This window comes from Novipirellula rosea (assembly GCF_039541335.1).
GTDB lineage: Bacteria > Planctomycetota > Planctomycetia > Pirellulales > Pirellulaceae > Novipirellula > Novipirellula rosea.
On sequence record NZ_BAABGA010000010.1, the window covers coordinates 57,672 to 113,565 of the forward strand.

Annotated in this window: 61 protein-coding genes, 1 other RNA gene, 1 pseudogene and 1 riboswitch (2 of these 64 only partly in view); of the genes and pseudogenes, 35 read left to right on the forward strand and 28 right to left on the reverse strand. The window is 56.5% G+C overall.

Going from position 1 to position 55,894, the window contains the following annotated elements; genetic code table 11:
- The 7 genes from ABD971_RS03635 to ABD971_RS03665 all read left to right on the forward strand — a co-directional run.
- Positions 1 to 413, forward strand: the 3' portion of a protein-coding gene (locus tag ABD971_RS03635) for an ATP-binding protein (protein WP_345319493.1). The gene continues 346 nt to the left of window position 1, outside the view; 413 of the gene's 759 nt are visible here — the last part of the coding sequence; its start codon lies beyond the left edge, outside the window; its stop codon occupies positions 411 to 413.
- A gap of 56 nt (positions 414 to 469) precedes the next feature.
- Positions 470 to 943, forward strand: a complete 474-nt coding sequence (locus ABD971_RS03640) for a DUF669 domain-containing protein (protein WP_345319495.1) — start codon at positions 470 to 472, stop codon at positions 941 to 943.
- A gap of 93 nt (positions 944 to 1,036) precedes the next feature.
- Positions 1,037 to 1,555, forward strand: a complete 519-nt coding sequence (locus tag ABD971_RS03645; protein WP_345319497.1) for a RusA family crossover junction endodeoxyribonuclease — start codon at positions 1,037 to 1,039, stop codon at positions 1,553 to 1,555.
- On the forward strand, positions 1,555 to 3,216 hold the full coding sequence (locus ABD971_RS03650; RefSeq protein WP_345319499.1) for a DEAD/DEAH box helicase: 1,662 nt from the start codon (positions 1,555 to 1,557) through the stop codon (positions 3,214 to 3,216). Before ABD971_RS03645 ends, ABD971_RS03650 begins: the two co-directional genes overlap by 1 nt.
- Entirely contained in the window at positions 3,216 to 5,483 is a 2,268-nt protein-coding gene (locus ABD971_RS03655) for a bifunctional DNA primase/polymerase (RefSeq protein ID WP_345319501.1), read from the forward strand. Before ABD971_RS03650 ends, ABD971_RS03655 begins: the two co-directional genes overlap by 1 nt.
- 179 nt (positions 5,484 to 5,662) lie before the next feature.
- Positions 5,663 to 6,001, forward strand: a complete 339-nt coding sequence (locus tag ABD971_RS03660; RefSeq protein WP_345319503.1) for a hypothetical protein — start codon at positions 5,663 to 5,665, stop codon at positions 5,999 to 6,001.
- A 189-nt stretch (positions 6,002 to 6,190) separates the two neighbouring features.
- Entirely contained in the window at positions 6,191 to 7,501 is a 1,311-nt protein-coding gene (locus tag ABD971_RS03665; RefSeq protein ID WP_345319505.1) for a DNA modification methylase, read from the forward strand.
- Here ABD971_RS03665 and ABD971_RS03670 read toward each other — a convergent pair whose 3' ends face one another.
- The 11 genes from ABD971_RS03670 to ABD971_RS03720 form a co-directional block, all read right to left on the reverse strand.
- Positions 7,502 to 7,822, reverse strand: a complete 321-nt coding sequence (locus tag ABD971_RS03670) for a hypothetical protein (RefSeq protein WP_345319507.1) — start codon at positions 7,820 to 7,822, stop codon at positions 7,502 to 7,504.
- Between the two features lie 12 nt (positions 7,823 to 7,834).
- Positions 7,835 to 8,050: a DUF4314 domain-containing protein gene (locus ABD971_RS03675; RefSeq protein WP_345319509.1), complete on the reverse strand. Its 216-nt coding sequence runs from the start codon at positions 8,048 to 8,050 to the stop codon at positions 7,835 to 7,837.
- A gap of 11 nt (positions 8,051 to 8,061) precedes the next feature.
- A complete protein-coding gene (locus ABD971_RS03680; protein ID WP_345319511.1) occupies positions 8,062 to 8,295 on the reverse strand; it encodes a hypothetical protein in 234 nt (77 codons plus the stop codon).
- Positions 8,292 to 8,477 (reverse strand): hypothetical protein, encoded by a 186-nt coding sequence (locus ABD971_RS03685; protein WP_345319513.1) that lies wholly within the window; start codon positions 8,475 to 8,477, stop codon positions 8,292 to 8,294. The genes ABD971_RS03680 and ABD971_RS03685 overlap by 4 nt, the downstream gene beginning before the upstream one ends.
- 241 nt (positions 8,478 to 8,718) lie before the next feature.
- The gene (locus ABD971_RS03690; protein ID WP_345319515.1) at positions 8,719 to 8,952 is read right to left on the reverse strand and encodes a hypothetical protein; all 234 of its coding nucleotides are present in this window, start codon (positions 8,950 to 8,952) and stop codon (positions 8,719 to 8,721) included.
- Positions 8,953 to 8,961: 9 nt separating this feature from the next.
- Entirely contained in the window at positions 8,962 to 9,441 is a 480-nt protein-coding gene (locus ABD971_RS03695) for a winged helix-turn-helix domain-containing protein (protein ID WP_345319517.1), read from the reverse strand.
- A gap of 29 nt (positions 9,442 to 9,470) precedes the next feature.
- An RNA gene (locus ABD971_RS03700) (hammerhead ribozyme type II) lies at positions 9,471 to 9,532 on the reverse strand.
- 59 nt (positions 9,533 to 9,591) lie between these two features.
- On the reverse strand, positions 9,592 to 9,843 hold the full coding sequence (locus tag ABD971_RS03705; RefSeq protein WP_345319519.1) for a hypothetical protein: 252 nt from the start codon (positions 9,841 to 9,843) through the stop codon (positions 9,592 to 9,594).
- Between the two features lie 282 nt (positions 9,844 to 10,125).
- Entirely contained in the window at positions 10,126 to 10,335 is a 210-nt protein-coding gene (locus ABD971_RS03710; RefSeq protein WP_345319521.1) for a hypothetical protein, read from the reverse strand.
- Between the two features lie 132 nt (positions 10,336 to 10,467).
- The gene (locus ABD971_RS03715; RefSeq protein ID WP_184302038.1) at positions 10,468 to 10,743 is read right to left on the reverse strand and encodes a hypothetical protein; all 276 of its coding nucleotides are present in this window, start codon (positions 10,741 to 10,743) and stop codon (positions 10,468 to 10,470) included.
- A gap of 288 nt (positions 10,744 to 11,031) precedes the next feature.
- Positions 11,032 to 11,889 carry an amidoligase family protein gene (locus ABD971_RS03720; RefSeq protein ID WP_345319526.1) on the reverse strand — a complete coding sequence of 286 codons (858 nt, stop codon included), beginning with the start codon at positions 11,887 to 11,889 and terminating at the stop codon, positions 11,032 to 11,034.
- Positions 11,890 to 12,027: 138 nt separating this feature from the next.
- On the opposite strand from ABD971_RS03720, the gene ABD971_RS03725 reads away from it, so the two are divergent.
- The 18 genes from ABD971_RS03725 to ABD971_RS03810 all read left to right on the forward strand — a co-directional run bounded on the left by ABD971_RS03725 (position 12,028) and on the right by ABD971_RS03810 (position 27,988).
- Positions 12,028 to 12,345: a hypothetical protein gene (locus tag ABD971_RS03725; RefSeq protein ID WP_345319528.1), complete on the forward strand. Its 318-nt coding sequence runs from the start codon at positions 12,028 to 12,030 to the stop codon at positions 12,343 to 12,345.
- The gene (locus ABD971_RS03730; RefSeq protein ID WP_345319530.1) at positions 12,335 to 14,602 is read left to right on the forward strand and encodes a terminase gpA endonuclease subunit; all 2,268 of its coding nucleotides are present in this window, start codon (positions 12,335 to 12,337) and stop codon (positions 14,600 to 14,602) included. Before ABD971_RS03725 ends, ABD971_RS03730 begins: the two co-directional genes overlap by 11 nt.
- Positions 14,603 to 14,693: 91 nt before the next feature.
- Complete coding sequence (locus ABD971_RS03735) at positions 14,694 to 14,891, forward strand: hypothetical protein (protein ID WP_345319532.1); 198 nt, start codon at positions 14,694 to 14,696, stop codon at positions 14,889 to 14,891.
- 64 nt (positions 14,892 to 14,955) lie between these two features.
- Positions 14,956 to 16,449: a phage portal protein gene (locus ABD971_RS03740; RefSeq protein WP_345319534.1), complete on the forward strand. Its 1,494-nt coding sequence runs from the start codon at positions 14,956 to 14,958 to the stop codon at positions 16,447 to 16,449.
- Positions 16,421 to 18,439, forward strand: a complete 2,019-nt coding sequence (locus tag ABD971_RS03745; RefSeq protein ID WP_345319536.1) for a phage major capsid protein — start codon at positions 16,421 to 16,423, stop codon at positions 18,437 to 18,439. Before ABD971_RS03740 ends, ABD971_RS03745 begins: the two co-directional genes overlap by 29 nt.
- A 53-nt stretch (positions 18,440 to 18,492) precedes the next feature.
- A complete protein-coding gene (locus tag ABD971_RS03750; RefSeq protein ID WP_345319538.1) occupies positions 18,493 to 18,822 on the forward strand; it encodes a DUF2190 family protein in 330 nt (109 codons plus the stop codon).
- Positions 18,823 to 18,831: 9 nt separating this feature from the next.
- Positions 18,832 to 19,182, forward strand: coding sequence for a DUF2190 family protein (locus ABD971_RS03755; protein ID WP_345319540.1), 351 nt, complete (start codon positions 18,832 to 18,834; stop codon positions 19,180 to 19,182).
- 24 nt (positions 19,183 to 19,206) lie between these two features.
- A complete protein-coding gene (locus ABD971_RS03760) occupies positions 19,207 to 19,818 on the forward strand; it encodes a hypothetical protein (RefSeq protein WP_345319542.1) in 612 nt (203 codons plus the stop codon).
- Positions 19,808 to 20,803 carry a hypothetical protein gene (locus ABD971_RS03765; RefSeq protein ID WP_345319543.1) on the forward strand — a complete coding sequence of 332 codons (996 nt, stop codon included), beginning with the start codon at positions 19,808 to 19,810 and terminating at the stop codon, positions 20,801 to 20,803. Before ABD971_RS03760 ends, ABD971_RS03765 begins: the two co-directional genes overlap by 11 nt.
- Positions 20,804 to 20,808: 5 nt before the next feature.
- Positions 20,809 to 21,087, forward strand: a complete 279-nt coding sequence (locus tag ABD971_RS03770) for a hypothetical protein (protein ID WP_345319545.1) — start codon at positions 20,809 to 20,811, stop codon at positions 21,085 to 21,087.
- 5 nt (positions 21,088 to 21,092) lie between these two features.
- The gene (locus ABD971_RS03775; protein WP_486348642.1) at positions 21,093 to 21,464 is read left to right on the forward strand and encodes a hypothetical protein; all 372 of its coding nucleotides are present in this window, start codon (positions 21,093 to 21,095) and stop codon (positions 21,462 to 21,464) included.
- Positions 21,461 to 21,904, forward strand: coding sequence for a hypothetical protein (locus ABD971_RS03780; RefSeq protein WP_184301770.1), 444 nt, complete (start codon positions 21,461 to 21,463; stop codon positions 21,902 to 21,904). The genes ABD971_RS03775 and ABD971_RS03780 overlap by 4 nt, the downstream gene beginning before the upstream one ends.
- Positions 21,901 to 22,458 (forward strand): hypothetical protein, encoded by a 558-nt coding sequence (locus tag ABD971_RS03785; protein WP_345319552.1) that lies wholly within the window; start codon positions 21,901 to 21,903, stop codon positions 22,456 to 22,458. The genes ABD971_RS03780 and ABD971_RS03785 overlap by 4 nt, the downstream gene beginning before the upstream one ends.
- A 27-nt stretch (positions 22,459 to 22,485) precedes the next feature.
- Positions 22,486 to 22,899, forward strand: coding sequence for a hypothetical protein (locus ABD971_RS03790; RefSeq protein ID WP_184301764.1), 414 nt, complete (start codon positions 22,486 to 22,488; stop codon positions 22,897 to 22,899).
- A gap of 22 nt (positions 22,900 to 22,921) precedes the next feature.
- Positions 22,922 to 23,422, forward strand: a complete 501-nt coding sequence (locus ABD971_RS03795; RefSeq protein WP_345319555.1) for a hypothetical protein — start codon at positions 22,922 to 22,924, stop codon at positions 23,420 to 23,422.
- A gap of 20 nt (positions 23,423 to 23,442) precedes the next feature.
- A complete protein-coding gene (locus tag ABD971_RS03800; RefSeq protein WP_345319557.1) occupies positions 23,443 to 23,703 on the forward strand; it encodes a hypothetical protein in 261 nt (86 codons plus the stop codon).
- On the forward strand, positions 23,661 to 27,197 hold the full coding sequence (locus tag ABD971_RS03805; protein WP_345319559.1) for a phage tail tape measure protein: 3,537 nt from the start codon (positions 23,661 to 23,663) through the stop codon (positions 27,195 to 27,197). Before ABD971_RS03800 ends, ABD971_RS03805 begins: the two co-directional genes overlap by 43 nt.
- On the forward strand, positions 27,197 to 27,988 hold the full coding sequence (locus ABD971_RS03810; protein ID WP_345319561.1) for a hypothetical protein: 792 nt from the start codon (positions 27,197 to 27,199) through the stop codon (positions 27,986 to 27,988). Before ABD971_RS03805 ends, ABD971_RS03810 begins: the two co-directional genes overlap by 1 nt.
- Here the strand turns inward: ABD971_RS03810 and ABD971_RS03815 are convergent.
- From ABD971_RS03815 to ABD971_RS03845, 7 genes are all read right to left on the reverse strand, one after another.
- Positions 27,952 to 28,113 (reverse strand): hypothetical protein, encoded by a 162-nt coding sequence (locus ABD971_RS03815; RefSeq protein WP_345319563.1) that lies wholly within the window; start codon positions 28,111 to 28,113, stop codon positions 27,952 to 27,954. The two genes, ABD971_RS03810 and ABD971_RS03815, sit on opposite strands and share 37 nt — an antisense overlap.
- 51 nt (positions 28,114 to 28,164) lie before the next feature.
- Positions 28,165 to 28,797, reverse strand: a complete 633-nt coding sequence (locus ABD971_RS03820; RefSeq protein ID WP_345319565.1) for a hypothetical protein — start codon at positions 28,795 to 28,797, stop codon at positions 28,165 to 28,167.
- Between the two features lie 161 nt (positions 28,798 to 28,958).
- The gene (locus ABD971_RS03825) at positions 28,959 to 29,471 is read right to left on the reverse strand and encodes a hypothetical protein (RefSeq protein ID WP_345319567.1); all 513 of its coding nucleotides are present in this window, start codon (positions 29,469 to 29,471) and stop codon (positions 28,959 to 28,961) included.
- A gap of 159 nt (positions 29,472 to 29,630) precedes the next feature.
- A complete protein-coding gene (locus tag ABD971_RS03830) occupies positions 29,631 to 30,038 on the reverse strand; it encodes a hypothetical protein (protein ID WP_345319569.1) in 408 nt (135 codons plus the stop codon).
- A gap of 48 nt (positions 30,039 to 30,086) precedes the next feature.
- Positions 30,087 to 30,224: a hypothetical protein gene (locus ABD971_RS03835; RefSeq protein WP_345319571.1), complete on the reverse strand. Its 138-nt coding sequence runs from the start codon at positions 30,222 to 30,224 to the stop codon at positions 30,087 to 30,089.
- Positions 30,225 to 30,302: 78 nt separating this feature from the next.
- On the reverse strand, positions 30,303 to 30,608 hold the full coding sequence (locus ABD971_RS03840; protein WP_345319573.1) for a hypothetical protein: 306 nt from the start codon (positions 30,606 to 30,608) through the stop codon (positions 30,303 to 30,305).
- Positions 30,609 to 30,902 carry a hypothetical protein gene (locus tag ABD971_RS03845; RefSeq protein WP_345319575.1) on the reverse strand — a complete coding sequence of 98 codons (294 nt, stop codon included), beginning with the start codon at positions 30,900 to 30,902 and terminating at the stop codon, positions 30,609 to 30,611.
- Between ABD971_RS03845 and ABD971_RS03850 the strand changes: the two genes are divergently transcribed.
- Genes ABD971_RS03850 through ABD971_RS03875 form a run of 6 tightly spaced genes read left to right on the forward strand, consistent with a single transcriptional unit; the run spans position 30,894 to position 35,497 of the window.
- Positions 30,894 to 31,466 carry a hypothetical protein gene (locus ABD971_RS03850; protein ID WP_345319577.1) on the forward strand — a complete coding sequence of 191 codons (573 nt, stop codon included), beginning with the start codon at positions 30,894 to 30,896 and terminating at the stop codon, positions 31,464 to 31,466. The genes ABD971_RS03845 and ABD971_RS03850 overlap by 9 nt on opposite strands.
- A 13-nt stretch (positions 31,467 to 31,479) precedes the next feature.
- Positions 31,480 to 32,814: a glycosyltransferase family 25 protein gene (locus tag ABD971_RS03855; protein ID WP_345319579.1), complete on the forward strand. Its 1,335-nt coding sequence runs from the start codon at positions 31,480 to 31,482 to the stop codon at positions 32,812 to 32,814.
- A 5-nt stretch (positions 32,815 to 32,819) separates the two neighbouring features.
- Entirely contained in the window at positions 32,820 to 33,575 is a 756-nt protein-coding gene (locus ABD971_RS03860) for a glycosyltransferase family 2 protein (RefSeq protein WP_345319581.1), read from the forward strand.
- Positions 33,568 to 34,281, forward strand: coding sequence for a glycosyltransferase (locus ABD971_RS03865; protein WP_345319583.1), 714 nt, complete (start codon positions 33,568 to 33,570; stop codon positions 34,279 to 34,281). Before ABD971_RS03860 ends, ABD971_RS03865 begins: the two co-directional genes overlap by 8 nt.
- Positions 34,278 to 35,084: a radical SAM protein gene (locus ABD971_RS03870; RefSeq protein ID WP_345319585.1), complete on the forward strand. Its 807-nt coding sequence runs from the start codon at positions 34,278 to 34,280 to the stop codon at positions 35,082 to 35,084. The genes ABD971_RS03865 and ABD971_RS03870 overlap by 4 nt, the downstream gene beginning before the upstream one ends.
- Entirely contained in the window at positions 35,081 to 35,497 is a 417-nt protein-coding gene (locus ABD971_RS03875) for a hypothetical protein (protein ID WP_345319587.1), read from the forward strand. Before ABD971_RS03870 ends, ABD971_RS03875 begins: the two co-directional genes overlap by 4 nt.
- A 495-nt stretch (positions 35,498 to 35,992) precedes the next feature.
- Here the strand turns inward: ABD971_RS03875 and ABD971_RS36005 are convergent.
- Together ABD971_RS36005 and ABD971_RS03885 are read right to left on the reverse strand one after the other, a co-directional pair.
- Positions 35,993 to 36,220 (reverse strand): annotated as a pseudogene (locus tag ABD971_RS36005) (oxidoreductase); the annotation flags it as partial.
- Between the two features lie 199 nt (positions 36,221 to 36,419).
- On the reverse strand, positions 36,420 to 36,842 hold the full coding sequence (locus tag ABD971_RS03885) for an ACT domain-containing protein (protein WP_345319591.1): 423 nt from the start codon (positions 36,840 to 36,842) through the stop codon (positions 36,420 to 36,422).
- 356 nt (positions 36,843 to 37,198) lie between these two features.
- A riboswitch (guanidine-III (ykkC-III) riboswitch) is annotated at positions 37,199 to 37,258 on the forward strand.
- Between the two features lie 18 nt (positions 37,259 to 37,276).
- On the opposite strand from ABD971_RS03885, the gene ABD971_RS03890 reads away from it, so the two are divergent.
- Both ABD971_RS03890 and ABD971_RS03895 read left to right on the forward strand, forming a co-directional pair.
- Entirely contained in the window at positions 37,277 to 37,645 is a 369-nt protein-coding gene (locus tag ABD971_RS03890) for a DMT family transporter (RefSeq protein WP_345319593.1), read from the forward strand.
- A 58-nt stretch (positions 37,646 to 37,703) separates the two neighbouring features.
- Complete coding sequence (locus ABD971_RS03895; RefSeq protein ID WP_345319595.1) at positions 37,704 to 38,597, forward strand: DMT family transporter; 894 nt, start codon at positions 37,704 to 37,706, stop codon at positions 38,595 to 38,597.
- Positions 38,598 to 39,209: 612 nt separating this feature from the next.
- Here ABD971_RS03895 and ABD971_RS03900 read toward each other — a convergent pair.
- From ABD971_RS03900 to ABD971_RS03935, 8 genes are all read right to left on the reverse strand, one after another.
- Positions 39,210 to 40,769: a sulfatase family protein gene (locus tag ABD971_RS03900; RefSeq protein ID WP_345319597.1), complete on the reverse strand. Its 1,560-nt coding sequence runs from the start codon at positions 40,767 to 40,769 to the stop codon at positions 39,210 to 39,212.
- 46 nt (positions 40,770 to 40,815) lie between these two features.
- Positions 40,816 to 42,864: a glycoside hydrolase family 97 protein gene (locus ABD971_RS03905; RefSeq protein ID WP_345319793.1), complete on the reverse strand. Its 2,049-nt coding sequence runs from the start codon at positions 42,862 to 42,864 to the stop codon at positions 40,816 to 40,818.
- A gap of 5 nt (positions 42,865 to 42,869) precedes the next feature.
- Complete coding sequence (locus tag ABD971_RS03910; RefSeq protein ID WP_345319599.1) at positions 42,870 to 45,194, reverse strand: FAD-dependent oxidoreductase; 2,325 nt, start codon at positions 45,192 to 45,194, stop codon at positions 42,870 to 42,872.
- A 32-nt stretch (positions 45,195 to 45,226) separates the two neighbouring features.
- Positions 45,227 to 48,076, reverse strand: a complete 2,850-nt coding sequence (locus tag ABD971_RS03915; RefSeq protein WP_345319601.1) for a sulfatase-like hydrolase/transferase — start codon at positions 48,074 to 48,076, stop codon at positions 45,227 to 45,229.
- A 354-nt stretch (positions 48,077 to 48,430) separates the two neighbouring features.
- Positions 48,431 to 50,749, reverse strand: a complete 2,319-nt coding sequence (locus ABD971_RS03920; protein ID WP_345319603.1) for a sulfatase-like hydrolase/transferase — start codon at positions 50,747 to 50,749, stop codon at positions 48,431 to 48,433.
- Between the two features lie 117 nt (positions 50,750 to 50,866).
- Positions 50,867 to 52,222 carry a Gfo/Idh/MocA family protein gene (locus tag ABD971_RS03925; protein ID WP_345319605.1) on the reverse strand — a complete coding sequence of 452 codons (1,356 nt, stop codon included), beginning with the start codon at positions 52,220 to 52,222 and terminating at the stop codon, positions 50,867 to 50,869.
- A 92-nt stretch (positions 52,223 to 52,314) separates the two neighbouring features.
- Positions 52,315 to 53,718, reverse strand: a complete 1,404-nt coding sequence (locus ABD971_RS03930; protein ID WP_345319607.1) for a FecR domain-containing protein — start codon at positions 53,716 to 53,718, stop codon at positions 52,315 to 52,317.
- On the reverse strand, positions 53,715 to 54,278 hold the full coding sequence (locus ABD971_RS03935; RefSeq protein WP_345319610.1) for a sigma-70 family RNA polymerase sigma factor: 564 nt from the start codon (positions 54,276 to 54,278) through the stop codon (positions 53,715 to 53,717). Before ABD971_RS03935 ends, ABD971_RS03930 begins: the two co-directional genes overlap by 4 nt.
- Before the next feature lie 172 nt (positions 54,279 to 54,450).
- Here ABD971_RS03935 and ABD971_RS03940 point away from each other — a divergent pair, with 172 nt between their 5' ends.
- Both ABD971_RS03940 and ABD971_RS03945 read left to right on the forward strand, forming a co-directional pair.
- On the forward strand, positions 54,451 to 54,984 hold the full coding sequence (locus ABD971_RS03940) for a sigma-70 family RNA polymerase sigma factor (protein WP_345319612.1): 534 nt from the start codon (positions 54,451 to 54,453) through the stop codon (positions 54,982 to 54,984).
- Positions 54,981 to 55,894, forward strand: partial view of a FecR domain-containing protein gene (locus ABD971_RS03945; protein ID WP_345319614.1) — the 5' portion only. The gene runs 577 nt beyond the window's last position; 914 of the gene's 1,491 nt are visible here — the first part of the coding sequence; it begins with the start codon at positions 54,981 to 54,983; the stop codon falls past the right edge of the window. Before ABD971_RS03940 ends, ABD971_RS03945 begins: the two co-directional genes overlap by 4 nt.

Sequence of the window (55,894 nt, forward strand, 5' to 3'; positions counted from 1 at the left end):
GCGGTTACATGCACGCCCTCTCCCTGTGGCGTGAAGTATTGGACCTTCTCAATGTGCTGCGTTCGCGTGGCATGGTGACGGTCTTGATCGCGCATTCCAAGGTCGAACGTTTCGAGGATCCCGAGTCCTCACCCTACGACCGCTATTCCCCGCGACTGCACAAGCACGCCGCGGCCCTTGTGAAGGAATGGTGCGACGCCGTGCTGTTCGCGACTCGAAAGATGCGGACGCAAAGCGAAGACGGTGGTTTTAACCGCAAACGCACCATCGCTCACGCGATTGGCAAGGACGGTGGTGAGCGAATCGTGCGTGCTTATGGATCGCCCAGTTGCGTTGCCAAGAATCGCTACGGCATCGCAGAAGAATTGCCGCTCTCGTGGTCGGCGTTCGTGACAGCGATGTCGGCTAACTGAACGATACAACCAATTTCCCTTTCTACAGACTCCAGACGAAGGAACACAAACGAACCATGGCAAATCTCAACGGCTTTGATGCCAACACTGTCGAACCAGCCGACGACCTCGAACCGATTCCCGCTGGTAAATACGTCGCGGTCATCACCGACAGCGAAATGAAACCCACGAAGTCTGGCACGGGCAACTACCTGCAGTTGACGTTTCAGATCGTGGAGGGCGAGTACGCAAACCGTCTTCTCTGGGTGCGTCTCAACCTCGACAACCCCAACGCGACCGCGGTGGAAATCGCCCGGCGGGAGTTGTCTGCGATCTGCCGGTCGGTTGGCGTCTTGGTGCCAACCGACTCGGCGGACTTACACAACTTGCCTTGTGTGATTCACGTGCGAGTCAAACGTCGCAACGACACGGGCGAGTTGCAAAACGAAGTGAAGGGCTACTCGAAGAAGGACGCCGTCGCTCAGCCGATCGCCGCGTCGCAAGTGAGCGGCACGGGCGACCAGGCCACGTCCCCACCTTGGAAGCGTTAACCGCCCGACAGCTTCCAAGGAACGGCACCCAGTCAGCAATGGATTGTTGGCTGGGTGTTTTTATTCGCTCGTTGAACATCGAAATAAGCCACCATGATCAGACTCACGTTGCCCTATCCGCCTTCAGTCAATCACTACTGGCGACACGTTGGCAATCGCGTGTTGATCAGCAAGGAGGGCAGAAAGTATCGAGCAGCGGTTAGCTCGCTGCTGAATCGCAAGAACGTCGAAACGCTCACTGGCGACTTGATCGTCGACATCGTCGTCTATCCGCCTGACCGACGCCGGCGTGATGTCGATAACTGCCTGAAGGCGATGTTGGACTCGATGCAGTGGGGCGGTGCGTACGAGGACGACAGCCAGATTGTGCGGTTGACGATCGAGAAACGGGAGCCGGCACCGAAAGCGGGCAACGCCGAAGTCATCATTCAGCGAATTCCAGCACCCATCGGGAAAGCCGGCTTTCGCTCATGCTTGCGCTGCGACGAGGCCTTTGTTTCAACGGGACCGGGCAATCGCATCTGCGAGAGCTGCACGTTCATCAACGACCTACTGCCATCGTCGCTGCCTATTGAGCGAGGTAGCAAACGGCACAACGGGGAGTTGATGTGATGAAGTTGCGTTCCTACCAGCAAGCCGCGGTCGATGCGGTCTACGAACACCTGCGAAACCGTGACGACAACCCCGTCGCGGTTTTGCCAACGGGTGCGGGTAAGAGTCTCGTGCTGGCAAAGATTGCGTCCGACGCTGTTCAGCAATGGAACGGTCGCGTATTGATCCTGGCTCACGTCAAAGAGTTGCTCGAACAGAACGCCGATAAGGTGCGCCGGCTGTGTCCCGACATCAAGGTCGGTCTGTATTCCGCCGGCCTGAAGAAACGCGACACGAACACGCCGGTTCTTGTTGCCGGTATTCAGAGCATCTACAAGCGAGCGTGTGACCTCGATCCGTTCGATTTGATCGTCGTCGACGAAGCCCATCTGATTTCAAAGAAGGGCGACGGCATGTATCGGCAATTCCTGGCCGACTGCAAAGTCATCAATCCGAACGTCCGCGTGATCGGCTTGACCGCGACGCCATTCCGCCTCGACTCGGGCATGATCTGCTCGCCTGAGCACTTCTTGAATCAAGTCTGTTACGAGATTGGCATCAAGGAATTGATCCGTGACGGGTACTTGAGTCCGTTGATCTCCAAAGCCGGCGTGAATCGAGCCGACTTTGGCGGCCTTCATCTCCGTGCCGGCGAGTTCGTCAGCGAAGAAGTGGAGTCTTTGGTCAACGACGACGCCCTCGTGTCGGCCGCGTGTGCCGAGATTGTTGAGCTGACGGCCGATCGCCGGGCGGTTCTTATCTTCGCGTCGTCCGTCGCACACGGGCGGCGTGTGGTCGAAGTGTTGCGGGAAAACCACGGTATCGAGTGTGGCTTCGTGACCGGCGAGACACCAGCGGTTGAACGAGACGAATTGTTGGCTCGTTTTCGTGGCGATGCTACGACATCGTTAATTGAAACCGAACCGCTACGATTCCTTTGCAATGTAAACGTACTCACCACCGGGTTCGACGCACCTCGCGTCGATTGCGTGGTGATGCTGCGTCCGACCATGTCACCCGGATTGCTCTACCAATGCGTCGGCCGCGGTTTTCGCTTACACCCCGACAAACAGGATTGCCTCGTCCTCGACTTTGGCGGCAATATCGAACGCCATGGACCGATCGACCAGATCAAACCAAAGGAAAAAGCCAAACGTCCGGACCAAGGTCCACCAGCAAAAGAATGCGAGAAGTGTCACGCCCTGGTCGCATGTGGCTATGCCAACTGTCCCGAGTGCGGTCATCCGTTCCCGCCACCCGAGCGAGAAGCCCATGACGCCGAGGCTAGCGAGGCCGGCGTGTTGTCTGGTGAAGTGACCGACACCGAGTACGACGTCCAAGACATCATCTATCGCATCCATCGCAAACGCGATGCCGACGAAGACGCACCTCGCTGTTTGCGTGTCGACTACATGATCGGACTGAATCTTTGGCAAAGCGAATTCATTTGCATCGAGCACTCTGGCTACGCACGTCGCAAAGCTGAAGCGTGGTGGCGTGATCGGTGCCTGGATCCTTGTCCGAACAGTGCAGAAGAAGCCCTCGACATCGCCGACGCTGGTTTCCTCGCAGCGACCGAAACGCTGACAGTCCGCTCAATCGCCGGCCAGAAATACGATCGCATCATCAAACAGACGCTCGGCGAGATCCCAAACGCAGCATTGGAAGAGGCACCCTTTTGATGGCCGATGTGCGGGAGCAAGTCGCGATCTATCGCCAGCGTGGCTGGTACTGCGTGCCGCTGCGCCCGCGATCGAAGTCGCCGGCGCGGCGTGACTGGACCAATTTACGATTGAAACCCGAAGTCTTTCCCGAGCAGGGTAATATCGGCATCATTCTTGGCGAACCGTCAGGGTGGCTCGTTGACGTTGATCTGGACTGCGACGAAGCGATCGAGCTTGCGGACAGCTATCTCCCGCCGACGCCAGCGATCACCGGCCGGCCGTCAGCCCAACGATCGCATCGTTGGTACATGGCAGTTGAAGCGACGACCGAGAAACACGCCGATCCAAATAACGGTTCGATGATTGTCGAGCTGCGATCCACCGGAACTCAAACAGTCGTCGGCCCCAGCATCCATCCCGAAGGCGAAACCTACGATGTTCTCGAAAGCGAACCTGCAACCGTCCCCGCACCAATGTTGGCTGCGTGCGTGAGAGCACTCGCCGACGCGGTGATCGCCAAGCGTGGTGTGCCGGTATCAATCAAGCAGCCGACCTCATCGACGCGGTCTGCTTCGGATGGTGATGTCGAGGCCCGAGCCATTGCCTACTTGAATGCCATGCCGCCGGCGATTGCGGGCAGCAGCGGTCACTCGCAAACGTTCGCCGCCGCGACAGCGCTGGTTCACGGTTTTGGCATCGAACCGGATCGTGCCCTGGCGATTCTCGCTGCCGACTACAACCCACGATGTTCGCCGCCCTGGTCCGATCGCGAACTCCAACACAAGATCAACCAAGCCGCCATCAAATCTCACGACCGGCCGTTTGGTTGGCTCCGCGATGACGGTCCGATCGAAACGGCAAGCGACGTCGATCTGTCCGGTTTCATGACGATGCCAAAGGTGGCCGTTTCCGAAGAGAATAAACAGTCGTCCAAATTCACAGGCATGGCTGATCCTGGAATGTTGCCTGAGCGGTTGTTTGAAGTTCCCGGATTCGTTCGCCGCGTCATGGATTTTTCGCTCGCCAACGCACCATATCCGAACATCGGGCTCGCGTTCTGCGGCGCGATGGCGTTGCAATCGTTCCTGGCCGGTCGCAAAGTTGCAACGACTGGCGATCTTCGCTCAAACCTCTACTTGCTCGCGCTCGCCGGCAGCGGAACAGGCAAGGAATTTCCTCGAAAGGTGAATTCGCAAGTCCTGTTTCAGATCGGCGAGGCCAGTTCGATCGGCGACAAGTTCGCGTCGGGCGAAGGCATCCAAGACGCCCTCGTCCGCAGCGGTCGCATGCTGTTTCAAAACGACGAAATGGACGGCGTACTGCGGCAGATCAATCTCGACCGCGAAAACAGCCGCGAGTCAATTCCGAACATCTTGCTGACGCTGTACACGTCGGCCGGTGACGTCTATCCGATCCGCGTGAAAGCAAACCAGAAAGAGGCACAGCATGTCGATCAGCCGCACCTGACGTTGTTCGGCACCGCGACGCCTCAATACTTCTACGAGTCGTTATCGAAGCGAATGTTGACCAATGGGTTCTTTGCTCGGCTGAATATCATCGACGTCGGCAAGCGTGGTAAAGGCCAGACGCCCGGATCGGCAAGAGATGTTCCCGAGGAGGTTTTGGAGATCGCGAAGTGGTGGGCGGACTTCGAGCCTGGCAGTGGCAACTTCATGAAGTTCCATCCCAAACCACTCCGCGTCGTATTCTCGCCGGAAGCGGAAACCGCGATTACGGAATTGCGTGAACAAACCGAAGTGGAATACGACAAGGCCGACGACGCCGGTGACGAGGTGGCGCGTGCCGCTTGGAGTCGGACGTGCGAGCATGCCAAGAAGCTGGCGTTAATCTACGCGGTCAGTGAAAACCATCTTCAGCCGATGATCACGATTGATGCCGTGCGTTGGGCCAGCGAGTTTTCGCTGCACCAAACCCGCCGGCAACTTTACCTCGCATCGGTTCACGTCGCCGAGAATCCGTTTCACGCCGAGTGCTTGAAATTCAAGAAACGTCTCGCCGACCGACCCAACCACACCATGGCTCGTCGTGAAATGATGCGTTCGATGACGTTGAAGGCAAGCGACTTCGATCAAATCGTACAGACGCTGATGCAGCAGGAAGACATCGAACCGGTCACGATTGAAACGCGAACCAAACCGGCGTCGGGCTATCGCCTCACCACGGTGCCAGATCTGCCCAAACAATCCGTCAGTCAATCCGTCAGCGATGATGCCGACGATTCTGACGCGTTGACGACCAAAGCGACCGATTCGACCCCGGAATGACCGAATCTGTCAGCAAACGTCAGAGGGTACAACTGACGGATTCGCTGACGGTTTCGGTTGATGAAAACCCAACGATATACGAATAAAAACTCTCTCTCTCTTAATACGTCAGTGTGTCAGTCCCACTCGCCCGCGATACACGTTTACACGCATGAGGGGGCTGTCTGACGGATTCATTCATGACGTTTCTCTATTTCCCCTCTCTCAAGGAGTCGTTCGCCATGCCGCAATGCATGAACTGTCAGTTCTATCGCCAAGACAAAATCACGACGGAGCGAAACACCGGCAGCGGTGAATGCCGCAAGCGTCCGCCAATCGTTCCACGTGACTCACACGATCGCTTCTATCCCAATTTTGCCATCTTCCCAACTGTCTTCGAGAACGATTGGTGCGGCGAGTTCACTCCACGACGCAACGCGTCGGCCGTCCGCCGCGACATCGAAGCCAACGCCGCCTTCGACGCATCGCACGGGGATTCGACGGTCGGCGACGTGTGCGGTCTCACCGGCAACGCGTAGGTACTCCCGACCGATCCGTTCTCTGGTCAGGGCTACGGGAACAGCAGCCTTATTAGGCACAGTTAGTTTCGATTGTCCGAACGCAATTTCACGTCTGTCCGAACGCATCGGATCCCAAACCAACCACCCATCAAACCAACGACCGACCGAACCCTTCCCGTTTCATTCTCTCGCCTTGGAAGGGCAAACATGCAGGTCGCAATGTGGTCGCTTGATCGAATCAAGCCATACGAGAACAACCCTCGCATCAATGACGATGCTGTTGACGCCGTCATCCTCTCGATCAACGAGTTCGGCTTTCGCCAGCCGATCGTGGTCGATACCGCCGGCGTCATCATCGTCGGGCATACGCGGTTCAAGGCCGCGAAAAAACTCGGACTCGCCGAAGTTCCTGTTCACATCGCGACGGATCTCGAACCCGAAGCGGTGAAAGCGTACCGGATCGCGGACAACCGAACCGGCGAGAACGCTCAGTGGGACTACAACCTGCTGCCCTTGGAAATCAGCGGGTTACAAGAATCAGGTTTCGATGTTGAGTTGCTCGGCTTCGATGGTGATGAACTCGCCAAGCTGCTCGATCCCGGCGTCACACAGGGTTTGACGGATCCAGACGACGTCCCCGAACCGCCAGACGAGGCGATCACGCTGCCCGGCGACCTTTGGATCCTCGGCGATCACCGTTTGCTGTGCGGTGATTCAACCAGTGTCGAGGACCTCGATCGATTGCTCGCCGGCGCGAAGATTCACCTTTGTAATACCGATCCACCGTACAACGTGAAAGTCGAACCGCGCAGCAAGAATGCGATCGCGGCCGGCAATTCGTCGTTCGAGGCTGGCAAAGGCAAGACGAAAGAAGGCCCGAAGAAGATGCGGGCCAAAGATCGACCGCTTGCGAATGACTTCGTGTCCGACGAGGAGTTCGACCGATTGCTGAAAGCGTGGTTCGGTAACATCACTCGTGTTCTCGAACCCGGTCGTTGCTTTTACATTTGGGGTGGTTTCTCCAACATCGCAAACTACCCGCCGGTCCTCGCCGCGGCCGGTTTGTACTTTTCGCAGGCCATCATTTGGGACAAGCAACACCCCGTGATGACCCGAAAAGATTTCATGGGGGCTCATGAGTGGGCGTTCTACGGTTGGAAAGAAGGTGCAGGCCACAAGTTCTTTGGGCCAAACAATGCGACTGACCTGTGGCATGTCAAGAAAATTGCACCGCAGAAACTCGAGCACCTCACCGGCAAGCCGGCCGAACTCGCGGTGTTGGCGATGCAGTATTCATCTCGCAAGGGCGAGAACGTGCTCGACCTGTTCGGCGGCAGTGGTTCAACGCTGATCGGCGCGGAGCAGACCGGCCGCAAGGCGTTCTTGATGGAACTCGACCCGCCGTACTGCGACGTGATCGTTGATCGCTACCAGCGATTCACGGGCAAGAAAGCGGTCCTGGAACGGACCGGCGAGTCGCCGATCCCAGTTGGCAAACGCGAGGAGAACATGCGGTGACTAGAGTTCCTTGCAGGACCAAGCTCCGTCGTCAAAGACATAGACGAATCGAGCGCCGCAGTTCCTTGCGAAGTCAATCAACGAGTCGTTTGTCGGCAACTTGGCCGGCGGATCGCCGTCTGAGAAGCGTTCGGCCTCGCCGGTCTCGCGATTCAGACAACATAAGTCGCCACCCGAGACGAGTTCCTCAGCGGCGGTTTGGGTTTGGTAGCTTTGCATCAGAATTTCTCCGGTGTGTTCGGGGTAACCGTCGTAGTGAAGGTAGACCGCTGCGTATGTTCGGTCGGCGCGGCGGACGGCGATCGTCGCTCGTGTGGACATGGTGGTTTCTCCTTAGTTCGTTGTGTCGGCCGGCAGTCGCTCGACGACGTCCGGTGGAATGGAAAGCATCAGCGACCGGCCGTTTTCCCAGTCGACATCCACTTGCGTCCAATCGCTTTGTGGGTAAACGCCGGCCACCGTTCCGGTGGTGCCGACGGGAATCGGATCGGGATCGTCGGTCATCGAAAGCAACCGCACGCGATCGCCCGCCTTGAGATTCGTTTTCATGGTTTCGTTTCCTAGTTGCGAGCGTTGTTAGTTTCGTCGACCAGCGCGGCGACTTCAGAAAGTTGAGCGTTGACCAAGTTCAACGCTCGCACGTGTGTCCATCGCAGTGCCTTGTTGTCTGGCCGAATCATTCGGTCGAGTTGAAACTCGATGTGCTGCAGCAGGTCGCGAGCAATCTGGTGAGCATTTTCGTAGGCCGGCGCGGGTTGGATTGGCTGAGGGTTAAGCGTTTGAACTTCGCTCATCGCTGGTCTCCTTTCTCGTTGAGATAGATTTCGGTGCCGTTTTCGAGTTCGACCTTGGCCGCGCCGACGCGTTTCGCATCGGCGACGATTGTTTGCACTGGTAGTCGTTCTTCAACTTCGATTCGCCGGCCATCGGCGAAGACAACAGTCGATCGCCATCGCTGCGGTTGCACCTTCTTCATTTCGTTTCTCCGTTCGTGTTGTTTGAAAAACCGTTCGTACACTCACACATGAGCCATGGGTTTGCCGACACATCAAGCGAAGTCCGCGAAACATTCCAAAACTTGTGAATGTTTTTCGCCGGAATGTAATTGCCCGCGACGTGGCCGCGTGTCGCGTCGCTCGGTTGCGCCGCGTGGTTACGGCCGTCACGACGAAACGCCCGCACGTTGCCAACGTCGGGCGTTGTCGGCGGCGTTCGGACTAGAAGCCGAGCGGCACCAAAACGTGGGCGTTCTTGCCCGTGACCGCGAACTCTTCGCCGGCTGTCGTCGTCGCAAAGATCGTTTCTCCGCGGCGGACCAAATATTCCACCACGCCGGCTGCAAAGTTGTCGCCGGCGAGCGACCGCAGTTCGTAACCCATGTCGGGTTCCGGCGGTGCGGTTTCTCCTTCGGCCAAGTCGTTCACTTGGCGGACGTCGCAAATGAACTTCATCGCTACGCCCTACGCTCTCGCCGTGAACCGGCCGCGATCCGTTTTGACGAACCGGCTTTCATCGCCGCGTTTCATGTCGCGCAGGATCGCCGAGTACAGCGTCGCGTGCGGGGTCTTACCGCCAGGGCTTTCCCACAGGCCGGCGTCGACCATGGCGGCGATCATCTCCTGCGCATTCATCGGTTCGCCATTGTCGGTCAGAACCTTCAACGCTGCTTTGACGCACGAGAGCTTCTTTTCGCCGCCTGTGGCTTCCGCCGTCTTCTTCGCGACTCGTTTTCGTGCCCGCGTTTCGGTCGCCGGCGTCCCGGCCGCTCTCGCCGAACCCTGCAAGCGGCCGGCCGTTTTGATTCGCACCTTCTTTCCCGTCGAAAGGTTGGTCGCGTCCCAACCTCCGCTCGAATTCTCCGCGTCGATTCGCACGGTCACCTTCTTGTTGGTCACCGTTGCGAAGTACTCGCTGCCGATCTTTACGTCTGTCTTTTTCATCTTTGTCTCTCCGTTTGGGATTCGTTCGTGGTTGGCTGCCATCGTCAGGCCGCGGGAACCACCCGCGACAACGCCCATTTGCGTTTCGGCTTTTGTCCTTGTGAATCGTGCCGCGGTTCCGTCCGCGCCGGTTGCCTTGCGGCGGGCGGTCTACACAACCGCACCCAAAAGGCTCTTGTTGAGCCGGTCGAGCATCTCGCAAAAGATGTAGTGCTCTTCCAAGAGCGGGCCGTCCGGTCCCAGGTCCGCGTCGGCTTTCTCAAGGGCGTCGACCAAAGGGCGAAGTTCGTCGGCGATCTTGTAGTACGACTGGCGAATTTCCTGATACGTTTCGGGGTCGAGCTTTCGCATCTCGGTGCGAAGGGCCGCGGCTTTGGTCTTTTGCGTTTCGTTCATGGCCATATTTCTGTCTCTCGTGAAAAGGGTTTTGAAATCGTTTTGCCGTTTGGCGTTAACACACATGAGCCATGCGTTTCGCCACGCAGCAAGCTAAGTCTGGAGGTAATTCGCAGTCTTTCTCGATGTTTCCAAACGTTGCCGACGTTGGCGCATGTGGGCCGGCGAGGAAAATCGGCATGGTTCGCCGAGCGTTGGCAACAGCGCACGACACGGGCCAATGTCGGCGGCGATACAACGAGAAACGGCCGCGCTGGGGAGCGTGGCCAAGAGGTTGCGGGCGGGTATCTATTCGCCGGTCGGAGCAACGAAGTCCTTCAATTCCTTCAGCCGTTCGCAAAGGTGCTGCAGCGAACCGACGTGTTCCCAATTGATGGGATGGTCCGTATCAGGGGCCGGCATGTCTTCGACGATTTGGTGAAGGTCTTCGAGCAAGGTCAAAGCCCGGACATGCGAGGCGGTGTAAGCGTCTTCGACTCGAGCGGTGTTCTTTGCCATGGTTGGGTCTCCGTTGTTGGAAAGGGGGAATGCGTTTGCGTTGACACACATGAGCCATGCGGTTTCGGACACAGCAAGCGAAGTTGGGGAAAGTTTTTGAATGTTTCCCGAACTCGCTTTCGCGCGTCTCGTTTAGCAATCGCGGCATGTTTCCCAGGCCCGCTTGCTGCCGTAGCAAATCTGGCCACCCTCGACGATGTAGACGATCGCGTCGTCGGCGACGTCTTGATCATCGAAGTACTCGCTGGGGTCGTCCTCGCTCGCTTCGTTCATCTCCGCGCCGCTGGTGACGCCGGCGATACGGTTTTCAAAGGGCCAGTTCTCTTGCGTCATCAAACGCACTTCGGCGTCCGGACCGTGTTCGTCGCGGTACTCTTCGAGCAATCCGATCAGTTGGTCGATGGTCATATTTGGGTCTCCGTTGGGGTGAATGAAAAACCGTTTCGTATGACCACACATGAGCCATGCGTTTCAAAACACAGCAAGCGAATCCAGCCAGTAATTCGCAGTCTTTTTGAATGTTTTTTTAACTCGCCGACGTCGCCCAAGATTGCGGCGTGTGTCGCGACGCGAAACGGTGGCCCGCTATTAGTCACATACGCCGTTGACGCGACACGATGTACACGTGCCGCCCTAAAACCAAAGAAACGCCGCGAGGTGCATCGCGGCGTTGGTGGGGTGAAAGGCCGTCGGTCGTTAGACCGCTTGGTCGTATTTGCGGGCCAAGTCGAGAAGCTTCTTTTTGACCGGTTTCCAGTCGCAGGTTTGTTCGCCGACCGAAAGTTCGCCGAAGCGTTTGTTGCGAAGGTCGCCCTTGTACCAACCCTTGGTCCATCCGAGTCGGTAGAAGAGCCGGTTCAATTCCGTTTCACCGTGGCCGGCATCCGGTCGGTCCCAGCAAGATTTGGTGCCGGGTTTCTTGGCGTAGTCCCATCCGCTGCAGCGTTTTGTATTGAGGGCAAGTTCTACCAAACCCAAGATCATCTGGATGTATCCGATCAGTTTCGTTTTGTTGAGCGTTCCGGCGAAGGCCCGAATCTCGATCCGGTTTCGGCCGGCGGCCAGGTGCGTCAAATTCAAAAGGTGGTAGCGATCTCGTTCGCAGCGTGTCTTCGCCGCGTCTTTGTTGCCGTAGGTTTTGATTTGTTTCGCCCAGTGAGTGCGTTCGCGGCGTTTGGTGCCGGTCGAAGCGTAGATGGCTCGTTCGTGGTTCGCGATCAGCGAAATCAGTCGGGCCAAGGCCCCGGCGTCGCCGTTCCAGGAAACCGTTACGTGAAGGCCGCAAGATTCGTTAACCCGTGCGCCGCGTTCTTTGATCGCGTCGACCGCGGTCTCTACGTTGGCGAGTCCTTCGTAGCCGCGAAGGACTGGCGATACGAACTCGCATGGTTTACGTCCGGCCGGTGTGCGGATGCTACCGTCGCGTTCCGCTTTCCAACCCGCGGGCAGCCAAGCGACCGGCAAGCCGTTGTGGTATCCGCCGATCGGCGTGCGGTCGGTGCCGGGCATGTGGGTTTCGATTTCGATACCGAAGGCGATGTCGTTGGCGTGCATGGTTTGGTCTCCGAAAGGCGTGTGAATTCGTTTGTTGAATGCACATGGAGCCATGGCTTTCGGAGCACCTCAAGCGAAGTCCGGCAGTAATGTTTCAGTAATCTGCAGCTTTCTTTTCATCCCCACACGACGCCAGTTTTGGCCCAACGTCGCCAGCTAAAACATGCGGCCGACGATGCCAAACATGCAAACAAACGCGACAGTCGCCAACGTGTGCGGCGTGTTGCGAACCAACCCACGGAGCCCGTCATGGAAGGCAAACGAGAGAATGTTGACCCCACAAAACTTTCGGTCGAGCAACTTTCAAAGTTGTTGAGCAATGCGTACCGCCAACGCGTTCCGGAGGAACAAATCGCCGCCGACGTAAAAGCCGGCGCACCGACCAACGTTGACGGCACGATCAACTTGGTCGTCTACACCGCTTGGCTCTTACAGGAGATGCACCATGGCGACTGACCCGCGACGAATGAAACCGAGCGAGTGCTGCCGGACGCTCAATAGCATGCCGCTCGGTGAGGTGATTAACGAACGCCAGCTCTATCGCTATCGAACGCGAGCCGGCAATCGTATTGGAGACGGAACGCACGTCGATCTTCTCCGCTTCACTGCCTGGCTAGTCGAAGAACGCCATCGTCCGAAGCCGCCAGCCGACGAGGATCCTTACGGCAAGGTCAAAGACAAAGCCCGCGCCCGTAACGCAGCAATCGCATTGGCAGGTCGAGACATCGGTGACTTGCCGGTGATCGAAGACCCGCAGCGCAAATCAAAGGCCGCCGGTAGTTTTCGATACTTCTGCGAAGCGTATTTCTCGCTGACGTTTCATCTGCAATGGTCGCCGGATCACTTGAAGGTGATTGAGCGAATCGAGGAAGCGGTCGTTCGAGGTGGACTGTTTTCACTGGCGATGGCACGTGGTAGCGGCAAAAGTTCACTGGCGGAGGTCGCTTGCATTTGGGCGGTACTCAATGGCTATCGTGATTTCGTTTGCCTGATCGGCAGCGACGAAGGGCATGCCTGCGATATGCTCGACTCGATCAAAACCGAACTAGACGCCAACGAATTGCTGTTGGCCGACTATCCCGAAGTCTGCTTTCCGATTCAGGCATTGGACGGCATCTCCAACCGTGCTAACGGACAGCTCTACCAGGGAAAACGCACGCAGATCGGTTGGACCGCCAAAGAGGTCGTCTTGCCAACGATCGCCGACAGCAAAGCGAGCGGTGCGATCATCAAGGTTGCCGGCCTGACCGGACGCATCCGTGGAATGAAGTTCAAGCGGCCGGATGGCAGAACGGTTCGCCCGTCGCTTGTCGTACTCGATGATCCGCAAACGGACGAGTCTGCTCGTTCGCTATCGCAGTGCGCCAACCGCGAGGCGATCCTTGCCGGCGCGGTGCTGGGACTCGCCGGCCCAGGCAAGAAGATCTCGGGCATCATGCCATGTACTGTCATTCGTCCCGGTGACATGGCCGACAATATTCTCGATCGCGACAAGCACCCGGAATGGAACGGTGCCCGAACGAGAATGGTCAACTCGTTTCCTACCAACGAGACCTTGTGGCAACGCTACGCCGAAATCCGCGCCGAGGGTTTGCGTGCCGGCGATGGTGGAGCTGCCGGTACCGCGTTCTATCGCGAGAATCGCCAGGCAATGGACGAAGGTGCCGACGTCGCGTGGAAAGAGCGTTTCAATCACGACGAATTGTCGGCGATTCAACACGCGATGAATCTGAAACTACAAGACGAAGCTGCCTTCTTCGCCGAGTATCAGAACGAACCGCTTCCCGAAGAGCGAGTCGATGCCGACCAGCTCACTGCCGAGCAGGTAGCCTCCAAGATCAATGGACTCGAACGATGCTGCGTTCCCATTTCGGCGAACCATCTCACCGCATTCATCGACGTGCAGCAAAAGCTCTTGTTCTATGTGGTCGCAGCGTGGGAAGACGATTTCACGGGCTACGTTATTGACTACGGAGCGTACCCCGATCAAAGCCGAGCGTACTACACGCTTCGCGATGCACGCCACACGCTCGCGACTGCCGCGGACGGCACGGGACTCGAAGGCAGTATCTATGCCGGCCTCGAATCACTCACCGAAGATTTGCTTGGCCGTGAATGGCAACGTGACGACGGCGCGGCAATGAAGGTCGGGCGGTGCTTGATCGACGCCAACTGGGGCCACTCCACCAACGTCGTCTACCAATTCTGCCGGCAAAGCCCACACGCTTCGATCCTATTGCCGTCGCATGGCCGGTTCGTTGGTGCGTCCTCGAATCCATTCAGCGAATACAAACGCCGCCCCGGCGACCGTGTGGGTTTGAACTGGCGAATCCCGAGCGTCCATGGGAAGCGCGCGATCCGCCACATCATCTACGACACGAATTGGTGGAAGTCCTTCACGCATGCGAGGCTCGCTGTCGCAATGGGCGACCGTGGTTGCTTGTCCGTTTACGGCAACCAGTCCGAAACGCACCGCATGTTTGCCGAACAAATCACCGCCGAGTACTTCATTAAGACCGAAGGCCGTGGGCGAACCGTCGACGAATGGAAAGCCCGACCCGAGCAACCCGACAACCACTGGCTCGACTGCCTCGTCGGCTGCGCGGTCGCTGCGTCGATGCAGGGGGCGTTGCTGTTTGGAACCGATGGGGAACTGACTCGCCGACGCGAACGAGTCAGTTTCAAAGAACTTCAGAAGCGAAAACGAAACTAAATCGAGCCTTTCTGAACATTCGCGTACAAGTGTCGTCTGCTACGGCATAGGTAACCAGGGATGAAGCAATGTTTCAAACCAAACGTTAACTATGTCTGAAGAGTTAAAAGATGTGATACACGACAACGCGATGGGGCCTGCGAAGGCGTCCGGTGATGCTGGTTCGGTTGAGCAGCACAAGCTGACGGAGCAGATCGCTGCGGACAAGCATCTCGCTGGCAAGGACGCAGTACGCAAGCCGAATCGCGGGTTGCGTTTTAACAAGATCGTGCCGCCTTCGGCTGGCTGATTTTTCTGTTTCGGTTTGGGAAGTGCATAGGGCTGCCGGGGACGGCAATAGGATTACAACACGGATGTTGAAGCGTTTGTCAGGGATTATCGAGCAAGTATGGCGTGGCGGAGCTTCCCACTCTTCTTCCGCGCCGGGACGCTCGCCCCGGCAGCCCTTCCTTTCGCGGCTTCGTGCGAAGTACGACGCCGCAAATACGACTCTCGACAACATGAAACATTGGTCGCGGGCCGATGGATTGTCCGCCGCGGCTGCGAATAGTACGGATGTTCGACGTACGCTTCGCAATCGGTCGCGATACGAAGTTGCGAACAACAGTTACGCTCGCGGGATCACGCTGACATTGGCGAATGACGTGGTTGGCACCGGGCCGCGTTTGCAAATGTTGACACCGGACGATGCCGCGAATCGTTTCGTTGAGGCGGAATTCTTTGCTTGGGCCGAGGCGGTTGGATTGGCCGAAAAGCTGCGAACGATGCGGCTTGCTCGTGTATCGGACGGTGAATCTTTTGGACTGCTGACCAGCAACGAGCGAATCGACGCGAGAGTGAAACTCGATTTGCGATTGATCGAAGCGGACCAAGTTGCATCCCCGACGCTAGTTGCTGACCGTTCGAGATATATCGACGGCATTCAGTTTGATGCCGACGGAAACCCGATCACTTACGACGTCCTGCGTGAACATCCTGGCGATGTGACATTCACGATCGACGAAGAATTCGACACGGTGCCGGCCGCCGCGGTGTTGCACTACTTTCGGTGTGATCGTCCCGGACAAATTCGCGGCATTCCCGACATCACGCCGGCACTGCCTCTATTTGCACAACTTCGACGCTTCACGCTCGCAGTGCTTGCCGCCGCCGAAACGGCCGCCGAGTTCGCCGGCATCCTGTACACCGACGCTCCGGCGAATGGTGAAGCCGACTCCGCGGAACCGTTCGAGCCCATCGAACTTGAGAAGCGAATGTTGCTCACGATGCCAGGCGGCTGGAAGATGGCTCAGATGAAATCGGAGCAGCCCAGCACGACGTACGCCGAGTTCAAGAAGGAGATTCTGAACGAAATCGCTCGTTGCTTGAACATGCCATTCAACGTCGCCGCTGGCAATTCCTCGGGTTACAACTATGCATCTGGGCGACTCGATCACCAAACCTACTTCAAGTCGATCCGAGTTGAGCAAACCCAACTCGCTCGCGTTGTTCTGGATCGCTTGTTGAGTGCTTGGCTTCGCGAAGCCATTCTCATCGAGGGCTATCTGCCCAACTCGCTTCGCACGCTCGATTCAACGTTCGAGCACCAATGGTTCTGGGACGGTCACGAGCATGTGGATCCCGCCAAAGAAGCCAATGCCCAAAAGATCCGTCTCGCCAATCATACGACCACTCTGGCCATCGAATTTGCGCGGCAGGGGCGTGATTGGGAGACGGAACTCAAACAGCGTGCCAAAGAAGTGTCGCTGATGCGTGAGCTTGGTCTGTCCGCCAGCGATGAAACTGAAACCAAACCCTCAACCAAAGTCACGGAAGACAATGCCGAAGACACAGCACGCGCCGCTTAAAGCCGGCGCCGAATCCGTCCCAAGTTCGCTGCGAATCGTCTGTGATGATGCGGCGACGATCACACTGGCAGCAGCCGAGACGCCGGAAGTGGGTAAGCCTTCGCTGCGCAAGTTCTCGATGACCGCTTACACCGGCGGAGCGATGCGGCTTGGTGGATGGCCTTATCCGGTCGTCGTTGACCTCGCCGGCATGAGAGTGACCCGAAAGTCGCGACCAATCCTGAAAGACCATGATCGCGGCAGCATCGTCGGCCACACGGATGACATCGCGATCACTGATAAGTCGCTCGAAGTGTCTGGCGTGATCTCAGGTGTCGGTGCGACTGCTCAGGAAGTGATTGCGACCAGCGAGAACGGATTCCCTTGGCAAGCATCACTCGGTGCGAGTGCCGACAAGGTCGTCTTCATCCCCGAAGGCAAAGAAGCAAAAGCCAACGGTCGAGACCACAAAGGCCCGGTCTACATCGCCCGCAAATCAACGCTCGGCGAAGTCTCTTTCGTGGCCCTCGGTGCCGACGACAACACCGAAGCTCGAGTCGCTGCCGGCCTGGCTGAAGACGAAGAACCTGACGAACCAGACACCGAACCCACGGACGAACTCGAACCGGTCAACGCAAGTTTAAACATGAGCACGAAGCCCAAGGCCGACACGAAGCAACCCAAGCAATCATCACCAGTCGAAGACATGCGTGCCGAGGCCGCCGCTGAATCACGCCGCATCGCCGGTATTCGCAGGTTGTGTGCTGAAAACCATCCCGACATCGAAGCCGATGCAATCGAGCAAGGCTGGTCCATTACGAAAACGGAACTCGCCGTGCTGCGAAGCGAACGCCCCAAGGCTCCCGATCAAACCCAAAACTCACCGCGTTACACCCGCGAAATCCTCGAAGCCGCTGCGTGTCTCTCGGTCGGCATCGAGGAAAAGGTGCTGCTCGCTGGCTATGGCGAGAAGACGCTCAACGCAGCCGATCCGCTACGCCACATCGGTTTGCGAGAACTTGTCGCCGAGTGTGCTCGCAGCGAAGGCATCGACGTTCCGCGTGTCTTTGGCGACGGGACCGCAACGATTCGTGCCGGTTTCAGTTCCATGAGTCTGCCCAGCATCATGGAAAATGTCATGAACAAGACGTTGCTGGCGGCCTATCAAAACACGCCGATCGCCGCTTTCGATCTGTGCAGTGTCGGAACCGTCACCGACTTCAAAGAAGTGGCCCGCTACCGATTGCTCGGCACCGGTGGCTTCGAGCAAGTCGCACCCGATGGCGAATTGAAGCACGGAAAGCTGTCGGAACAGAAATACAGCAACAAGGCCGACACCTATGGTCAAATCTTGACCCTTACACGTCACGACATCATTAACGATGACCTGTCGGCCTTTATGGACATTCCGCGTCAAATGGGACGCTCGGGAGCCGAGTCCATCGACGATTTGTTCTTCACGCTGCTGCTGAAGAACGCCGGCTTCTTCTCCTCGTCCAACGCAAACTTGCTGCAGGGTGCCGACACCAAGTTCGGACCCGATGCACTGACGGTCGCCAAGACCACCTTCCGCAAACAGAAAGCCGGCCCCGGTGGCAAACCCAAGGACCAAAAGCCGATCAACATCCGGCCCGAGTTCCTGGTCGTGCCAGTTGAGCTGGAAACGGAAGCCGAACTGTTGATGGGATCGTCGCAATTGATGATCGACGCCCAGGGATCACCCACCAAGATCCCGGTCGATAACCCGCACCGCAACAAGTACCGGATCATTTCGACGCCGCACCTATCGGACTCTTACTACCCCGGTGCCAGTGCCGCCGCGTGGTACTTGTTCGCCAACCCGCAAGTGTTGCCGGCATTCGAGATCGTGTTCCTGAACGGTCGCCGCACGCCGATCATCGAGCGAGTCGAAATGCCACCCAACACCCTCGGCATGGGCTTCCGGTCTTATATCGACTTCGGTGTGAATAGCCAAGACCACCGAGCGGCCGTGAAAGTCGCCGGCGAGTGATTGCCCGCTGATCGTTCATTCTCAAGCCTACCGCCTCCAGCCTGACAACTCCTATGCAAGCTCAATTCATTCACGATGGCAAACAAGTTGACTTCACACCCGATGTCGACGTCCCTGTCGGCTCGATCGTCATCCAAGGCGACCTGGTCGGCATCACCAAACGCGACTTGAAGGCCGACACGCTCGGCTCGATCGCGGTCGAGGGAGTGTTCGACATTCCCAAAGACCCCGCGGACGCGGAAACCTACACCGCCGGCCAGATGGTGTACGCGACCGTCGACGGCATCGTCACCGAAGTGCCCGACGGTTCGGTCTACCTCGGCAAAGTTGTCTCCGATGCCGAACCGACCGACAACTTCGTTCGCGTTCGTTTGAGCCAGTGATGACCCACCGTGAACAACCCCATTATCGCGGCCGTCGGTGCGGTCCACGTCCACGAGGGTGTGACCATTCCGATCGTCACCGACTATGAAATCACCGCCGGCAGCGTCGTTGTTCTCGGCAAGCTGGTTGGCGTTGCCAAGTTCGGCATCTGTCCCAAGTCTCGCGGCAGCATCACCGTCGCCGGCGTCTTCGACGTTGTCAAAGACCCAACGACCAACATTCCTGCTGGCACCATTCTTTACTGGTCCAAGATCAGTCACCACGTCATCAAGAACCAGTACCAGCACTCGATGATCGGCATCGCGGTGGAGGACGCGCCACCGAGTTCGCTGACCGTCAAAGTCAAACTGATTCAGTAATCACACCCAAAACGAGGTCCTCGCATGAAAGCGAAACTGCGCACGCTTGGCGTCGCATGCTTGCTACTGATTTGCACGGGCTGTTTGCCGGAGGGCGACGTTCAAGTCCGCTCGCTACCGGCACCACCGCCCGAACAACCGATCGCCAATCTTCCCACCCCCTTGCATCAACGAAATTGGACGGGACGTCTCAATCAAGGCAGCTGTGTTCATGCCTCGCTTGTGAATCACCTGCGTTGGCTCAACGAGTTTGAACTCGGCGAACGTTGGCGTGCGACCTACAGCGATGGCGAGTGGGACTCTCGTTTGCGAAGCCGACTCGACGCGGCTAACATCGACTACAGCTATACGACCAAAGCCGACCCGCGCTTTCTGGATTGGGCGACGGCGACTCGGCGCGGTGCAATCCTGTGGTGGAAGCCGGCCCATTGTTGCACTTTTGTCGGCTGGGTGAATCGCGACGGTCGGCAATACGCAGCGATTCTCGACAACAACTATCCCGGCCGGTTTGAACTCACGCCACGCGAACAATTCGTGCGTCTCTGGGCTGGCTACGGCGGGTTCGCCCTGACGGTGATGGAAGACCCGGCCAGTTCCTTGCCCTATCGAAGTTATGAGGTCATTGATGAAAGATGAAATCCGGATCCGACTTAGCGTCGGTCTGATTGTGGTCGCTGTACTACATGCAGTGATGCTCGGAGCAGTGTTCACGGCATTGCACCGAACTCCCGCAGCCGACACGAACGAATCTTGGCGATTGCCGGCGGCAAGACCCATCAACGAGGCTGGAACACGAATCCAACAACTACCGCAACCCTCGCACGTCAATTTGGAAGCACAAGGCGAACTGAAACAACAGTCTGGCTACTGTCCGCCGTGTCCACCGAATGCGATTCCAACGGTGCAGCCGTATCGTATCGTGCCTACAGGCCCAACAATTCCAGCACCGATAATCGTCACTCCCGCGTCGACGAGCAGCACGCGACCGGCAACGCAAGCCGAACAAGCAAAGAAGCGTTATCAAATTGCATTGTTTGTCGGCAGCGACGCCAATAGCCAACGTTTGCTTGATTGGTTCAATACGGACCCAAATCTGGTGAAGTTGAAAGCAAAGTGCGCATTTCAAGTTTACACCGAATCAAACGCGCTTTACCGAACACGATACGCAGACATCGTGCCGGCAGACCAATTCCCGGTCGTGCTTTTCCAGGACTCAACCGGCGGGCATGTCCACGCGGCGGGTCACACCATGTTGCCATCAACTGCTCGTGAACTCTACGACGACCTGCGACACGGCTACGAACTCTATCAACAAACACGCCAAGCCCAGAAGACTGGTGCACTAAAGACGCGAGGGTATTCCTGGGACGCTGCGATCTCACCAACGCTGCAGCTCTCGTCCGAGGATTGCCCCGATGGTTATTGCCCGATTGAACCTGCCGACAATAGATGGCGGCCTTTCGATCGGGATCATGACGGTGATCGCGATCGACTCTTCGACCGAGACTCTGGTGGACGCAACGCGTTGATTTGGGCGGGGGCTGGTGAGATGGCCACCCTCGCGTTGATCTTCGTTGCGGTTCTGTTGCTCGGATTCATTCTCATTAAACGAGGCCTGTGAAACTTATGATTCTTGGAATTGCAACTGTCGTCGTCCTGGTCCTGGTTGCCGTCGCCATTCTGCCGGCGAAGAAGCGAGACCGTGACTCATCCAACCCGAAATTCGTGCAGTCTTTTGCGCGGCCGGCGAACTTTCGGCAACAACAACTTAGCGAAGAAGCGGAAGCGATCGCTGACGAATATCAACGGCGAGCCGACGAAGCCTGGCGTGAAGAGCTTGGCGAGAAGGCGACTGCCCTGTTTCAGTCGAAAACGACATCAGCACCGAAGCCACGCAAATCGTGAGCGACATGTTGCAACGAGGTCAGTCGTGGCTTTCCGCCAAGCTGACCCAGTTCGCCTCGCGGGCGGTCATCTACCAGCGTGATGAACTCTCGGTTGAACTGCCGGCCACAATCGGTAAGTCGGAATACGAACAGGATGACGGCGAAGGTGTCATCACGCGTGCTCAGGTCCGCGACTTTCTGATTAACACGAAGGACTTACTGCAATCCGCCATTGGAACATGGCCTCGACGCGGCGATCGCATTCTCGAAACGGACGGCGACACGACCTTCGTTTACGAACTGATGTCCATCGGCAACGAGCCGCCGTGGCGATACAGCGATCCCTTCCGCGTCAAACTCCGCATCCACACCAAACTGGTTGACACGATCACATGACAGCAACGCCTGCAACCGTCATTCAAATTGCCGAAAGCGTCGTCGCGGAAATCAACGCCGGCTCTTTCAGCAAGACCAACCTCTCCGCGCAGCGACTTTACGTCCCCAACTTTGATCTCGAAGACATGAAGGAACTGCGGGTCACCGTGGTGCCTCGCGAGGTTGAATACCTGCCTCTCGATCGAGCATCGAACAAGTATCACGCCACTATCGACGTTGCAGTCCAAAAGAAGTTCAGCAAGGGCGATGCCAAAGAGATCGACCCGCTGGTGTTCTTTGTCGAAGAACTGGCCGACTACTTCCGACTCAAACGCCTCAACTCGTTCGTGGCAGCCCGCTGTATCAAAGTCGAAAACTCCGTCCTTTACTCCTCCGAGCATTGGACCCAGTTCAATCAATTCACGAGTCTGCTTTCGTTGACGTTTGAGCTGGCGAAATGATGCACATTCGGGCTCGCGTGCATTTCACGCCGGGCCAACTGAAAAAGAAGGTCAACCAAGCGACCTTCAAAAGCCTCGGTCATGCAGCCGGCACGGTCCGGACGACCGCAAAACGATCTATCCGCAAACGCAAGAAACCATCCAACCCCGGATCGCCGCCCAGCTCGCCGACCGGAATGCTGCGTCGCGTGCTCCGCTACGAAGTGGACCGCGAACGCGAACAAGCCGTCATCGGTCCGGTCAATGAAATCGCTGGCCGGTTGTGGAACCTGCACGAATTCGGTGGCGTTGCTACAAAGCGACGCAAACTGAAGCGACACCGGTTCCGCGTTGGCGAGCACGGGCCGATCCGTGCGAAACAGCCCGGCAAGTTTGCCCGCATCAAGTTGCTGACCGTCGCTCAGGCCAACCGAGCCACACGACTGATCGAAGAAGAGAACGAACGACGTGGAGCCAGAAAGCCGCGACGATATCCCAAACGCCCGTTCATGAAACCAGCGCTCATCGCCAACCAAGCTCGCCTGCCAAAGTTCTGGCGTGACTCGGTGAAATAGTCTCTCGACCCAGGATGGAATCGAAACATGTCAGCAGAAGTGAAACTCGGTCTCGATGCCGTCCTGACCATCGACGGGGCCGAGATCAAGAACGTCAAGGACTTGACGGTCAATCTCGAAAAGGCCGAAGCCGACGCATCAACTCGTGACAACAACGGCTGGCGAGCCACAGTCGGCACTCTGAAAGACGCGTCAATCGAATTCACGGTGCTCAACAAGAACGGTGACACCGCGTTCGGGATGTTGCAAGGACTATGGAGCAGCGGAACGCCGACGGACGTTGGCATTTCGGATGCTGGCGGATCGCTGACGCTGACGTGTGAAGTCATGAACTTCAATGTCAATCAAAACCTCGAAGAGGTGGTGTCGGCCGACGTTACATTGAAACCAACCCAATCATCGTCCGGCAGCGGAATGAACGTCGGTAGCGGCACGCCCTAAGTAATCCTCGGAACGGAACTCCATGCAGAAATTCATTGATCGTCGTGGTCGCGTCTGGATCGTCGACATCGACAACACCACGCTTCGCCGCGTGAAGGCACTCACCGACGTGCGATTGCTGGATGCGATCGACGGCGATTTGGTCACTCGGTTGTCGAGCGACCCATTGTTGCTGGGCGATGTGTTGTTCGCGATTTGCAAGCCGCAAGCCGATCAGCAAGACGTTGACGACGAATCGTTCGCCGAGGGTCTGGCCGGCGACTCGATCGACGAAGCATGTAAGGCATTGGTGGATGCGTTGGTCGCGTACTTCCCGGAGTCCCGACGCCGTCTTCTGCGGAAGGCGGCCGACAAGCAGAAGATGATCGAGACGCGGGGCTTGGCAGCGATCGAGCAGCGGCTGGACGATCCGAATCTGGTGGATCGGATTGTGGAGGATCTGGAACGCAAACTCGCGGTGCCGACATTGAACGACTCATCATCCGACTCGCCGGCATCATCGGAGTCGACCCAGGACCACTGACGCTTCGGCAACTCGTCCAAATGGCTGAAGCTCGGCGTCAGCACGATTGGCACATCGCCAGCAGCGTGATGGCACTGACCGCTGAAATCAATCGCGATCGAAAGCGTCGCCGGAAGCCGTTCAAGCCCGATGACTTCAATCCCTACACGGTCACGCGGTCCGTTCCGGTGAAAGCCACTGTCGAACAAGTCGCCCATCTGCTTGGCGCACGATTCCAACCCCGTGAGAACGATTCTCCATGTCCCAAGTCCGAGCCGGATCCGCCTACGTCGAACTGCTGACCAAGGATGCAGCATTCGTGAAGGGTCTGCGGTCGGCTCAGAAGCGTCTGGAATCGTTCGGTGCGTCGACGCGGTTGCTTGGCACCAAACTGATGGGACTCGGCGCGGCCGCCGGAGCACCTCTGGCCGGCAGCGTCGCGATCTTCTCCAACTTCGACGACGCCGTGCGGGGCGTCGCCGCGATCACGCAAGCGACCGGATCGCAACTTGAATCGCTTCGCAATACCGCGAAGAAACTCGGAGCAACCACAAGCTACTCGGCCAGCGAAGTTGCGTCATTAATGACCGAACTCGGTCGTGCTGGTTTCAAGCCTGAGCAGATCGAGAAGATGACGGCCGCCGTGATGAACATGGCCCGCGCGACCGGAACCGATGCGACTCAGGCATCCGGCATCATGGCAGCGACAATTCGCCAGTTCGGAATGGAAGCGGGCGAAGCGACGCGAGTCGCCGATGGTCTGACCGCCGCAGCGAACAAATCGTTCAATACGGTGGAATCTCTTGGCGAAGCCTTGTCTTACGCCGGCCCCGTCGCCGCCGATGCGAACATGAGTCTCGAAGAAACTCTCGCGATCCTCGGCACGCTCGGCAATATGGGCATCCAAGGTTCGTCGGCCGGTAACGCGATGCGACGGTTGCTGACGATCAGTGCCGCCGAATCCGAGAAGTTCAAAACCACGTTCGGTGTCACGACCAAGGACGCAAAGGGCAACGCTCGATCGCTCGTCGACATTCTTGGCGAAGTCGCTGCAGCGACCGCGAAGATGGGCACGGCAGAGAAAGCCGAAAAGCTGAACGAGGTGTTCGGACTGCTCGGCATCACTGCGGCCAGTTCGATCGGCAAAAGCGTTGCCGATACACGGGAGTTGTATTCCGAATTGCAAAAGGCAGGTGGAATCGCTGGCAAAACGGCTGAAGAGATGGAGGGCGGACTCGGCGGAGCGTTCCGAATCCTGAAATCATCCATCGAAGGAGTCGCAATCGCCATCGGTGAATCGCTCGAAGGCAGCGTCACGACGATGGTGCAAGCATTCAGTCGGGCGGCATCGGGCGTGATCGAGTGGATCAACAAGAATCAAAAGATCGTCAAGATTGCTGCTGCGAGTGCCATCGCCATCTTCACGATCGGCGCGGCATTGTTCGCCCTCGGTTCGTTCGCTGCCGTTGCATCATTCGCAATAGGTGGACTCGCGTCTATCTTTTCATTCATTGGTGCGTCGATCGGCGTGATCGTCTCTGCCGTCGGACTTCTCTTCACACCGCTGGGCCTGGTTGTGGCAGCAGTCGCCGCGCTCGGTGGCTACTTTCTCTACTCGACTGGGATCGCTGGCCAGGCGGTCGAGTATCTCAAAGGTGTTTTCGAGACACTCAAAGCCGACACCCTCGCCGCATTTGGCGCGATCGCAAACGCACTTGCCGCTGGTGATATCACGGCGGCAACCGACGTGCTGTGGACGTATCTGAAACTCCAATGGGTTAAAGGCACCACCTATATCAAAGGCCTCTGGGCCGACTTCACTCAATATATCTCTGACGTGTGGGCCGATTCCGCTTACGCGATCGGGGATGTTCTCATTGGTGCCTTGTCGGGACTCGCTGGTGTTTGGAACAGCACGCTCGGTTTCATGGCCGATGGCTGGACGATTCTCACCTCGGCCGTGCAAAAAGGCTGGAACAATACGATCGGGTTCCTGAAGAAGGGATTCCTGAAGCTCCACGAACTCGTTGACATTGCTGGCGACGTCTCGGTGCAAATTGGTGGAGTGCTCATCAACGCATTGGCCGGCGTTGAGAACGCTTGGGTCGAAACCGTCGATTACCTTGCGGATACCTGGACCGTATTCGTCGGTCAAGTGAAGTCGATGTGGAATTCAACCGTCGGATTCCTCAAGAAGGCATGGATCAAACTCAAGGGACTGTTCGACGACGACATCAACGTCGATGTCGAAATGGCAAAGATCGACGCGGACACTCGAGCGGCCGATGCCGCTGAAGAACAGCAACGTCAGCAAGCGATCATTGAGCGTCAGCGCCGCCGATCGAAGCGAAAGGAGCAGATCGAAGCTAATCGCGTCGAAATGCAGAAAGGCATCACCGCTCAACTCGAAGCCCGTCGCAAGGCTCGTGAAGGTCAGGATATCGACGCTGACATGCGAGCGATCGACGATGAGACCGACGCGAAGAACGCGATCGTTGACCAATCGAAGGAACAACAGTTTCGCGAGAACGACGCGGCGCAGTCCAATCGTCAACAAATCATCGACGACACGACGGTCGGGGTGCAACGCACGCTCGATCAGATGCGAGCGGAAGCGAAAGCCGCACGCGAAGCAGGTCGGCCCACGGCTGAAGATCGCAGCAAAGAACGCGACGAGCAAATCTCGACCGCACAGGCCGAGTTTGATGCTGCCGTAGAACGAGCGGAAAATGCAACGGCTCCTTCGGACGCTGAACCAAATGCAGACGACGCGGCTCCCCCGGAACCTCCGGTCGCTCCGCCCAAGATGCCTGAGCCCGGCGCAGTCGAAATCCCCAAGGTCGATCTACCCGGCATCGACGATCCCGAGCTGCAACCTCCCAATGCGAAAGATCTCCGTCTCGACCTGAACCCAGACGCTCAGGCAGCGATGGACCAGTTCGTAAACGGTCCCGAAACCGATCGCACTGAAGTCGCCGGAAATTTTGATGCGAGAGGTCTGGGGCTAGGCAGTGGAGCATCGACGATTCCGCAACAGGTCCCTGAGCCACTCAAGAAGCTCGATCCGATTGCAGCAGAGAATGATCCCATCGAAGTCATCGTCGCGCCGCAATTGAAACTGCAGCCCGAGCAAGCCGACGAGCCTAAACCAATTGGCGACCCAGGAAACGACGTCGCCGACATCGTTGTCAATGCTCCGAACGTCGAAGTGATCGCGGGCGACGCACCCGTTGCGCCCGCGCCGAATATCGACGTGAATACTGCGAACAATCCGACAATTGCTTCGCCTGAAGTTCAGACACCCGACGTCAACGTGCCGGCATTGGACAAACCCGACGTCACCATTCCCCGGATCGCTGTACCAGACGTCAGTGCGCCCTCGGTCGCGATCCGCGAACAACCGATCAACATCAAGTCGCCGACGCAGAATCCGCCGAGTGTCTTGGTGCAAAGCGATTCGCAATCGGTCGAGACGCCAGTCGATCAGGTAAGCGATGTGACGGTCGACATGCGAGAAGCGAACGGTCAGCCCGAGGCATCGGATTCAAACAGTCCGTCTGACCTGGAAACCTCGCCAACACTCGACATCGCTGCATTTACCGAGGCCTTCGCTTCCATCGGTCGTTCACTCGCGGCGTTTGACTCCGCGATCACCAGCAGCACGTCGCAATTACAACTGCCTGCGATGTCTGGCGGCGAATTCAGTGAGGACATGAAACGGGCAATCATCCAAACCGCTGAGAACACTCGACGCCTTGTTGAACGTTCACAGTCGGGAGGGTTGGTGTTTAGCTGATGTCACTCTCCACCGGCGGATACAACTTTGAGGTCGCGGCACTCTCCGAAAAAGCGTCGCGAGGGAAATCCCACTCCGATTTCACGTCCTACGTCGCGACAAACGGCGGGGCTGTTGATCCGGCCGCCGCTGCGAGTGCCCTGTATCAATATTACAAGGCAAATCACAAGGACCTGATCCCGTATCTGCAAATCGACTCGGAGTTTATCAACCAGAAGCACACCCTGGTCAGCGTCACGATCAACAAGACCAAACTCGATCCCGTGTCGTTCAGTACGACCGGAGCCACAACCCATCTGAATCAATCGCTACAGACTCGTGGCATCTACTCAGCGCCGGGGATCGCAGCCCCGGTCTACCACGGAGCGATCGGCGTCAGCGATTCTGGCGTTGCCGGCGTCGACATCACGGTTCCAGCGTTTGAATTCTCCGTTCGCAAGAAGTTTGAGTTCGTTTCCACGGCGTATCTGCTTGCCATGGTGTCGATGACCGGCCGAGTGAATTCGACGCCGTGGTCAATCTTCTCTCCTGGTGAGGCGTTGTTCCTCGGTGGCGAAGGCGGCGAAGACGAACAGAACTGGGTCGATGTTACTTATCACTTCGCCGCTCGACCGAACGAGTTCGCGATGACGGTTGGAAACATCACCGGCATCACCAAGCAAGGTTGGGACTACTTGTGGGTCAAACACGGCGAGAAAGTGGTCGGCGATCGCGTGCTGCAAGTTCCTGAGGCAGCGTACGTTGAACAGGTCTATCACGGAGGAAACTTCAACGTGTTGGGGATCAACTGATGACCCGACGCGTGAAACCAGGCGATCAGTTCGCGATCACTGCCGCTGAATACAACCGGCTGCTCGTTGCTGCGGAAGCCTCGCATCGCAATCGACTTCCAGGCGGAGGTGGACCTCGCACTCATTTGCGAAACGCCGCAACCGTTCGCGTCCACAACCTGTCGGCAACGACGGTCCTAATTGGCGGAATCGTCGGCTTCGAGTCGCCGCTGACTGATCCGACCGTTGGCCCGATGGAACTGGCCCGCTTCGTTCGCGACGCAACGATCCAGTGCGTGCGACCGACCGAAGACGAACATACAGGTCGCGTTGGGGTCGCCATCGAACCGATCGCGGAAGACAAGGTCGGCCGCGTGGTGTTCGATGGCGTGGTGGCGGCGAGAGTCAATGTCGTCAAGACTTGGCACAAGTTTGCCGACGTTGGCGAATCGGCCGGTGACACACTGCAGTCGAAACCGGATGGCTCGGCACAGATTCTGTGGCGACGAGACCTCAACCAACTCGGTGACCAATGGGCAGTCGTTCGGGTCGGTCGGCCCGCTGATCCGGTTTACCTTGTCGAGGTTCCGATTGGTGGCATCGCTGGCCGACGAGGGATGCGGACGGGCAGCGCAAACTGCGACCTGTATCAACTCGACAAAGCGGGCGAGATCGAAGCGGTCAAGGATCCGGCTGGCGACACAGTACGAATCACCGCCCGGAATCACTCGGCGCAGCGTATTCGCGGACCGATTGCCGATTCGCCAAAGCAATACCTGGAAGTGCAGTTCGATGGTCAGCGATCTTGGGTGATCGACCCGCCGAAACAAACGCTTCTATGCAAGCCAACGAAACGTATCAAAGCAAAGTCATGGGGAACGGCTCGCGAGCTACGGTTTGATGGCGGATGGAAACCGATTGGCCCCGCCGTCTCGGTTTACAACGTTTGCGATTACGCGTTGCTGGCGAGCCAACAGATCGTCTGCCACTTTCATGAGGATACGTCGGCATACTTGACGATCGGTTGCCGTTGTTGCGACGGAAGCAGCAGTTCGAGCAGTTCATCAAGCTCCAGCAGCTCGTCAAGCTCAAGTTCCAGCAGTAGTTCTAGCAGCGACTCATCGTCCAGCAGTTCTTCGTCGTCGCCCTCGTCATCATCTTCATCCTCGTCATCGGGAAGTTCATCGAGCAGCAGTGGATCGTCGAGTAGTTCGAGCATGTCGTCGAGTTCCAGCAGTTCCCTGTCGTCATCCAGCAGCAGTTCGTCGGGTTCTAGTTCGTCGAGTAGCGGCTCGTCTTTATCGTCGTCCGGCAGCCCGTCTTCCTCATCGAGCAGTGGTTCGTCATCAAGCAGCCCCTCATCAAGTAGCAGTTCCGGCAGTTCTTCCTCTTCATCAAAGTCTTCATCGAGTAGCGATTCATCGTCAAACTCGTCATCCGACAGCAGCAATTCATCCCTGAGTTCGTCCACATCCAGCAGCAGCGATTCAAGCGACAGTTCCAAGTCCTCATCAAGCAGCGACAGCAGTAGTCAATCGTCGAGTGATTCATCCCAAAGCAGCGATTCGAGCACGTCGACGAGTCTGCCAAGCGTGAGCAGTTCGTCCAGTTCCGACGTTTCCTCGTCGGCATCGAGCGGTTCATCCGACAGTTCGTCGACTTCTCAATCGAGCGATTCATCCAACAGCGATTCGAGTGACTCGAGCACGTCGACCAGCCTGCCCAGTATTAGTGGTTCATCAGGCTCCGAGGGATCGTCGTCCGCATCGAGTGATTCATCAGATAGTTCGTCCGATTCCCAATCCAGCGACTCATCGACAAGCGAATCGAGCGATTCCAGTACGTCGATCAGCCTGCCAAGTGTTTCAGGATCGAGCTCATCGGGGAGTGATTCGTCGTCGAGCGACTCGCAATCAAGCGACTCCGGTTCGTCGAGCACTTCATCTGCCTCTGACTCAAGTGAATCAACCAGCGCGCCATCCATCAGCAGTTCGCAATCATCCACATCCGAGAGTGAGTCATCGACCAGCGAATCATCAAGATCGGAATCCAGTCGGTCGGAATCAAGCACATCGGCAAGTGAATCACGCAGTGAGTCGGGCTCGGAGAGTGTGCCTTCCTACAGTTGGCACTCGTCAGCGAGCAGCGAAAGCGACTCTGAATCGAGCGAGTCTGAATCGGATTCCCAGTCGCAATCTGAATCAACATCGCAGTCAGCCAGTGATTCGGGAAGCGATTCCCAAAGCGAATCAAGCATCGACCGCAGTTCGGACTCGCAAAGCTACTCAGCGAGTGCTTCGGCTTCGTACTCCGACAGTGCCTCAATCAGCGGAAGTCAAAGTGGTTCTACATCAGCCAGCGGATCGGATTCAGGCAGTGGGTCAGGATCAGGCAGCATAAGCGCTTCCGCATCTGATAGCGGCAGCGGATCGGCTTCGGATTCACGATCAACAAGCACTTCAGATTCTGGCAGCGATTCGCGAAGCGATGACTCCACCAGCGTGCCCATTTCATCAAGTGGTTCGGGTTCCGATTCAGCATCTCGGTCGACAAGCGACTCTGGATCGGAAGGCTCCGACAGTGATCGGCCAAGTGAAAGTGACGATCCGAGCGTCGGCGATTCATCTGGAAGCGACAGCAATCAACCATCCGAAAGTAACGACTCGACATCCGATTCAGACCCACCCAGCAATGGTTCCGATCGGCCTAGCGAAAGTGCATCCGATAGCAGCGACGGATCCGATCGACCGAGCGAGAGCGATTCAACCGAGGAACCTTCCGAAGACAGCAGCGGATCGAGTGAACCGTGCAACAGCACCTGGATTTGGTCGTGCGGTTGGGAATTGGTTGACAGCGATTGTGAAGACCCCGGTGACCCACCCAGTTCGTCCGGTTCATTCGATGGAGCAGTAGCGGGGATGACAGCATGATGCATTGCCCTCATTTAACTTCCGACAACCAATGCGAAGTGGCATGCCAACTCGCCGGTTGTCGCGTGCAAACCACGCCGGCCGCCTGCAATGCGTGCCAGACCAACGACAACCCATGCGCGATTAACGTCGTCACGATCGGCATGGCATTGGTCAACAAGAAACGCCGCAAACAAGACGTTACCGAGTTGGAAGCACTGCTTCGCAACTACATGCCGAACGACGACCTAATGCCGGCAACGCTGAAGATGAGCAGCTACCAGCCTGGCCCCGGCAACGAACTCAAAAAGATGATCGCTTGGTTCGCAAAGCCGAGCGAAACATGCAACTGCGAAACCCGTGTCGACACGATGAACGACTGGGGTGCCGATGGTTGCCGCCGAAACATTGACACCATCGTCGATTGGTTACTCGAAGAAGCCCAAGCAAGAGGACTCCCCCATGGAAGGTTTACAGCAACAGTCGCCCGCAGTCTCGTCAAAACTGCCATCCGCAAGTACGAGCGAAAATTCCCCGAAGGGGCACCCGAACCAGACCAAGACGATCCGGAGGACGAATTCGATCGTTGAACGCTGCTTCTTGATGAATCTCGATCGCCGTGACGACCGGCTGCAAGATTGGATGCGGCAGCTTCCCGAACCGTGGCCGTTCCCCGAGCCCGAACGGTTCGCTGCGATCGACGGCCGCCGCGTCGCAACGCCCCCGCAGTGGCGCGCCGGCAACGGAGCGTGGGGATGCTACCGATCACACTTGCTGATTCTCGAAAAGTGCCTGCTCGAACACATCAACTCGTATGTGGTCTTTGAGGACGACGCGGGATTCGGCGATGACTTCTGCGAGCGGTTGAAGGAATTCATCGAGGAACTGCCGGCCGATTGGGGCATGGCGTATCTCGGCGGCCAACACCTTTACGCCGGCAAGAACCCGCCACACAAGGTCAGCGAACACGTCTATCGTCCTTACAACGTGAATCGAACGCACGCGTTTATGGTTCGCGGGCGTGACGCAATGAAGACGCTGTATCGCCATTTGACTTGGAACGATTGGCACACCAAGCATCACATCGACCATCACCTCGGTCGGCTGATCCAGCGTCGTTACCAGGCTCTCGTTCAGGGCAAGAACATTCAAAAGGAATCCATCGCGGTTTACACGCCCGATCGCTGGCTCGTTGGACAGTTGCCGACCAAATCGAACATCTGCGGTCGTAAGTGGAGTCAAACGCGGTTTTTCAACGACGCCAAGAATGCTGACCATTCCGACGCTCCGTTCTTCGCTGTGCTCGGACCGCACCGCGCCGGCACCTCGTGCGTTGCCATGGTCATGCATCACCTCGGTGTTCACATGGGCAATCAGCTTGGCGGCTACGAAGCGACCGGAGGCGGCGAAGCACTCGGACTGTCGCAGCTTTGTGAAAAGGTGATGCGTTTCCCGGCTACCGATCCGAATGTCAGCGACGACCAACTGACTCAGATGCTCAAGTCCTGGATTGTCAGCCGCAAATCGGAAGCGAACCGCGACAAGACGGTCGCTGGGGCGAAGTATCCGCACTTGTGTCGCTTCGTGAATCACCTTCACGCCGGGCTGGGCGATTCACTGCGAATCATTTCTGTAGAACGAGACATCGAAGCGTCGATTCGCTCGCTGCAGAACCGTAGCGAAAAGCATCGTGGCCAATGGTTCGCGGCAAACGATGATGAGTGCGAGGTTCTGCAGCGCAGTCTCCGCGATCACCGAGACAACTTCATCGCCGAGCATCCCGACGTGCCAGTGTTCCGGATCGAGTTCGCCGAGTTGGTGACCTATCCAGAGGAAGTGATCGGCAATCTTGTCGAGTTTCTCGGCATCACGCCGACGCAGGATGAAATCCAGTCGGCGATCGAGCACGTCAATCCTGATCTCCGGAAGTTTGGGTGAGCAACATGGCGAAAAGCATTTCAACCGCAGACATCACGTTCTGCATCAAGACGATTCACCGTCCGTGGTCCTGCCATCGTCTGGTCGAATCGCTGCGTGAGCACATTGCTAACCCAACGATCGTCGTCGTCGATGACGGGCGACCGGAACTACGTTTCAGCGAGAAGTATCCAGAAACCGCCAAGCATTGCACGATCATCAATCTGGAGCGGCACGATGTGGGCGTTGGAGTCGGACGTAACGCGGCGATCGACGCATCGCAAACCGAGTACATCTTTCTGCTCGACGACGATCACGTTGTCACGGCGGACTTTCACATCGACCGCGTTTGCGAGTACTTCGCCACGCATGAACTCGACGTCCTCGCCGTCCGGCAAGGTGGAGGTGGTCGCCCCACGATGCTTTCGCCACTAATGAACGGCAAAAGAATCTGGATGCATCGGGGCGAATACAAACGCATTGGCACCGTCGCCTGGTGCGACATGGTCAGCAATGCATTTCTGGCTCGTAAGGAAACGATCGCGACGCTGCGTTGGGACGAAGCCCTGAAGACTTACGAGCATTGGGAGTTCTTCTATCGAGCGAGTCATCTCTCGAAGCTGCAGATCGCGGTCGCGACCGATTGTTCCGTCGTCCATGCCCACGTTTCCGGCACAGGCTACCGCGACCTGCGTGGACGATCCAAGTTCCGAGCGATGGGGCTTCGGAAACACGGTTTCCATTCTTTGCGTTATCCAGGAGGTCAAATCGTCCGTGCGTAATCAAGCCACTTTCTGCATCAAGACGATTCATCGTCCGCATTGCTGTGCCGCACTCGTTCGCAGCATTCACGACCACTATGGCGAAAACCGTCCGCTGATCCACGTCCTCGATGACGGCAAACCAGAATTGCGATTCTCGGCCGTGTGCCCCGGCGAAGCCGCAATGGTCGATCGACTGATCGAGACCGAGTACGACATCGGCCTCTCCGCGGGTCGCAATCGGTTGCTCGATGCTGGCGACACACCGATTGTCATCTTCGCCGACGACGATCATCTCGTCACCAATCAAACGCGATTGCCTGATTTGATCGCGACGCTCAACAAACATCACGATCTCGATTTGCTCGCCGCACTCAGTAACAACGAGGAGCGTCCGCGAATGCTACGAGTCGACGGAAGAATCCTGCGGATCGCGTTCGGCAACTATAGGCAGCGGCGCTCGATTCGCTGGTGTCACTACGTCGGTAACTGCTTTGTTGCTTATCGCGACATCCTGCAAGCGATCCGCTGGGACGAATCGCTCAAGGTCGAAGAACACTGGGACTTCTTCTGGCGGGCGAAAATCGCCGGCATGAACGTCGCCGTCGATTTGAATCATTCGTTCAAACACGAACACGTCGACCCGCCTGGCTACATCCGTCGCCGGCCTGAGTTCCTCGACGCAGGTCTAAAGAAGCACGGATTGCGAAAGGTGATTTGGCGATGATTGATATCCCCGCCCTTGAATTCCACCTTGCTCACGGTTGCAACCTTTTGTGCCAACAGTGCAGCCACTACAGCAACTTTCATCTGGCTGGGCAAATGCCGACGCCGGATGATGCGCGGGTTGAGTACTCGCACTGGTCGCATCGAATTCGACCAAATCGGTTCGCTCTGCTCGGCGGCGAGCCTTTGTTGAATCCTCACCTGATCGAGCACCTTTGGTTGGCCCGTGAATCGTGGCCCAATTCCCATTTGATGCTCGTCACAAACGGATTCTTCCTTGATCGCCACCCAGACTTACCGGGCACTCTCGTCGAAACCGACTGCCGACTTGAAGTCAGCCAGCATGGCACGCACGAACCCTATCTGGCGCGATTCGACGAAGCGAGGAAGACGGTGTGGCAATGGCGAGCCGACTTTCCCGGCATCCAAATCAAGATTCGCAAGTCGCATCGCGGTTGGATGCGGCAGTACCGAGTTGAAGACGGCAAGCCAATGCCGTTTAATTCTAAGCCCGCTGCAGCATTCAAAATCTGCATGCAGAAAACTTGTACTCAGCTTTTTCGCAGATGTTTATTCAAGTGCCCCGCACTTGCCTACCACGCATTGATGGAGCGACGACTGCGGATCGAGACTGTCCCTGCATGGAAAATGTTTCGTGACTACAAGGCATGCCCACCGAGCGCAAACGCCGATGAACTGCGATCGTTTGTTGAGACCAAAGCGATTCCTCAATGCGGACTATGCCCAAGCAAGCGTGTTCCGTTCAAGCACCCCGACCCGACTCAAAGGAGTGAGATTCGATGACTTTCCCACCTGGTTCAGGCAGCGGAGATATCCCGCCACCATGGTATCCATTTATTCCACCATTCGATCCACCGGGCGATCCATCACCACCGACTACACCCGCTCCGCCTGAGGGTTCAAGTACCGATGACGATACGTCCAGCGACGAGCGTCCTGACTGGTGGCCCGACGATTTCCCGTGGCCGCCTTCACCCGAAGAACCGGTTGTGATCGAGTCACCGCCGCCGATTCACGTTTGGCCACGACTACCGCCGGACCATCCCTATCACGTTCCGCCTGGCTACTCAGCACCTGACAACTTGCCACCGGGCCACCCCGGCGAAGCCTATCCTGGAATGCCAGATTATCCCGTCGTGCATCCCGGTGATTGGGGCGACGATTGGTCCAGCTATCCAGGCTTGTACGACGACTAAATTTTGTAGGCGCGCAAGACCATATTACACACAAGCCAGCATCATGCTGGCTTGTGTCGTTTGGTATCGCTCGTATTCGATTTATGGAAGGGAATGTACAACTACCACTTCGCAAAAGAACGTTTCATTTCAACACGGAGACACGAAGTGGCCAAGAAAAAAGCAACCAAAGCAGCCGTCAAGAAAACGCCTGCCAAGAAGAAAGCATCAACGCTCAACGACATCTACGATCAGGTTTCGAGAAAAGCCGACACGCAAGGTGTGAAAATCAACGTCGCTGAGACCAAGCGAGTGCTGGCGTGCTTTTTCGACGTGCTCGAAGACTACAAACCGGCCGATGCGTTCGACTTCGTTGCCAAAGGTCTGAAGCGTGCAGGTACTCGGCGGCGCTAAGATGACGGCGAAGCAGGTTCTATCAGCGCTTCGTGGGGTGGCTCGCGAAGATAAGGCCGCGTTCTTGCCTGGGTTCTTCAAGGCTGTGCCCGGTGGGTACGGTTTTCCAGCAGCTTCGACGCGGCGCTGCAATTCATACGCGAACATCATCTGCGCCAGTTTGCTCTGGGCGTAGGAATTCCAGGCGGTGTAGGTCTTGTCGAAGTTGAGGTCGTCAAACTGAATTCTCTTCAGCCCCATTTTGTAGGCGTTGCTACCGACAACCACGATCCGCCCCGCCGACTCTTCGATCCGATCGAAGAGCAGTCCACAAAGTAGGAAATGACCAAAACCGAGCTTGCGATCTGTCATCGTGCCAACTGGAGGGTCGACGGAATGTTGATTCCATCCAAGACAAGAAATCGCCGCAAGCGATGTGACAAGGATGCGATGGATGTGCCGGAACATGGGATTCTCTTCAACTATTCGCGAGCCAACAAAACGAGAATGCAAGTACCGTTGTCGGTGACGTTGTTGTCCATGGTCGTTACTACGAACGAAGCGATTGCTCGACCACGTCGCCCAATACACGCATCGCGTCTTCAGCTTTATCCGACGGGACGAAAAGGTGGTCATGAAAATAGGCTGAGATTGCATTGACGCTGATGCCGTGTTCAGCCAGCTTCTCAGTAACGACGGCAAGCAAACCAATCGCCTCAAGGCTGGAGTGCACTTTGAGAGTGATCTTCCTGCAAGGAAAAGTGAAGTCGAGATGGTTCGCTTCCGCTTCGTCCTTCGCAAGTATCAGCGTCAAACCCTCCTCTTCAAGAAACTGACCGATGGGGAGAAGACCAAGTTCGGACGCAACTGCCGGTTCCAATGAGCAAAACACAAATTCGCCGTCTTGCAATTCCGGCCGCATGTTTTGCAGCAATGTCAGCAGCTTCGATTCGCCGTTCATCTGTTTTGCCATCGTATTTGTGCAGCGTTTGGAGTCTGTCGCACTGTGCTCGCCTTTTGCATCATCTGCGTTGTCGGTTGGCGTTCTGGTAAGGGGAAGTTGCAAACTTCAAGTAGCTTAGCAAAATAGTCTGACCAACTCTGGTGACTACGACCCGCGGCTTGGCGGAAGTGACTTTCGTTGTTCGCTGCTCCGTTGCGGATGACAAGCTTCCACCTGGTGAGCTTCTTCGGTGTCTCGGCAAGATTCGCCAGAACCATCTCCCGATCGTAGTCCAGTTGGTGGCCCACAAAACGCCGCCAAGATTTCAGCGTGACGCGTTGACTTCGATGCGCTCACTACCTAAAAAGAACGTGACGACTACAACTGTACTGCCATTTCGGCCCGGACGATGCGCGACGTACCCGGTTAGGATAAGACGACGCCCTTGGATAAGGAGCGTTTTCATGGCATGGTTTCTGGTTATTGTCGCGGGTCTGATTGAGTCCGCATGGGCTGTCGGACTGAAACACACCGAAGGCTTCACAAGACCAATCCCCAGTCTCTTGGTGATTTCGGGAATCGTCGCCAGCATGTATCTGCTAGCCGTTGCCGCGCGAACACTGCCCATTGGAACGGCTTATGCCGTCTGGGTCGGTATCGGCACGCTGGGCGCGATCATTCTGGGCGTGATACTTCTTGATGAACCATTGAGCCTCGGTCGCGGCTTCTTTTTGACACTGCTGCTGGTAGCCATCGTCGGCCTGAAGATCACTGCACCCATTGATGCTGCAATGGGCCCGGAAAAAACAACTTGTCTCAAAGCACGGCCTTGAAATTCTTGCTCCGCGTGATGCGGCGATTCCAATCAGACGTTTACTCAATTAGCACCCCATGTCATCCGCTTCATTAAATCCCGCCGTTGAGTCAACCCGTCGTGACAACTTGGTCGGTTCGATTTGGATGGTGGCAGCGATGGTGCTGTTTGCCATCGAAGACGCTTCGATCAAGGTGGCGTCGACGCACGCGCCGGTCGGACAAGTAATGATGCTTTTCGGATTGGGCGGCGCGTTGCTCTTTGCGTTGTACGCTGCCAAAAAAGGAGACCGGCTCATCGCGCCTGCGGTGCGGTCTTCCTCGATGCGGTATCGCATGCTATTTGAAGTCGGCGGCAGGCTGTTCTACTCGATGGCCGTTGTGCTTACACCTTTATCCGCCACGACCGTGATCTTGCAAGCGACTCCTCTGGTCGTGGTTGCTTTCGCCGCGATGCTGTTTCGTGAGCGTGTCGGCATTCGTCGTTGGTTCGCAGTGTTCGTTGGGCTTGCCGGAGTGATCATCGTTGTCGGTCCCGGACGTGACAGTTTTTCCATGCTTTCCATTCTGGCCGTCTTGGGAATGCTGGGATTTGCCGGACGTGATCTTGCTAGCCGAGCGGCGCCGCCCACCGTAACGACGGCCGTCCTCGGATTGTACGGGTTCATTTCCGTGCTCGTGGCGGGAAGCGTGATTGCAATTTGGAGAGGCGGACCGTTTTTGTGGCCTGAACTTGCGCTGTTGCTACCTCTCATTGTCGCTGTGTGTGTCGGCGTAGGCGCGTATGCCTGCCTGATGAAAGCGATGCGAACAGGTGACGTGTCAGCGGTGACTCCCTTCCGATATTCTCGCCTGCTGTTTGGCGTCGGCTTGGGAGTCTTCTGGTTTCAAGAAACTCTCAGTTCGCAAATGATTGCGGGTTCCGCACTGATTGTCGCTTCGGGGCTGATCATCATCGGCCGCCGCTCTTGACTGCTGATTCTTTGCGACCTAAAGGTGCTCAAATGACAAACCATCCAATTGCTGTCCGTTGATTCGGAGCGTCAGTCCGTGAGTTCCGGAATACAGCGTGTAGGTCGTCTCGTTGGCTCTGAGCACGTGCCCATTTGTGATACGCGATGTGAACATGCACCTGATGCCGCGTTCAGAATCTTGTGAACTTGGACTTGTGTCGCTGCCGGATTTAAGAACTGAGCCGAGGACCGTAAGGCCGCAGGTTCCGCGCCGATACGCGGCCGCTTACGCGTCGCCGCTCACAAAATTGACGCTGTCCAGCTTGGCTGCGGCTACAAACATGTCGCCTTGGTCGCAAGGATTTGGCTGTAGATTACAGGTAGCAACTCGTGAGTCAATGGTTGAGGGAGAATCTGGTTCGTTCTCGCGCCCCTTGTACAGATTGGACAGCCGGGTCACTTAGCAACGCACGACCAATTTCTGCCGTAGTCGACGAGGCAACGAGTCCTGACGCACGGGACTCGTCGCCTCGTCCACTACCAAGCCCGACACTTCAACATCGTCCGTTGCCTCGTTCGTTGTCCCTCGGCGTATTTTTGAAACGCCTTCAAGAACAGGTCGTGTCTGCCATCATTTCTTCGCGCTGGCTTTAGGCTTCTCTGTAAACGGAATCACAGGACGCTTCATTTCACTGTCGACATCACGAAACACCCAAGGTTCCCAAATTTTTCGTACCTCTCGCCACTGCTGAAGTGTTCGCGTTGGATACCAGGAAGGAACTCCGTGTTTTTTGAAGTCGTATTTATCCGCATGATCCTGAACCCACTGACCCACCGTTTGCTCAGCGGGACGCTCTGGTGGGAAGACATTTTGAGCGCGGAAATCGTCGGAGACTCCCTGGTCGCGAATCACTTCGTCTCGCCAACGATTGAGTTCTGCCAACAGTTCCGACTTCACTTCGGCATATTTTGGATCGTCGGCGATGTTGTGGACTTCGTGTGGGTCGCCACGAAGGTCGAATAGTTCGACCGGCGGTTTGCTTGGCGACAGAAAGGCTGCTTGTTCTGGCGTAAGTTTTCCTTCCAAGTTCAAGATGTTCAGTTCAGCAAGCGGCGGATACGCTCCTTCTTTGTAGAAGCTGAATTGGCAGTAAGCTCGCTCCGGCATCAGATTCAAAATCAGTTTAAAGTCCTTTGACCGGATGCTACGCATTGCATCGTGAGTCGTATCCATTTTGTCGCGAGCGGCGAAGGTGTATCGGCGCTTATTCACTTCGTCGCTCAGCAGGCTCTTTCCGTGCAGGGGCACGGACGGGGTGACTCCGGCCGCTTCGAGAACCGTCGCGCAGATGTCGATCGACATCACCAAATCATCATTGACCTGCGCCGGTTCAACGTGCCCCGGCCATCGCATGATCATGGGAATCCGCGTTCCTTCGTCGTACAGGAACTGTTTTCCGCGAATGTGGCAGCGTCCATGATCGCCAATGAAAAACACGATTGTGTTGTCAGCCAGCCCCTCATCAACGAGACGTTTTAGAATGGCGCCGACCTCGCGGTCGACCAGTTGCATTTGCTCCAGCCCGTTCGCCCAATCTCGACGAATGAAGGGCGTGTCCGGATAGTACGGTGGCAACTCGACGTCCTCGATATCAATGGGACGCTCGGGGTCACGATTCCACGATCGGTGCGTGCCACCAAAGGTGATGCGGGCGAAGAAGGGCTGATCCGGTTTGCGGTTCTTCCAGTCCTTCAAGTCCATAAAAAGTTCTTGCCGCGTGTCAGGTAGGAAATTGCAGTCCGTTTTCCAGCTCATCAAGACGGTGTAATAACCTGCATCGGCGAGAAGGTGTGGGATTGGCCGGATGCCATACGGAAGGGGCTTCTTGTCTTCGGTCCGGTGTTGGTGCGCGCCGATATAGTTTTGGTGAAAGCCAGTCATCATCGCGGAACGCGACGTCGAACAGACGGGCGACGTTGTGAAAGCACGTTCGTATCGAATGCCCTCCGCCGCCAACTTGTCCACATTCGGAGTATGGATGCCCTTCGTGCCATAACACGACAGATCCGGACTCCAATCCTCGATGGTGATCCACAAGATGTTTGGTCGCGTATCTGCCGCGGGCGCGGTTGACGTGATCGTGGCGGACAGAAGTAGAACAACAGGGAAGATCTTCGCTGACAGTCTCATTGAGTATCGGTTGTTATCGAGGGTTCGGGAGGGGTGAAATTGGTGTTCATTTTTTCGGAGCGATCCAGGCAACAAAGCCTCCGCCGCTGGGCATCTCTACAACAAGGGATTCATCCGCGTTGACCGCCATTGTCGTCAGACGCATTGGCACGGCATGAGTCCATTGCTTGCGATCAGCTTTTTGATTGACTCCGATTCTTTCGACATTCACGAGAGCTCCCTGAAGGTCATCCCGGATGCAAGTTGCTGTGTATTTGCCGTCGCCCAGAAAATCTAAAGCAACTTTTGCGTTTCGAGCGTCGGGACCGTTCAGGATCGCAACAAACCAATCGTCACCGCGGCGGCGTGCCAACACCGTCATTTCGCCGATCTTGCTGTCGGGTAGAACGATGGTTTCATCCCAGACGGTAGGCATGGCTTGCAGAACCGGCAGCGCGTCTTTGACATGCGGCGACTTCATCATTGTGTCAGGGTGTTCTGCAAAGACTTGCAACGGTGACAGGAATGCCACCGCCGTCGCCAGTTGGTGGGCAAGCGTGGTCGGACCGGGGTTGGTATACAAAATTGGCGTGTAGTCGGCATGTCCAACCGCGAAACGTGTGAAAGGCAAAGCTGCGTTGTGCGATGCTGTCAGCGGTCCTTCCTTCATTTTGTTGACTTCGATGCCACGTACGCCTTCGCGAGTCATTTCGTTGGGATAAGTTCGCGATTCGCCCGTCGAGCTGTGACACCCATGGAAATTGATCATCAACCTACGCTCGGCCGCGTGCTTCAAGGCTGCGATCTCAAAGTCGATCAATTCCTTGGATTCGCCGTTCATGAAATCGATCTTCAGCCCCGCAGCACCAATCGCGGCGACACGATCAAAGTAGACACGCATGATCGCATAGTCGTTGGTCGGATCGATGATGTCTTGAGAATGCACCCAAAGCCACACGCCGACATTCTTCTGGGCCGCCCGGCTACACAATGATGCCGCCGTCTTCCACGGATCATTCCAATCCTTCCAGCCATCATCGATCAGTGAATATTCAAAGCCCAACTTGGCAGCCCAGTCGATGAACTGTTCTTGCGTCTGCGGACTTCCCAGCCCGAGTGTCTCCCAACTCCAAACACAACGCCCCGACTTGATATAGCTGGTGTCAGCAAACAGCTCGGGATCTGGTGCCGGATTGAGATTGTTGATCAGGTCACTGGTCGCAAGCTCGGTCAAGTTGTCAGCAAACAACGTGACCCGCCAAGGAGTCGTAATGGTGCCAGCGACGTCAAAACCTTGGTCTCCCTCACTGAAATCAGCGACGAAGGTTCGCTCTCCCACTGCTCGCAACCGCATGCCGCTGTAGTTGTAGGTCGCAGCTTTGGTGACCGCCACAAATCCTTGCTGCTCGGGCAACTCGAAGACGATGGGCGTTCCCTGCACAGGATCGCTGGGTGAGATGGTCGGCAACTGGTCGATGTCGGCTGCCAGCCACTCTCCGGCGTAGGACTTGAGTTTCCATTTTTTAGTGTTTCGCTCGAAGAACCACGCTTTCAGTCCGGCTGGAAGCTTCCAACTGGAAGATTCACCATCGACATGCTGCGTTCCTGTACCAAGATGATCTCCAGCGTTGGGCACAACGTACCGATAGGCGACTCCATCATCGTAGACTCGCAAATGAACAGCGTAGTGTCGGCCGGATGTCATGTGTGTGATTGGGAATTTCCACTCCACACAGTGATTCGTTGCGGTGCTATGGTGACCACGAGTCGCGTACTTCTCGTTGATCACAGACTTCGTTGGTGGCCCAATTTTCACACCGTCGCCCAGGTCAACTCCCTCGACCGTGATGCCCAGCACAGACGGCCGCACGATCTGCCTGCCACGAAAACTCGCTTGATAGCGAATTCGCAATTCCTCGTCGACGAACAATCTCGCCGAGACGCTGCCGTCCGGACTCAACGCGGTGTGAATCGTCTCGTTGTTTTGAGTGCTTAAGACGGATTGCGCCGTAGCGACGCAAGCTTGCAAAAGCACTCCGACCAGAACGATTGTTGGCGCCACGCCTTGCAACGACTGCAATGGGTTCCACAGCGTTGATCGAGTTTGCCGAGTCACGCCGTTCAATTGCCTTGCTCCTGTGAGGTGTTTTCCTTTGCATCAACCACAACGATCTGGACGGCGTCGGCGTAAACGCTTCCCTTGACGCCTTCATTGGCGAGCGTGACGGAGATCGGCTCACCCGCCCGGACATCGAATTCTCCGAGCGACTGAAACGGCTCGGGCTTTGTGGCTTTCTTCATATTCAGCCAGACCTTTAATGTCTGTCCCCCGGCCTGGATGACAACGGGGACGCGATCCGAATGGGATGCGTGGGGCTGGTAAGCCAGGCGAACATCGTACCGCCCTGGCTCTTCGATTTTTGTGCGGAACACCATGCTGGCCGGTTTGTCGGCTTTAGTAAATCGATAGCCCAAGCCCACGAACCCCTGGATGCCAACGCCTTCGAACCAACGGCCTTCCATTTCGGCGTCTACATCGTCGATGACAATTCCCACCAGCGAACCCGGATCGATGCCGGGAACCTTGCCTACGTCCGTCGCCTGCTTCATTGAGCCTTCCGGAATAACAATCCTTTCAGAGACAGATTCTCGATATGCCTTACCCGGCAATTTCAATAGCCCGTCCAATTCGCTCCAATAGTTTTCGTAGATGTCTCGCGGCGACGTGTTGTGCAGCACGCACAGGCTGGCCGCTTTTCCGACCACCTCACCCATCATGCCACAAGTCTTCATGACGCGCGTCGTCCCCAGGGCTTCGTGCGTGACACTGATGTTGCGTCCTGCCATGAACAGGTTATCGATGTTGCGTGAATAGAAGCAGCGATAGGGCACGGGATACCCGTAACTGCGATCGACCCGTTTGTCGTGTACTGCAATTGAAATGAACGGATTGTCGGGAAACTTCTTGGCGTACTCCTCTTTTCCATAGTGCAAATCGATCGACCATGTACTGGGAACACAGCCGTCTTTAAAGTCTCGCTTGGCGATGATGTCTTCCTTTGTCAAAACAACGTCGCCCAACAACCGTCGCGATTCGCGTGGGCCACCGATGTAAGCGATCCACGTCAGGTACGCCGTCTTATGATCTGCGGCACCGTCGCGGTTCTTCATCGCATTGAACGCGCCATACACCGCACGCAGGTTCCAATCTCGAATCCCTTCGGCATCGCCGAGCGGGTCTTTGTCAAAGCCACTTTCCCAGAACCACTGGCCATGATGGTCGCGGGGATAGGGGAAGTCAGCCATCTCCAGGTCGAGCGCCCAGGGCGTTTCCGGAAACGACCGTGGTTCTTCGGCCTCGTCCCAGGCCCACATGTTACTCATCCCCATCCGGCCATCCGGCGTCATGTCCCAATCGGCCTTCGCGAGGTAGCCGATCGTGCCATGGCCCGTGCAATCTGCGAACAGCCTGCCGGAAAACTTCAGTTGCTCGCTCGTCTTGGTATTGAACGCGGAGACGCTGCGAAGCATGTCGCCTTCGGTATCGACCTGGTAGGCGTGGTGGTTCAGGAATAGATCGATGTTCTTTTCGGCGCGGACAATGCGCTCTTTCTTGGCATCCTCAAACTCTTCGTAGGTTCCTGGCGATTTTGTGGCGCGGTCACAAAACTCCTCGACGATCTCGCCGATCCGGGTGTACTTGCCGCGACGTATGTTGCCCATCGCCCAAACGCGGATTTCGCTTGAGCCGTTGCCGCCGAGCACTGGGCGATCCTGGATGAGTGCGACTTTGCAGCCCATGCGAGCAGCGGAAATCGCCGAAGCCATTCCGGCGTATCCTCCACCAATCACAACCAAGTCATAGTCGGGTTTTTCGGTGGGCTGTTCTTTCAATCCCAATCGCTGCCGCCGCCAAGTCGGCAAGATATCAGAAGTGTTCGGAGGAGGCGTGTTTGATTTTGAAAAAAGAATTGCATCGCATCGACCGTCGAATCCAGTCAGATCGTGAAGTGCAACCTTGACCGGTTGCTCATCCGAAACAGTAACTGTGCCGCCGTCTTGCCAAAACCACTCCGCTCCGTTGGTGCCAAACGTCTCGCCGAGCGGCTGGCCGTCGACAACCACTTGAAAGCGACCCGGCTGGCCTTCCGCATTCCAGCGAGCCACCCAGTCTTTCGTTCGCACCCAAACGTGGTACTCACCCGCCTCAGGAAATTCGACGGTCGTGGTCGCGTCGTTCACCGGCCGACCCAAACCATGAGCCAACAGATATGGCGAGCCCATCTCGCGAATGAACTGAGTATCCAGTTTCCAACCGCCGTGCTCTTCAAAGCTCTCCGCCTCGACGAGAATGTCTTGGGCGCTGACAACTGTTAGTGACAGAAACGTAAGACTGAATGTGGTAACCGTGGCGAGGATTTTTGTTATTGTGTATCGATCTAACATAGTTATTGCGCAAACAAAGTAATGTCGGAACATTAGAGGGACTCCACGACCAACGGAATTTGGATATTGAACGAGTGCCGGACGTTGTTTTCATCGATTCGGTCAGCGGCACATACGAGTGCGATAGGTTTGCCTTCTTCGACAACCACCTGAGGTCGTTCGAGATGGTCTAGTTGTTCGGTGGTCCCATCTTCCCAGGTGATCGTGCGGTCGGATATCTCGTGGTACCTGGCCGGCTGCCAGTCGATTCCGTCCATCGAGTCGTAGTGCACGAGTGAAAAGACGCGTTTCTTGCCTTCGTGTTTGATCCGTTTGACAATCGCTCGATACTTACCTTCCTGATACCAGATGTAGGGGTCTTCGGCAGGGAAACGCTCGCCTTCAAACGTGAAGACCGGGTCTCGCACTTTCTTGAACGGTCCGGTCGGCGAGTCACCGATTGCCACCATGTGAACGACGGGGCCGCCATTGGGCATCGGGAACTTTTTACCCACCGCTTTGTAGACCATCAGGATTTTTCCATCGGGGCGCTGGCAAACCGATGGATTGGAAGTCATCAACGCGTCGGCGGCCGTGTCATCATCGCTCACGTCAAGTACGGGCGAGTCCAATCGCGTCCAAGGTCCCGACGGATCATCGGCAACAGCAACGCCGATACGTTGATTGTTGCGATGTTGCCAATTGAGTAGCGGCTTGCCCGGATAACCAACGATCTCTCCATCACCCGTGTTGCCCATGTGATAGAGATAGTACTTGCCGTCAAACTTGTGAACGGTCGGATTGTGAGTACACCAACCGTCCCAGTGCTCTTTGCCGCGACGTGGTAACGCAACACCCTGATGCTCGAAGGGGCCGAAAGCAGTGGGTGCGGTCGCGTAGGCGATCTCGGAATCGGTGACCCAGGCCCAGCCCAGTTTTTTCGGCCAGCGGGAATACAGCATGTGGTAGCGGCCATCTTCGCCCTTCACGACGCTGCCGCCCCAGTGGCTCCATGCTTCACTGCCAAAGATGGACGGCTTGGCAACGGGGCCAAAGCTGATTTTCAGGTCCGAAGCGGACTCTGATGAATTGGCTTGGACGTGAGGAATGATCGACGCCGGGATTTCCAGTTTTCCATCGTGTGCCCCAGCAGCGAAGTCGCTAGCGGCGTAGCTGTTTTCCTTGGTCCAATCCACTTCAACGCGTCCGTCACCAAGGACGATGCGCCCGAGCTTCTTGCGAAACCAATCAGCGAGTTCGACGTAGTCTTTGTCGCCGGCGACATTGTTTTGCTCTCTGGGATCGACTCGCAAATCGAACAACGCGAGCTCTACGTCCTCGCGTGGAGCCTCCAATGCCCACTTCACGTTTTCGCCCGGAGCGTGTCCCCACTTGCTGCCGAACATTCCATTCTTCTCACGGGTTCGCATCGAAAAGGCAAAGTCGTCACTACGCAAGTACGCACGTGGTCCAATCGAGTGATTCATTTCGCCGAGAACATATTCGCGTTTGAACTCGCCGCTAAAAGTTTCATCAATGGGACGCCCGTCGAAGTGGGCGAATCGTTCTTCTGCTAAATCGGCGCCGGCGAGATTCAAGAACGTGGGTGCAAAGTCCACGAACTCGATTGGATCGTGGCAAACGGTTCCGGCCGGGTAGCGTTTGCCGTCAGACGAAACTGCAATCACGGCACAGTGATTGGATGTATCGTACGGCGCGAACTTGTTCTCACCTCCCTGTTCACCTAGATGCCAACCATGGTCGCCGATCACATACAGAATGACATATTCGCGGTTTTGCGTTTCACTGTATGCCTTGAATTCTTCGACCGCTTTTCCAACCAGATGGTCGCCCATGGCACAGAAGGCATAGTAGTCGCGAATCGCCTGCTGTTTGGCTTCCGGCGTGAAAACGTCGAAGTCCGATTTCTTGAACCAGTTGACCAACTGCGGCGGCAGCTTTTCAAGTTCATCCTTGCTGAAGTCTGGCACGTTGTAAGTCTTGCCCGCAAACTTGTCGCGAAACTCTTTGGACGGCAGTACGGGCGTGTGCGGGAAGTGGAAGCCGACGTTGGCGAACAACGGTCCGTCGGTCGGTGCGCCTTCGATCTTTCTCCCCCACGGTGTTTTGTATGGTTTACCGGTGTTCTGCACAAAGTCGATGAAGCTTGAGGCGATGTGACCATCTTGGGTCGTCATCGTTGGCTGCGGGCTGACGCCGCCGACGGGCGAGTTGTCTTCCATACCGACGCGGTATAGCAGGTCCAGCTCCTTGTCGATGCGGTTTCGCTTTGCCTGATCCTCCTCGCTGCGTGGCCCCTCTTTGGGCGTCTGGATATAGATACTGCCATCGGGCATCGCCCAAAACGCTTCGTCGCCGGATGCTTTTCCCTTGTCCCAGGTCTTCCGGTGAAACCAATCTACGGCTTCGTGTTTGTACAGTTCCTTTTGGTCGATGCTGACCTGGTAGGGAGTGGTCTTTTTCAATTTCTTTTCGTCCCAGTCGAAACTGGCAAAACCGCTCTTGCCGAACAACGCGGTTCGGTAGCCGGCGTCGGCCATCAGTTGCGGAAACATCGGCTTGCAAAAATCTGCGGACTGATGTCCGGACTCGAATCCGTATTGTGCGCAGTGGTGCGGATACATGCCGAAGATCATCGACGTGCGACTCGGGGCACAGCCGGGCGAGTTGCAGTAGGCGCGAGTGAACAGCACACCTTGTTTGGCGAGTTCGTCGGCCTTTGGCGATGAGACGTAGCCGAGCCTGCTGTTGTCCTGCCCGATGGTAGCTCGGTTGTAAGCACTGATCGAATCGGCACGATGATCGTCGGTGATGACCCACAGGATGTTGGGCTGTTCGGCGTGCAGCGGGTTCGTCAGCCACGGATTGGCACAGATGAACACGGATAGGAGCAGGAGTGGATATCTGGTTCGACAAAGTGCGTGAGCGTTTTTGTTCATTGCATGTATGTTCGCGATTGAGTTCGGGGTTTGCCTATTTCTACGACTGGGACTTCAGTGGCGTCCAAAAGAGTTTTTGACCGCTAAATGATCTGGTAGTGGACGAGGCAACGAGTCCGATTGAAGCGACGTGTGAAGGGACTCATTGCCTGGGATGGTGAAACGTTCGTTCTTTGTGAGCCGAAGGCGCTAGCCTCGGGCCTTACATCGGCGACGATATGATTCGAGACGCCCGCGGCTAGCGCCGTCGGCTCAGTTTTAATCATCGCATTTGTTGCCTCGTCCACTACCGAACATCTAATTCGCGACTTTCAAAATGAAGTTGTCGAAGGCAATGGATTCCCCATTCACCGTGAATCCCAGTTTTGTCTTGGTAGGATGATCGAAACCGGGCGACCTCAAGCTGGTTGCCAGCTCGCCATCGAGAAACGCTTTCATCACGTCGCCCTTGATCCGCACCCGCAGGTTGTGCCATTGGTTTGGTTTGATTTCCACTTTGACGGCCGACTGCGTGGACTCCATGATCTCGGCTAGCTTGGCCGCCTCGTCGGAGGAAAGGTTCTTGTTCTGTCGTTGCTTTCGCACTTCCAGATTCATGCTGCCCGTCTTGTCGTCGCTGATGCTCAGTAGTTTCGGTGAAATCGAAACGCGACAGATGTGCCCGGCGTGAACTGATTTTTCGTTTTCATCGTCGATGACAAAATTGAATCGTGTTCCTCCCTGGAATTGAAAATCAAACTGGATGTCGACATCATCGAAATCTCGCTCGACTCGAATCACCGAACCGTGATCCTCTCTCGTTTGCCGACCGATCAAAACACCGTCGGCTACCGACCAGCCATCCTCCATTCCGCGACCGATCGAATAGTCAGTTCCGACTTCCGATCTGTCTTCGTATTGATCCTCGAAGACCACCGTCCATCCTTGGTTGTCCGAAGCGGAAGCTGATTTGGCTGCGGAGTTCTCCTTCTTGTTCTTGTTGGTGCTCTTGTTGGTGCTCTTGTCGTTTTTCTTGCTCTCGTCCGTTTTCTTGTCGGCTTTGGATGGAAAGTCGGAACCCGGAGCATCCGGCTCCGTATCAAACAGATCGAACTCCGGCAGCACAACGAGAAGTTCGTCTCGTTCGGCGCGGTGCAGCTCTGACACTTCATTCCAATTCGTTATCTCCGGAAAACTGATCAGGTCCGCCGGTTCCGCCGAGACATCCCACCAGCGGTCATTGCCGTCTTTCATTACCAGTTCGCCGCGAATGATTTGTCGCTCGCGACTGTAGCCGTAAACCCAATCGCGATGCTTCGGCCGGTCGGTGAAAAGAAACGGCACCAGGCTTTCGCCGTTGTGTGCGTAGTCACCCGGAATCGCGACGCCGGCCAGTTCCGCGATCGTCGGCAACAGGTCAGACATGTTGACCAGAACATTCTGCTCGCCGTGCTTCGTCATGCCGGGAGCGTAAATGATCAGCGGAACGTGAACGCCTTTTTGCTTTTCGTGACTGTTTTTGCCGTAGCCCGCCGTGCCATTGTCGGCACAGAAAATGACGATTGTGTTATCAGCGATTCCCATTTTCTGCAACTTGTTGCGATACAGCCACATCTGGTAGTCGAGATAATTGATGTGGTGATGAATGCCGATGTCCGTGACCGTATCGTGCGTGTCATAGTCACCGTTGTCGCCGGTAATGTTTGGCTCGGTGCGGGTATAGCCGTCTCCGTCCCACTCGATCACGGGCGTCCCAGGCCAGGTCTGGCCGTTTTTCGGATTCAGCCAGTCGAAGGCACCGTGGCCAAGGTGCGTGGTGTGATACACAAAGAACGGCTTGCCCTGCTCGTGCTGCCGATCCATGAAGTCAAAGATGAAATCCAGTTCGACATCGGGTCCGTAAGTGCCCAGCCCAAACGATTCGATCGATTCCGGCGTGTTCGGCCACCACTGAAAATCTTTGTCGTCATGGTTCATCAGACGCACGTGTGGAAAGAAATACCAGCCGTGTTGATCATAAGTATCGTAAGGCTCACCGGTGTCCTCGTTGATCACCAGTTTTTGGCCGTCCACCATCTTTTTGACGATCTTAAAGTCGGTGAAAGGGTTGTCTTTGTCCTCCAGATTCCCGGGAGTAAAGCAGCCTTGGGCGAAGCCGAATTGACTCAAGTCACCTGCCATCTGCGTCTTGCCCGCCCAGTACGTCGCGTAGCCACCTTGTTGAGCCACATGCCCGATCTGCAGCGGCGAGCTTTCGTACAGCGGCCACGTTGTGATCTTACCTTTCTCGTCCCGGTATCTTCCCTTGTAGGAGTTGTTCCACCACTTGTGCAAATGCGCGAATCGCCCGGTCATCATCATCGCCCGGCTGGGAGAGCAAACGACCGATGCCCAGGCGGTTTTGACCCAACAGCCGTCCTCGGCCATCTGGTCCAGGACCGGAGTGTTCGCACGTACCGCCGGATTGGAACTGTCATTCCCTCTGCCTTCAGTCCATGTGGACGAACCGTAGATCGGCAGTTCACGCGCACTGATGTCGTCGGCGAAGACCAAAATAATGTTGGGGCGTTCGGTTGCTTGCGCGATGTTGGCATACGCAAATGCGCAACACAGGAGCGTGCAAAATCGAAGTTTCATGGGAGGTTCCTGCGAATCGGAAAAAAGAGGGGAGTCGTAACACAGGCTGCCAGCCTGTTGCAAACCCGCCAATACAGGCAGGCTGCCTGTGCTACGAAATAAGTTTGATCCGTATCATTAGAGCGCGTAATACTGCTCCCAGCCTTTGCGGGGCGTGTCCTTGAGCAACGCATTGGCAGCAGCGTTGTTGGTGATCTGTTTTGTTTCACGATCGAACAACAGCTCTCCGCCGAGACGCTGAGCCAGACAGCCGAGGGCCAGCACTTGTGAGAGCGGACCGGAAACTGAGAACGGCGAACGTGTTTCCTCGTCGCCGCGACAGGCCAGTAGGAAGTTTTCGTAGTGGTCTGAGTTCGTACCAAACTTGGTGGGAATGCCTTTTTCCTCAAGAGCCTTGGCCTTTTCAGAATCCAGGGCCTGGAGTGTGTGGGCATGGCTACCGCCTTGGAAAACCGTGTCGCCGGCATAAATAAACTTTCCAGGTTGCTTCGTATCCAGCTCACGACCGGCGAACTCAGCGGGCAATGGCGGCAGGTTGTCGACACCGTCGTACCAGTCGATGTCCATTGCAGGCAAACCATTCCGTTCGGGGAACTGGAAATTGATCGTCGTCGCCAGAGGAAAGATCAAATCGTTGGGTTGCACCATTTTCGTTGCGGAAATCTTTTCCGGCATCCCCAGTTCCAAAAAGCTGTGAATCGAATCCAGAACGTGCGCGCCCCAGTCACCGAAACAACCTGTGCCGTGTTGATACCAGCCACGCCAGTCACCGGGGTGAAATTTTTTGCTGAATGCGTGAAGTGGCGTCGTGCTGTGCCACAGATCCCAGTCCATGGTGGCGGGCGCCGTTTCGCCCGTCGGCATCGCTTTCAGGTCACCCCACGGATGCCAGCGCCGCCACTTGTTCATGTAGGCATCCACGTGAGTGACCTTGTTCATCACGCCCGCTTCTTTGAGCGCCTTGAATTGAAAGTGGTTATCGCCTGAATAACCTTGGTTGCCCATCTGCGTCGCAACACCGTGCCGCTTGGCCGCGCCGATCATCAATTCAATTTCTTGAAACGTGCGAGCGAGCGGCTTTTCGGTGTAGACATGCTTGCCTGCCGCCATCGCTGCCATCGTGATCGGGAAGTGCGAATGGTCGGGCACCAGGACAACAACGGCGTCGATGTCCTTGTCCATGTCGTCGAGCATCTTTCGCCAGTCTTGAAAGATGCGTGCCTTCGGGAATTTTTCCTTGGTCCCATTGATGTGCTTGTTTTCTGGATCGACATCGCAGAACGCGACAAAGTTGGCGATTCCAGACTTCTCGAAGTTCTCAATGATGCGAGGCCCACGATTTCCAACGCCACACCAAGCGACATTGACCTTTTCGTTGGCACCAACCACATCGCTCCACGATGGCCGGTGAAGGAGAGCAGCGGCAGCTCCGGCACCAGCAGTCAGAATTGCGTTACGTCTTGTGATTTTCATTTCGGAATACCTTTGGGGTGAGTGCCGTAGACGCTAGCCTCGGGCCTGCTTTTAGTAAGTTCCTGGTTGCCCTCAGCGCAACATCAGGAGTGTCAGTCTTCACGCATTTCAAATTCGAGAGTTGGGCCAACGGATGATGGATGGGAGTGCGAAGCGAATGCGTGAACCAGCACGCGTCCATCGCCCGCGACCTTCTTTGTTGCTCGAATGACAACGAACGTGAGCGGCCTATCGGCGTGACTGCGAACGAACTCCGCCAAGCGGTCTGATTCCAGGATGCATTCGCCTGATTTGCGGCTTCGCGGAATCTCGAACTCGCCCACCAACACGCCGTCTTCCGGCGATGGCGCGTCTTCCCAAGTCGATCTTCGATCCCACGATCCAGTGGCAACGTTCGCTACCGCGTAGACCTGGAACACGTTGACCGGAGGAAGACGGCTGGCGAATCCCATCTCGCTTTCAACTTGATTCAATCGCAGCCGAATAGCCACGGCCGCGTCGATGTCGACGCCGGAAGCGTCGAACGAGAAGACCGCTTTGCGATCGTACAGATTGTTTTTCCAACTCGATTTCACCATCAGTAGTTCGCGTGTGCCGGGACTCGTACCGCCACGAACAAAGGTCGATTCATTGCCATCCGTCTGGATCCGCAATGTGGGATTCCCTGGACCAGCGGGTTCCGGGTTCTCTGCCGCCGAGGCTTCTGAGATACCAGAGGAATCGACACGGACCGCCTGGTTGTCTTTCAACAGGACGCGTTCGTCTCTGCTGGGCAAGCCGACCGAAATGCTGCCCATGAGAACCTCGAATTCGGATGTAGCGTTTGCGCTGTCCACATTGACGGCAAAGCTGGTCCCCAGGTCCGTCGCCTCGCCGGAGGGCGTCGCGACAACAAAGCCAATCGCCGAGTCCGGAACTTCGAGGACCGCCGCGCCATCATGCAGAAACGCTCGCATATCCGTCTGCAGTTCCAGACGAGCAGGGGCTTCCAGAATCATGGTCGCCCCGGAATCAAAACGCAGCGTTGCAATTCCACTGATCAGCTGCAGCTCGCCGGCGGGAAGATGTGAACCGACTGACGTCGGCAGGCCACTCACCCATGCGGCGTCCTCGCTGCTGACCAGGGTTGCAACACCATCAGGTGACGAAAACAGATTCCAACCCACGGCAACCAGGATCACTACAGCAAGCGTTGCGACGACAGCCCACTTGATTCCAACCCGTGAGCCGATGGCGCTAACCACGGGCCTTCCCGCGTCGACGGTTGTCGTTGCGCCGCCCGCGGCTAGCACCGTCGGCTCAGATATGCCGCTTGAATCCGCTTCCCCCAGCTGTTCCTGACCGGCGACGTCACGAAGGTTGCAATCGAGCACCAACTCATCTGCGAGGGTTTTCCTGAACTCGTCGTCACTACAGACCTTCGCGTCCAGCCGCGCCACATCGTCATCGTTCAGATTGCCCAGCAAATACTGCTGGATCAGTTCTCGATCGTTCATTGACTGATCCCTCCGCTGGATACATCCACGCCGAGCGTCAGCTTCACGCATTCGGATAACTTCTCGCGAAGCCGGCCGAGTTGTTTGTAAAGAGCATTCGCCGACTTGCCAACGCTCGTAGCGATGTCTTGGACTTCAATCCCGTCGCGGTACGGAGCCAGCACGAGATCTCGCTGTTGGGGTGAAAGTTTCTGAAGGCAGCCTTGCAGCGCATTCAAGTTGGTTTCATATCGCTCGCGGTCGACCGTATCGATTTCGACGGCCAGCAACTTGACTGCTTCCTCCGACAGCACCAAACGACGTCGCCGCGCGGCATTGATCGCGGAATGGCATTTCAGCCGGACGATCACTCTGGCCCAGGGCAAAAAGCCGTCCGCGCTCTCAAGCTGGCCGATTTTCTCCCACATCGTCACGCCTGCTTCCTGCAACACATCGTCGACCGCCATCCAGTCCACCAGCATTGACCTCGCAACCAGACGCAGCACAGGCTCATGCTGCAAAAATAGCTGCATGAATTGCCGTTCAGTCAGGCTTTCGCGGTTGGAATCCTTCTTTGTCATGCTCACCAATGCCTCGAAAAACACCTACCTGCCGCACAATATGGAAATTATCTCATAATCACCGACGGTTAGTTCAGAGACTCCAGCAACTCGCCAACCGTCCTAAGTCCAAAGATTCTGTAGCTCTGGCGTATTTTTCGTAAAATTGCTCCAGGAAGTGGAGTGTACCTGTATGGACGAAAAAGAATCAGAAACGCACGCACTGTTTTTGACGCTCTTCACAGCGAATGAGCCGGCGATCCGAGCTTATGTGCGCAGACTTGTTCCCACACGGCAGGATTCGGCCGACGTGATGCAGAGCATTGCGCTCGTGCTTTGGCGGAAATTTGAAGAACTGCGCAATCCTGAGGAGTTTCGGCCCTGGGCGTTTGGAATCGCCCGATACGAGGCTCTGGGATGGTTACGCGACAAGGCTCGCAATCGACTGGTGCTGGCAGAGGATGTTCTTGAAGTCGTGGCCGAGGAATCGTCACAACAGGAATCTCGACTGGCTGCTCAGCGTGATGCGCTGGCCGACTGTCTGGAGAAACTGCCTGGCGATCAACGAGAGCTTGTTCTGGCAGCGTATGCGCCGGGGGCCAGCATTCAGAACGTGGCCGATCGCAGTGGTCGGACGGTCGCTGCGTTCTATCAATGGCTGCATCGAATCAGGGGCCGGCTGATGAATTGCACACATCGGGCACTCAAGGCAGAGGGCCTGTCGTGATACACGCTGAAGAACTGCGAGTCATGATCGCCGAGTACGCGCGCGGCGAGATCTCTGAAGTGCGACTTCGTCATCTTGAGGCTGCACTTCGTGAAGACGACGGTTTCCGTGCCGAATTCATCGAGTACATGAATGTCGACGCGGCATTGGGTGATCTTGCAGCTCTGTCCGAGTCGGAAATTGCTCAGTTGGACGGGATCGCCACTGCGTCAGGTCAGGTGGCGGACCTTGATACAGGAAGTCATGCGGAGCATGTGACGCTCGTTGAACCAAATGACAGGTCAGCGATCACATCGGTTACCAAACTTGCTCACTGGAAAATCATTGCGGCACTGGCGGCCTGTCTGATATTTGCTGTCGCTTCCTGGTGGCAATTTGGTACGGGCGCAGGAGGAAATGCAAACCACGTTGCACACGAGAATGGCGGAGCAGTGGAATCGGTGCGAGACGTAAACATCGCTGCCTTTGCCACAGTCATGCAGTTGGCGGACGCGAGATGGGTGCATGGCAAGCCTCTGGCCATTGGAGATCGAGTATCAGCGGGGGTGCTTCAGCTGCAAGCGGGCATCATTCACCTTCAGTTTGACAACGGGGTGGGCGTGACACTGGAAGGACCGGCCGAGTTCGAGGTGGCGTCAGTCGACGTGACCCGGCTTCGATCAGGTTTGTTGACCGCGACCGTTCCACCTGGTGCCGAAGGTTTTCGAGTCGATACGCCTTCGGCTCAGGTGGTTGACCTGGGAACAGCATTTGGAATTGATCAGCGAGTTGACGGAACGTCGACTGTTTCGGTGTTCGACGGAGAGGTCGAGATCCTCAGCGGGGAGGACAGTGACAAGCGTCTGCTTACCGAAGGTAGAACAGTGCGGCTTGCCGCCGATGGAAGTATGAGCGATGTGGAGTTTAACTC

Bases quoted from the DNA above. Each gene is read 5' to 3' on its own strand.
- ABD971_RS03640 (WP_345319495.1), top strand. From the start codon at position 470: ATGGCAAATCTCAACGGCTTTGATGCCAACACTGTCGAACCAGCCGAC.
- ABD971_RS03645 (WP_345319497.1), top strand. From the start codon at position 1,037: ATGATCAGACTCACGTTGCCCTATCCGCCTTCAGTCAATCACTACTGG.
- ABD971_RS03650 (WP_345319499.1), top strand. From the start codon at position 1,555: ATGAAGTTGCGTTCCTACCAGCAAGCCGCGGTCGATGCGGTCTACGAA.
- ABD971_RS03655 (WP_345319501.1), top strand. From the start codon at position 3,216: ATGGCCGATGTGCGGGAGCAAGTCGCGATCTATCGCCAGCGTGGCTGG.
- ABD971_RS03660 (WP_345319503.1), top strand. From the start codon at position 5,663: ATGACGTTTCTCTATTTCCCCTCTCTCAAGGAGTCGTTCGCCATGCCG.
- ABD971_RS03665 (WP_345319505.1), top strand. From the start codon at position 6,191: ATGCAGGTCGCAATGTGGTCGCTTGATCGAATCAAGCCATACGAGAAC.
- ABD971_RS03670 (WP_345319507.1), bottom strand. From the start codon at position 7,822: ATGTCCACACGAGCGACGATCGCCGTCCGCCGCGCCGACCGAACATAC.
- ABD971_RS03675 (WP_345319509.1), bottom strand. From the start codon at position 8,050: ATGAAAACGAATCTCAAGGCGGGCGATCGCGTGCGGTTGCTTTCGATG.
- ABD971_RS03680 (WP_345319511.1), bottom strand. From the start codon at position 8,295: ATGAGCGAAGTTCAAACGCTTAACCCTCAGCCAATCCAACCCGCGCCG.
- ABD971_RS03685 (WP_345319513.1), bottom strand. From the start codon at position 8,477: ATGAAGAAGGTGCAACCGCAGCGATGGCGATCGACTGTTGTCTTCGCC.
- ABD971_RS03690 (WP_345319515.1), bottom strand. From the start codon at position 8,952: ATGAAGTTCATTTGCGACGTCCGCCAAGTGAACGACTTGGCCGAAGGA.
- ABD971_RS03695 (WP_345319517.1), bottom strand. From the start codon at position 9,441: ATGAAAAAGACAGACGTAAAGATCGGCAGCGAGTACTTCGCAACGGTG.
- ABD971_RS03705 (WP_345319519.1), bottom strand. From the start codon at position 9,843: ATGGCCATGAACGAAACGCAAAAGACCAAAGCCGCGGCCCTTCGCACC.
- ABD971_RS03710 (WP_345319521.1), bottom strand. From the start codon at position 10,335: ATGGCAAAGAACACCGCTCGAGTCGAAGACGCTTACACCGCCTCGCAT.
- ABD971_RS03715 (WP_184302038.1), bottom strand. From the start codon at position 10,743: ATGACCATCGACCAACTGATCGGATTGCTCGAAGAGTACCGCGACGAA.
- ABD971_RS03720 (WP_345319526.1), bottom strand. From the start codon at position 11,889: ATGCACGCCAACGACATCGCCTTCGGTATCGAAATCGAAACCCACATG.
- ABD971_RS03730 (WP_345319530.1), top strand. From the start codon at position 12,335: ATGGCGACTGACCCGCGACGAATGAAACCGAGCGAGTGCTGCCGGACG.
- ABD971_RS03735 (WP_345319532.1), top strand. From the start codon at position 14,694: ATGTCTGAAGAGTTAAAAGATGTGATACACGACAACGCGATGGGGCCT.
- ABD971_RS03740 (WP_345319534.1), top strand. From the start codon at position 14,956: ATGTTGAAGCGTTTGTCAGGGATTATCGAGCAAGTATGGCGTGGCGGA.
- ABD971_RS03745 (WP_345319536.1), top strand. From the start codon at position 16,421: ATGCCGAAGACACAGCACGCGCCGCTTAAAGCCGGCGCCGAATCCGTC.
- ABD971_RS03750 (WP_345319538.1), top strand. From the start codon at position 18,493: ATGCAAGCTCAATTCATTCACGATGGCAAACAAGTTGACTTCACACCC.
- ABD971_RS03760 (WP_345319542.1), top strand. From the start codon at position 19,207: ATGAAAGCGAAACTGCGCACGCTTGGCGTCGCATGCTTGCTACTGATT.
- ABD971_RS03765 (WP_345319543.1), top strand. From the start codon at position 19,808: ATGAAAGATGAAATCCGGATCCGACTTAGCGTCGGTCTGATTGTGGTC.
- ABD971_RS03770 (WP_345319545.1), top strand. From the start codon at position 20,809: ATGATTCTTGGAATTGCAACTGTCGTCGTCCTGGTCCTGGTTGCCGTC.
- ABD971_RS03775 (WP_486348642.1), top strand. From the start codon at position 21,093: ATGTTGCAACGAGGTCAGTCGTGGCTTTCCGCCAAGCTGACCCAGTTC.
- ABD971_RS03780 (WP_184301770.1), top strand. From the start codon at position 21,461: ATGACAGCAACGCCTGCAACCGTCATTCAAATTGCCGAAAGCGTCGTC.
- ABD971_RS03785 (WP_345319552.1), top strand. From the start codon at position 21,901: ATGATGCACATTCGGGCTCGCGTGCATTTCACGCCGGGCCAACTGAAA.
- ABD971_RS03790 (WP_184301764.1), top strand. From the start codon at position 22,486: ATGTCAGCAGAAGTGAAACTCGGTCTCGATGCCGTCCTGACCATCGAC.
- ABD971_RS03795 (WP_345319555.1), top strand. From the start codon at position 22,922: ATGCAGAAATTCATTGATCGTCGTGGTCGCGTCTGGATCGTCGACATC.
- ABD971_RS03800 (WP_345319557.1), top strand. From the start codon at position 23,443: ATGGCTGAAGCTCGGCGTCAGCACGATTGGCACATCGCCAGCAGCGTG.
- ABD971_RS03805 (WP_345319559.1), top strand. From the start codon at position 23,661: ATGTCCCAAGTCCGAGCCGGATCCGCCTACGTCGAACTGCTGACCAAG.
- ABD971_RS03810 (WP_345319561.1), top strand. From the start codon at position 27,197: ATGTCACTCTCCACCGGCGGATACAACTTTGAGGTCGCGGCACTCTCC.
- ABD971_RS03815 (WP_345319563.1), bottom strand. From the start codon at position 28,113: ATGAGTGCGAGGTCCACCTCCGCCTGGAAGTCGATTGCGATGCGAGGC.
- ABD971_RS03835 (WP_345319571.1), bottom strand. From the start codon at position 30,224: ATGCTTGATTCGCTTTGGGAATCGCTTCCCGAATCACTGGCTGACTGC.
- ABD971_RS03850 (WP_345319577.1), top strand. From the start codon at position 30,894: ATGATGCATTGCCCTCATTTAACTTCCGACAACCAATGCGAAGTGGCA.
- ABD971_RS03845 (WP_345319575.1), bottom strand. From the start codon at position 30,902: ATGCATCATGCTGTCATCCCCGCTACTGCTCCATCGAATGAACCGGAC.
- ABD971_RS03855 (WP_345319579.1), top strand. From the start codon at position 31,480: ATGAATCTCGATCGCCGTGACGACCGGCTGCAAGATTGGATGCGGCAG.
- ABD971_RS03860 (WP_345319581.1), top strand. From the start codon at position 32,820: ATGGCGAAAAGCATTTCAACCGCAGACATCACGTTCTGCATCAAGACG.
- ABD971_RS03870 (WP_345319585.1), top strand. From the start codon at position 34,278: ATGATTGATATCCCCGCCCTTGAATTCCACCTTGCTCACGGTTGCAAC.
- ABD971_RS03875 (WP_345319587.1), top strand. From the start codon at position 35,081: ATGACTTTCCCACCTGGTTCAGGCAGCGGAGATATCCCGCCACCATGG.
- ABD971_RS03885 (WP_345319591.1), bottom strand. From the start codon at position 36,842: ATGGCAAAACAGATGAACGGCGAATCGAAGCTGCTGACATTGCTGCAA.
- ABD971_RS03890 (WP_345319593.1), top strand. From the start codon at position 37,277: ATGGCATGGTTTCTGGTTATTGTCGCGGGTCTGATTGAGTCCGCATGG.
- ABD971_RS03895 (WP_345319595.1), top strand. From the start codon at position 37,704: ATGTCATCCGCTTCATTAAATCCCGCCGTTGAGTCAACCCGTCGTGAC.
- ABD971_RS03900 (WP_345319597.1), bottom strand. From the start codon at position 40,769: ATGAGACTGTCAGCGAAGATCTTCCCTGTTGTTCTACTTCTGTCCGCC.
- ABD971_RS03910 (WP_345319599.1), bottom strand. From the start codon at position 45,194: ATGTTAGATCGATACACAATAACAAAAATCCTCGCCACGGTTACCACA.
- ABD971_RS03920 (WP_345319603.1), bottom strand. From the start codon at position 50,749: ATGAAACTTCGATTTTGCACGCTCCTGTGTTGCGCATTTGCGTATGCC.
- ABD971_RS03925 (WP_345319605.1), bottom strand. From the start codon at position 52,222: ATGAAAATCACAAGACGTAACGCAATTCTGACTGCTGGTGCCGGAGCT.
- ABD971_RS03930 (WP_345319607.1), bottom strand. From the start codon at position 53,718: ATGAACGATCGAGAACTGATCCAGCAGTATTTGCTGGGCAATCTGAAC.
- ABD971_RS03935 (WP_345319610.1), bottom strand. From the start codon at position 54,278: ATGACAAAGAAGGATTCCAACCGCGAAAGCCTGACTGAACGGCAATTC.
- ABD971_RS03940 (WP_345319612.1), top strand. From the start codon at position 54,451: ATGGACGAAAAAGAATCAGAAACGCACGCACTGTTTTTGACGCTCTTC.